The organism is Halorubellus litoreus, from assembly GCF_055378595.1.
Map to the genome: position 1 here is coordinate 510,794 of NZ_AP043834.1, position 57,671 is coordinate 568,464.

The following is a 57,671-nucleotide window of genomic DNA, read 5'->3' on the forward strand; positions in this document are numbered from 1 at the left end:
ATGCGGTCGTGAGGCATCGTACTACGAGACAGATACGGGCCCGAGCCCGAAAACGAGTCGGGTCGCCACGCTAGCGTGGTGAACTCGGGGAACGCGAAGCGGGCCGCGACCGATTCAGATCTCGGTGACGCGACTGTAGTCGTCGCTGAGCGCCTGCGCGTCCTCGGGGAGGAGCGCGACGACGAGGTACTCCGGGAACGCCGAGAAGTACTCGACGAGCGACGCGATCCGATTCGAGTCGATGGCCTCGAGCGAGTCCAGGAGCATGAACGGCACCGTCTCGTGGACGTCGTGCACGAGGTAGCCGGCGAGCGCGAAGATGAGTCCCGTCACCTCGCGCTCGCTCTCACTGAGGTGCTCGATGGTGTCCTCGTACGCCGTCCCGTTCTCCGTCGTTCGGACGACGTGCAACTCGAAGACCGTCCGCTCCACCTTCTCTCGTCCCTCCCGGACCGTTCGCTCCAATCGCTCGATCCAGATGCGTTCGAGGTTCTCGTACCCGAGGACGTCCAGTATCGCGTCCATGTGCTCGTTGAACGCGTCCACGGCGTCCGCTTCGAGCCGGTCGATCCGCGTCCGAACCTCGGTCAACTCGTCGAGCAGTTCCTCCCGTCGGTCCCTGAGCTCGTCCGCACGCTCCAACTCCGCCTCTATCGTCTCGATCTCGTCGTTCACCGACTCCAGGTCCGCTTCCAGTTGCTGCAGTTCGAACTCGAGTTCGTTCGCCTCCCGATGGAGCTCCAGGACGTCCCCGAAGTCCGCGGACTCCAACTCGTCGACGTCGTCCTGTAGCGACTCGATCTCGGCCTGTAACTCGTCGCGCTCGTTCTGCAGCGACTCGATAGCGGACTGGTGACGGTCGATCTCGGCGTCGATGTCGTCGACCTTCGAGCGCGTCTGCTCGCGGTTCTCCTGTTTGCGCTTCGCCTCTCGCCGAGCGGACTGGACCTCCTCCAGGTCGGCCTCGACCGCCGAGATGTCGCTCATCTTCGCCTCCCGCGTCGCTCGAAGGGTTTCGAGCGTCGACTCTATCTGCTCGCGGTCGACGGTCGTCCCGCACGTCCAACACGCCACGCTACCGGACTCCGACGCGAGCAACTGGTCCGTGACCGCGTCGTCGCCCGCGTCGGTGTCGCCGCCCGCGAGCGCTCCGAGGAGTTCGTCGTTCGCCTCCGAGAGCATGTCCTCGTTGAACTGGATGACGCTCTGTAACTCGGATACCTCCCCGTTCAATCGACGTTTCTGCTCGCGTAACGACGCGACCTCGTCCTCCAGCGCCGCGTGCTCGTCCATCGGCGCGTCCGGCAACTCCTCGAGGACTTCCTCCAACTCGCGACGCTGCCGTTTGAGCGACGACACGCTCTCGGTCTTCGTGTCGATGTCGCGCCGGATGGACTCCAGCTCGCCGCGCGTCTCGCTGAGCGCCTCGAGCTTCTCCTGTAACCGCTGCTGGTCCTCGCGACTCTCCTCGAGGTCCCGATTCGACGCGTCGATCTCGGCTTCCTTCGCTTCGAGCGCGTCCTCCACGTCCCCGATCTCCTCGCGGAGGTCCTCGCGGCGCGCCTCGAGCTCCGGGAGTTCGCGCTTCCGCGAGTCGAGGTCTGCGAGCTCGTCGTTGATGTCGGCCTTCTCGGCTTCGAGCCGTTCGATCTCGCGCGTGAGTTCGTCGACGTCGACGGGCCGCATGATGATGTCGAGGAGGTCGTCGCCGCGCGCGACCGCCTGCCGCGCCTCGCTGCTCTCCAGCAGGAATGCGAACAGGTCCGCGACCGTCGGGTCGTCGAGGTACGGGTCGCCGCTGTAGGTGACGGTGCCGTCCGCTCGTTCGAGCGTCCGCGTCGCCGTCACGCCGTCGAACTCGAGCTCGACCGACCCGGCGTCCGCGTCGCCTTTCAGTGTCGCTCGATGACTCCCCATCGCCGCCATGATCGATTGGAGGAACGACGTCCGGTTCGTGGCGTTCTTCCCGCTGAGCACGGTGACGCCAGGCGGGAGGTCGACGGTGGTCTCGTCGATGCCACCGACGTTCGAGGCGGAAACGCGGGCAGTCGCACCCGACGCTACGTTCGCTTTCATGTACCCATGGTGTTCACGAGGCTATAAAAAACGTTGCACCCGAGGTCGGCACCATCGCGGCGGTGGACTCGATACGCCGGGCCGTCAGCCGTGGGTCGGCGAATCGACGTCGAGCCGTGGACGAACGGTTTTATGCGGTCGCTCGCGTACGGTTCCGTATGGACGAGACGGACGACGAGGACGAGGGGACGCCGTCGACGAAGGTGGGGCGGCTCCTGGAGTCGTACGACTTCGACCCGGGGTACGGGGCGGAACTGGAGGCGCGGTGGACGGGCGAGAGCGGCGAGCGAACGAGCCTCCGGGACCTCGCGGACGCGTTCAACACCACGTTACTCGAGTTGGCGTTACGGTCGGCGGGGGCGTCCGTCATCGACGGCGAGGTCGACAACCTCTATCGGTTGCTCACCGACGAGGAGGCGAGTGCGGGCGGTCGGGTCGAGGCCAGGGGGCGACTGGAGCGGGAGGGCGTGGACGTCGACCAGCTCGAGGCGGACTTCGTCACGTATCAGGCCATCCGCTCGTATCTCAAGGACGTCCGCGGCGCGGAACACGAGTCGACGTCGCCGGAGAAGCGAGTGGAGAACACGACCGAGACGGTCGAACGACTGCTGTCGCGCGTCCAGTCGGTGGTCGAGTCGGACCTCGCCGGACTCCGGCGCGCCGACCGGATCACGCTCGGGGACTTCCACCTGTTCGTCGAGGTGAACGTCCTCTGTCGGGACTGTCAGGCGCAGTACGGCGTCGTCGAGCTGCTTCGGCGAGGCGGCTGCGACTGCGAGTCATCGTCGGACCCGCGACAGGACGAATAACACTGTTAGCGGTGTTATCTTCACTCGGCGTCAGTTCGTCCGCGAGCCCTCCGAGGACGTCGTGCCCGAGTCCTCGACACGTCCCGTTCCAGCTCCGTCGCCAGATGGCGAGTCCGCGTCCGCCGACTGCGGGCCGGACCCCCCCGACTCGACGTCGTCGACCGGACCGCCATCGACCGGATTCGGCAGGTGGAGGTCCGCGACGACGAGTTCGTGCACCTCCATGTCCTCGAAGACCGCGCCCCAGCCACCGATGGAGTACGAGCCGTGCTCGGTCTGGAGTTCCACGGTCGCGAACCCGGCGAGCTGCTCGAGTGAGGGCGTCTCCGTGTCGAACTCCGACCCCGTGTAGGAGATGTTCGTCACCGGGCCACTGACCGTCCGCATCCGCTCCTCGTTGTTGTCCCAGCCGTGTGCGACGACGTGGATGCCGACCCCGTCCCAGTACAGCTCGATGAAGTCCTGGATGAACTCCTCGATACTGATGTACGGCAGCGGCCCGTCGCGCGTCGTGTGAACCTGCGGTTGGACCGCCCAGAGGCACGTCTGGAAGTACCAGTGGAAGATGAAGGAGAGGATGTCGTCGTTGACGATGACGCCGTAGGGGTCGCGACTCCGGTCGTTCGGCGCGAAGTACGTGTGCCGCCTGTCGACGACGGCGAGGAACGGTCCCGGTATCTCGCATTCGCGGACCTCGAGCGCCGCGCCGTCGAGGTCGAGCTCGTCCAGGACGTTCGTCGACGCGGAGTGATTGTACACCGATAACCGAACGATGATGCCGTCGTCGTGGGCGTCCCGGAGCGCGGGGAGCAGCGACTCGACCTGGTCGATGGTCGCGGCCAGTTCGATGGCGTGGTCGGCTTCGGCGATGGAGGACCGGACGCGGTCGTGTATCGTCGACTGGTGCTTGACGACGCTCATCTGGTGGTCGGTCTGATGCGGTTCCTTCCACCGGTCCTCTATCTCGTCGGCCGTATCCTTCAACACCTCGCTGTAGCTCCGAAGGTTGTTGAGGACGTCGACCGGGTCGCGTGGTCGCGCGTGCAGTTGCTCGCGGTCGATGGTCTCGACGTACCCCTCGTCCTCGAGGTCGTCGAGCACCTTGTAGATCTGGGACATCGGAACGGACGATCGCTTGGCGACGTCGACCGCGGGAGCGATCCCGAGGTCCAGGAGTGTGAGATAGGCGTCGGCCTGGTACGACGTCAGGCCGGCGCGTTCGAGCGCGTCCTGCATTTCCTCCGATTCCATGGTCTCGCTTGTGTGGTGGGAACCATAGTCATTCCGTTCCCTCAATACCACGACCGGGCCTGCACACGCCGAACGTATCCTCGAACTGGTCGTACTAGAAGACCGATAGGCAGCGGTCGAACCGACCGACACGAGTGGGATAGATTGCGCGCGATTCTCTTTGTTGGCTCGAACAAAATCGTCTCCTGACTGTTAGCGCGCGGACGTCGGCGGTCGCAGCAGGGACGTTGCTGGCGCTGGGGTCTCGTCGAAATGGCGCGCGAAGAAGCGAATCGTAGGGCGAGCGGGGGTGGCTGCTACGGGCCGCGGTCGTACGTCGCGACCACCGTGATGCCGTCCTTGGAGACGCGGAGGCGTGCGTTCGCGGGCACGTCCTCGAACGTCCGCGTCGTCCCGTCCGGCCATTCGACGGTGATGGTCACGGTCGTCGCCGAGCCGAGCCCGACGTGCTCGACGCGGGGTTCCTGCGAGAGGTAGTCGACGTTCGCGGTCTGGTGGACGACCGTCTCCTCGCCGTTCGCCGAGACGGTGACGACCGCGCCGAGCGCCGTCGCACCGTCGTCGTCGACGACCTCGAACGCGACGCTGTTCCCGCCCGCGACGGTGTTCTCGTAGACCGTGACGGGGCCGCCGTACGTCGCGGCGACGACGTCCCGGTCGCCGTCGTTGTCGTAGTCGATACTCACCATCCCGCGGCCGTTCCGTTCGGCGACGCCGCGCTCGCTCGCGTCCCTGGACCGGAAAGACGACCCCTCTCGCTCCCAGAGCATCGCGTACGTGTAGCGTGGGTCCTCGGGGTCGATGCGGAGGACGTGCTGGGTGGCCTGCCAGAGGTCGCGGTCGCCGTCGTTGTCGAAGTCGGTGAGGCTCGCCGCCCACCCCCAGCCACCGCGTCGGACGCCGTACGCGTCGGCGCGATCTCCGAACCGGCCGTCGCCCTGGTTGACGAGGAGCGTGTTCCCCTTCGTCCGTTCGGAGTGGATGACGAACTCGAACAGGCGCTCGTAGCGCTCGTAGCGCTCCGCGGACATGTTCTCCTGCGATATCGGGAGGTAGATGTTCGACACGAACACGTCCGGGCGGCCGTCGCCGTTCACGTCCGCGACCTCCGACGCCATCCCGTTCCGCGCCGTCGCGCCGCCGAGCAGTCGCCGTTCGAACGTCCCGTCCCCCTGGTTCACGTAGACGGTGTCGTTGTTGTAGTCGTTGGCGACGTGGATGTCGGGGCGGCCGTCGCCGGTCAGGTCCACGAAGCTCGCCGCGAGACTCCACGTGTCGCCCGTGATGCCGGCTGTCTCGACGCGCTCGAACCGATGGCGGTCGTCGTCGGACTCGCTCGGGGCGACGTTCTCGAACAGCACGTTCGGGTTCCCGTTGTCGTCCGCGACGTGCCCGGTGTCGTCGAAGTACCCCGCGGGTTTCCCGTTCGCCCAGTCGCCGGACTGGTAGACGAACAGGTCGAGGTCGCCGTCGCCGTCGAAGTCGGCGACGGTCGCGCCCTGTGGATACGTGAGGTTCCCGATGCCGAGGTCCGTTCGCTCGAAGGAGCCCTCGTCGTTGTGGAGCGCGACCGGTGGCGCGTCCTCGGCGAGCAGGAGCAGGTCCGTCCAGCCGTCGCCGTCGTAGTCGAAGAACACCGCACTCCGGAAGGGTCGCTCGAGAGCCGGTAGTCGCTCCGAGCGCGCGAACGACCCGTTCTCGTTCACGTAGAGCATCGGTCGTTCACCGCCGAGTGCGAGGACGTCCGTCCAGCCGTCGTCGTTCACGTCCGCGGCGAACACGCCCGCGTTCCCGTTCCCGATACCGCTCGCCTCGTCGGTGTACTCGATACCGGCGTCCTCGGTCGCGTCGCGGAACTGTATCTCGGGGCTCGGCGGTTCCGAGTCGAATCCGAGCGCGCCGCTCGCCACGACGATGCCGCCGACGACGGCAGCGACGACGAGGACGACGGCGACCATCCGGGCGCGTCCAGCGACGAACCCTCGCGGTCTCATCGGTGCACCGGGAGTGCGATGTCGTCCCGTGGCGGAATCAGGTACGTGCCCCGCGAGCGCGTTTCGAGGTAGTCGACGATGCCGTGGCGTTCGGCGGGAACGTCGACGTCGTACTCGTCGACGTTCATCGCCTTTCGAGTCTCGACGAAGTCAGCGACGGTCCCCTGGATCGACGAGAAGTTGAACTCGGTTCCGTCGACCGCGTCCGTCGCGACGCCCTCGGAGCGCCTGAGGATGGGGGTCTCGAAGTCGTCGTCCCGGACGCGAGCGAGTTTCTGGGAGTGCCCGAGCGTCCCATGCTCGTCGGCGTGCTCGTCGATGGCATCGACGTCGTCCTCGGTGATGCCGCTGTCGCCGCCGAGCTTCGACCCGGTCTCGCCGACGTCCTCGGGGTCGTGTGCGGGACAGAACATCTCCGCGGTCCGGTCGCCGTGAGACTGGTCGTACCAGCGATCGAGGTCGATGCGGAGCCGCGAGACGGCCTGGGTGGTGCCGCCAGCGAACGGGCCGTCCTGGAGCGTGACGCGGTCCTCCGGCGGGAGGCTGTCCCGGAATCCCGACTTGAACCCCATCGAGAGCGGCGCTTCGTCCGGGACGTCGTCGTTGTCGAGCTTCTCGGCGGGGAGTCCCTTCCCGACGACGCCGGTCCGCCGGTCGACGCGCTCGAAGACGCCCTCGAGCGTCGCGTCGACGCGCACGCCGTTGACCGTCTCCGTCTCCCCGAACAGCGCGGCCTCGGCGGCGAGCAGTATCGACCCGAAGTCGCTCGTCAACACGAGCAGCGCGTCGTGTTCGTTGGCCTTCCCGCGGTCCTCGCCGACGGCTTCGAGGACGTCCTCCGGTGGGTCGAGCTGGTCGGGCACCGCCCCGAACCGCTCGAAGTACCGCGGTGCGTACCCGAGCGTGTACAGCAACCCGTCGTTGATCGCTGCCCCCGTTCGCGTCCCGGTCCCCCAGCGGAACGCGCGGTCGAGCGTCTCGAACGCCGCCGCGACCTGCTCGCGCTCTCCCGCCGTGGGCTCGGCGTCGCTCTCGTAGGAGAGTCCCAGCAGCAACTGGTGCTGTGGGAGGACGGTGTTGCCGTGGGCGTCGCGAACGAGGTAGTCGCCCCAGCGATGCTGGCCGTCCGGCACGACCGACGGGTCGCCCTGCGGGAACTCTGCGCTCTCGGACTTCCTCCCAGCACTCGTCGACGTCGTCGACTCGTCGCCTCGTTCGCGGTCCATGCAGGCCGCGAGCGCGCTCGTCCCCCCGATAGCCACGGCCGCCTTGACGAAGTCGCGTCGCTCGATACCGCGAGCGCTATCGAATCGCATCGTTCCTAATCGACCATGACACTATAAAAAAGTACCCCGCTATGGGTTCCTGCGCGACGTCCGGCGTCCGTCAACTCCCGTCCTCGACCTCGCTCGCCGTGGCCGTCGCGGTGTTCCCGGCCGCGTCCGCGACGACGCACTCGAGCTCGTACGTGTGGCCGTCGTTCTCGGCCTTGAAGGCCTTCAGCGAGACGGTATCGGAAGCGGACCCGCCGCTGACGCCGATGGACGCCGAGTCTTCGACGACCCCGTCGGCGGTGTCGGTCAACGTGAGGTCGACCGTCGAGAGGTCGCCGTTCGCGTCAGAGACCGAGTAGCTGGCGTCGAACTCGGCGTGCGGACTGTTCGAGGAGCGCTCGGTCAAGCTGAGGCCGTCGACAGTGGGTGCGTTCCCGCCCGTCGAACTCTCCGTCTCGCTCACGGCGGTCGACCCGGCGCTCGACGCGCCGGCCGCGTCGGTGACGACAGCATCGACGGTGTAGCTGTTCGCACTGCCCTCGTCGCCGACGGCGACGAGACGCGTGGTGCCGCTCGCGTCGCTCCCGCTGACGCTGATGGACGCGGTGTCCTCCGTCGACCCGTCGGTGTCGTCCGTCAGGGTGAGGTCGACCGTCGAGAGGTCGCCGTCCGCGTCGCCGACGCTCCACGAGACGTCGAACTCGGCGTCCGAATCGCTCGTCTCGACCTCGGTCGCCGACAGGCTATCGAGCGTCGGCGCGCTCGAATCGCCCGAATTCGACGAGTCCGTCGCCATCGAGTTCGCGGGGACGTCGAGCGAGACGCCATCGGAGAAGTTCACCGTGACCTGGCTCCCGGTCGGGTTGTACGCGACGTGGGTCCTCGCACTCCCGTCGTCGTACACCGACGCGAGCGCGTGGTCCGCGGTGACCGACGGCGTCGCGGTCCCCATCGCGTCGTGGTTGTAGATCCAGTGGTAGGTGTGCGCGCGGCTCTCCCCGAACTCGACGGGATAGCTGTCCTTGTTCGCCGTCCACATCGACTTCGCGTCGTCGACGTCCGAGAGTGCGCGGTACTCCCACATGACGTCCGGCCAGTACTGGAAGTCGTCACCGTCCGGGTCGTTCGCAACGAGTTCCTGGTAGTTCGCCGCGGCGGCGTCGGTGTCCCACCCGAGGTACGAGCGGCCAGCGGTCACCGGGAGGACGTTGATGCCGTGCTTCGCTTCGACGTCGCCCGTCCACCACGTGTCGTACTTCACGCCGTTGCTCCACACCATCGCGGCGTAGTCGTACGGCCAGTCCGCGGGCAGGTTCGTGCCGTCCTCGTCGTACCAGTACTCCTTGATGGCGTGCACCTCCGTCGTGTACAGGTAGACTGCGGCGTCCCGCATCGCGGTGTTCCCAGTGTATTCGGCCCAGAGGAGCATCGACGTGTACGCGTTGATCGCCTCCGAGGAGGACTCCTGGTTGTTCCCCTGCTCGTAGTCGCCGCTCCCCGACGCCCACGAGTGGCCCTCGTACGGACTGAAGTTCCGGAGGAACGGGAACGAGTCGTGCGGGTTCGACGCGGGGTCGAGCGCGTTCGACCGGTCGGGGCGCTTCCAGTTCGCGTAGTCCGCGACGAGTAACTCGACCATGCCGCCCCAGTTCGCGTCCTCGGCCCACGTCGGGTCGTGGCGCGCGACCTCGGCGGCGCCACGGACGTAGTAGCCGTAGTGGAAGTGGTGGTCGTTGATGTCCGCGCCCGAGCCGAACGAGTCGTTGTACCCGACGAGCGTCCCCCACGTGTCGTCGTAGTAGAAGACGTCCTCGGAGCGCGTGGACCCCGCGCGGTCCGCGTCGAGCCACGTCTCCAGGTCGCCGCGGAGCCCGACCGTCGACGAGTCGCCGTCGAGGAAGTACGACGCGGCGGTCGCGTCGCCGACCTGTTCGGCGATGGGGATGAGTTCCGAGAGCCGCCCGTAGTTCTTCCCGGTCCAGTACGTGCCGTCACCGGGCTTGTCGGGCCCGGTCTCGACGAGCGTGCTGTTCGACTCCTCCTCGTCGACGTAGCTCGCGAGCTCCGCGTCGTCGTACGTGCCCTCGTCGGGGAGGAAGGGGAGCACGCCCGGGAACGTGTACGTGGTCGTGAACGACGAGACGCCGCTCGTCGTCTTCATCGTCCCGCGAGCGCTCGCGTACGTGTAGCCCGTGAACGACGCGCTGGAGTACTTGTGCTGGTGCGGGAACAGCCCGGTGAACGTCCCCGACGCCGAACTCTCGGGTTTCGCGTCGAACGCGAAGTCGAACGTCGTCGTCACGTCGCCGCTCGCTTCGTCGTACGTCCAGTCCACGGTCGTGTCCGTGACGTGGTTGTACGCGTACGCTTCGAGGTCGGCGAGCGCAGTGCTCGTCGCCTCCGGGAGCACGGCGACCGTGAGGTAGCCCGCGCTCCCCAGTGTGCTCGTGAGCTCCGTCGTCCCCTTCCCGGACCAGGTCGCGTCCGAGGGTGCGTACAGCCCGTACGCGTGCCCGTTGACCTCGACGCCGAGGACGTTTCCCTCGTCGGCGAACACCGTCGGTGCGCTCGGGAACGTGAGTTTCGCGTCACCGCCCGCGTACTCGCAGAAGACGTACGGCGACCCCTGCGCGACTGTCGTCCGCAGCGTCGTCGACGTCCCGTCACCGAACTTGCCGACGGTGTGCCAGTCGCCGAAGCCGTCGCAGCGCGCGTCGCCGAACGACGACGTCGCGCTGTGCCCGATGGTCAGGTCCGTCGTCTGGTCGAGGGTCGCGACGCTGTCCGTGTCGTAACCGTCGCTGTACGTCCACTCGGTGCCGTGCCAGACGTCGAGGCCCGAGCCGGTGAACTCCATCGAGACCGGGTGCGCGAATATCGGCATCGAGTGCTGTTTCCAGACGAGCGAACTCCACCACTCGTTCGTCGGGACTGGTGGGCTGACCGCGCCGGTCGTGTACGTCGTATCGGGCGGCGAGCCCTCGCCGGACGGGAGCGTCGTCGTGTAACTCCCGTTCCCGACGCTGACGGACGTCGCCGCGCTCGCGAGCGATGCGGTACCCGCGACACCGCTGGAGAGCCCGCCGAGGAGACCGACCGTCTTCGCGAAGTCGCGCCTGCCGATTCCTGTCCGTGAACGATCCGTTCCGTCGTCGGATGGCTGATTGTCCTCTGTCATCGTGGGTGCCTCTGCTCCCGCTATGGGAGGCCGCAGCCACGAGGTTACGCGTCTGCGCTCGACACGCGTTCGCGCCACGCTGGCGCTATGTGGCTGTCTGCCATGGTCTTCACAACCATGGTAGTTAAAATAACCGGTCGCCGTGACCAATGGCATCGTACCCCGGGGGTCTACGCCCACCGCCCGACCCAAACCCGGCCCAGGCACCACAATCCTCTTGTAGGAAGAACTGACTCTTCCTTAGCATGGTTCTCGAGTCAGGGCCGCTCGCCGACGTCGACCCGGAGACGGCGACCGTAGCCGACCTCTCCGTCGCGGCCGTCGAACGAGCGCTCGAATCGGACGACCCGCTCGTCCGCCAGCACGCCACCGACGGCTGCGTCACCGCTGCCGCCGACGAACCGGACGCGATGGGTCCGTTCGTGGACGTCCTCGTCGACGCACTCGACGACGAGAGCGTCGTCGTCGCGCAGAAGGCGGCGGCCGCACTCGTCCCCGTCGCGCCGGTCGACCCGGCGGCGTTCGAGGACGCCATCGACGAACTCCTCGCGCTCTACCAGCACGACGTCTCCATCGCGCAGGCGTATGGCGCGAAACTCCTCGGGACGCTCGCCGTCGAGCGACCAGCACTCCTCGTCGACCACGTCGACGCCGTCGTCGACGCGCTCGACGCACCCACCCAGGAAGTCGACGCCGCCGCCGCCGCGGACGCCGCACCCGTCGACGACGAGGTCCGCGCGGCGATGTCACAGCACGACGACGCCGAACTGAAACGCGAGCAGGCAAGCCGCGAGACCGTCGCGAACGTGGTCGTCGCGGTCGCAGAGGCCCATCCCGGGGCCGTCGCGCCACACCTCGAAGCGATCTGTGACGCAACCGAGGACGCACCGACCATCGTCGCCGCCGCGTACGTCGACGCCATCGCGACCGTCGCCGAAGCCGACCCGGACGCCGCACAGGACACGACACCGGTCCTCCTCGACTGCCTCGACCACGACCACCCGATGCTTCGCGGCCGCGCCATCCGCGCACTCGGATTCCTCGGCGACGACGACACGGCCGAACAGCTCCGCGAGGTCGCCGCCGAAGACGAAGACGAGGACGTCCGCTCGCTCGCCGCCGAGACCGCCGACTTCCTCGAAACGAACTGACGTCCACCGACGGACCTCGCCGAGTGCGGCGACGCGTCGGCGCCCAACCGGCGATGGTTTTAACTCGACGCCGAATGCTTCTTCGAGTCGAATGGAGCGAGGACTCGTACTCGTCGAGCAGACCGTGGACCACCTGGACCTCCTCGCCGAGGCCGTCGAACACGCCCTCGGCGCCGACGCGGACCTCGTCCTGCTCGCCACCATCACGCACGACCAGTTCGAAGACGACACCCAGATGCTCGAGACCATCGGGCACCTCGAGAACACCAGCTACGACACGAGCTCGGTACTCGACCGCGCCGTCGCCGACGTCCGCTCGTTCGTCGCGGACGAGATCCCCGACGACGTCGACGTCACCATCGTCGCCCGCGCAACCGACGACCCCGGACAGGCGCTCCTCGACGTCGGCGACGAACACGGCTGCGACCACGCGTTCGTCCTCGGCTCGCATCGCTCACCGACAGGGAAAGCCCTGTTCGGCGACGTCGCCCAGCAGGTCGCGTTGAACTTCGACGGCTACGTCACGCTCGCGACGCAGTGACCGACACCGAAGGACTCCCTCTCCGGACGACCTCTCAGGGCTCGCGGCGCGCACACACGACCGACGTGCCGCCGACGACCACGAACGCACCGACGAGGAGGACGATGTCCACGACCGCGATCGCGTACGGGCCAGTTCCGGGTTCGAGGAACGGGAGCGAGAACACGAGCAGCACCGTCATCACGACCAGGAGCGCGACCAGGCCACGCATCACGTCCTGGTAGGCACAGAGCGTCTCGAAGAGCGGGCCGGTATCGACCATACTGTGACGTGGTAGCGGGGTGGTAAGAACGTTGCCGTCGGGTTCGGTGTGGTGGTGGGCATGACAGAGGCACGATGGCGCCATCGGCCCTCAGACCGATAGCGCGCGGCCTCGACGCCAACTCCCACCCCGCTCGGTTCGCAACGCGACCGTCTCGCGTTCGATACGATACCGCGACCGGCCGTCGGTCCGCGCGCAGCGCGCAGCGATACGCTGCTCAGTCCTCTAACGGAGCGCTCTCCCAGTACGCGTGCTCGGGTTGCTCGCGGAAGCACGCGACCTCCTGGCCGTTCCCGTCCACGGGCTCGCGTGCCGGCGTCCCCTGCTTGCAGGCCTCGCGCGCCTCCGGACAGCGCGTGTGGAACCGACACCCCGAAGGCGGGTTCACTGGGTCCGGGATGTCTATCTTCCGCATCGGCGGGTCGACCGCCTCCGTCGCGTCCAGCGACAGCTCCGGGGTCGCCCACCGGAGCACGTTCGTGTACGGATGCCGCGGGTCCTCGATGAGCTCCTCGGCCGTCCCGAGTTCGACGAGCTCCCCGAGGTACATCACGCCGATGCGGCCGTCCCCGTGCTCCGTGAAGTACCGCGCGTTCGAGAGGTCGTGACTGATGAACACGTACGTCGTATCGAAGACGTCCTGGAGGTCCAGCATGAGGTCCATCATCTCGACGCGCAGCGACACGTCGAGCGCGCTGATGGCCTCGTCCGCCAGGATGACGTCCGGGTTCATCAGGAGCGCGCGACACAACGCCACGCGCTGCTTCTCGCCGCCACTCAACTGGTGCGGGTAGCGGTCGCCGAAGTCCGCCGCGGGCGACATCCCGACGCGCTCCAGCAGCGAGAAGATGCGCTCGCGGCGCTCGGCACTATCCATGTCCGGGTGGACGTGCCGGAGCGGCTCCGAGAGGATCTCGACGAGTCGCTGGTTCGGGTTCAGCGAACTCCCCGGGTCCTGGTGGATGATCTGGAGGGACTGCCGGATCTCCTCGAAGGAGACGTCACCGCGGCCGGCCTTCGCCTCCCAGATGTCCTGCCCGCGGAACTCCACGGACCCGCTCGTCGGCTGCTGGAGCCCGATGGCGGTCTTCCCGAGCGTCGTCTTCCCGCAGCCGGACTCGCCGACGAGCGCGAGCACGTCGTTCTCCTCGATGTCGAGCGACACGCCGTCGACCGCGTGCACGACGTCGGGGTCCTGGTAGAAGTCCCAGAGGCTCTGCTCCTTCTCGAAGTGCACCTCGACGTCCGACAGCCTGAGAAGCGGGTCACTCATCGTCGCTCCCCTCCATCGTCACCGTCCGCGTCCACGCCGTCTGGGGCACCACCAGCGGCATCAACTCCAGCGGGCGTCCCGCCGTCCGTGTCGACGCTGTCCGGCGTCCCGCCGTCGGGTGCGTAGTTCAACGGGATCTCCTCGGCGCTCTCCTCCCAGTAGTGACACGCCACGGTGTGGTCGTCGACGACCTCCGAGTGTTCGGGCGCGTCCACGCGACAGGACTCGTCCGCGAGCGGACACCGCGGCCGGAACGAACAGCCCTCCGGCACGTTGATCGGGGCCGGACTCGACCCCTCGATGGCCTCCATCTCCTCCAGTGGCGCGTCGAGGTTCGGCGTCGCGTTCAGGAGCGCTCGCGTGTACGGATGCGACGCGTGCCCGAGGATCTCCTCGGTCGGCCCGACCTCCACGAGCTCGAACGCGTACATCACCGCGAGCCGGTCTGCGAGCGACGCGACCAGCGGCAGGTCGTGCGTGATGAACACCATCGTCAGGTCGTACTTCTCCTGGAGCTTCTCCAGGAGCACGAGTATCGAGCGCTGCATCAGGAGGTCCAGCGCCGCCGTCGGCTCGTCCATCACGAGCACGTCCGGTTCGAGCACGAGCGAGAGCGCGATGAGCGCGCGCTGCTGCATCCCGCCGCTGAGCTCGTGCGGGTACGAATCCAGCACGCGCTCGGGGTCGAGGTAGAGGTCCTCCAGTAACTCCCCGGCGCGCGCCATCCCCGCCTTCCGGTCCGCGTCGTGCGCGTCCAGGGTCTCCTCGAAGTGCCCGCGGACCTTCATCGTCGGATTGAACGAACTCATCGCGCCCTGGAACACCATCGAGATCTCCTCCCAGCGCAACTCCTTCAACGACGCCGCGTCCAGGTCGAGGACGTCCACGCGGTCCCCGCCCTCCGGGTAGTACGACACCTCGCCGGACAGGAGGCCCGGATCGGGTATCGCGTCCAGGAGTGCGGACGCGAGCATCGACTTCCCGCTCCCGCTCTCCCCGACGATACCGATTATCTCGTTCCGTTCGATGTCGATACTGACGTCGTCGAGCACGTAGGACTCGCCGTCGTCGTACGTGACGCTGGCGTTCCGGAGCTCGAGTATCGTGTCGCTCGCGTCGACGGCTGACGTCGCCGTCGAAGAGTGGCTCGCGGTCATGTTAGAGTATCTCCGTGGAGGCGTTCGAGTCCTCCTCTTCGCTGCCGGCAGTCGACTCCGATTCCCCGGCGAGGCGCGTCCGGACGCGCGGATTGAACACGCGATCCATCCCCTGCCCGAGCAGGATGAGCCCGAGCGAGAGGAAGAGGATGGCGAGCATCGGCGCTATCAGCCAGTGCGCGGCCTCGATGGTGTACAGCGCACCCGCGGTCGAGTACGCGAGGTACATCGTGATACCCCAGTTCTCGGCGCCGATGGGGAGGACGCCGAGGAAGTACAGCCCGACCGATGCGAAGATGACGTACCGTGCGGCCGTCACGAAGTTCACGGTGACGTACGGCATCAGGTTCGGGATGATGTCCTTCCGGATGATGCGGTGCGTGGGCGTCCCCATCGTGCGCGACGCCTCGACGTAGTTCTGCTCGCGGATGGTGAGTACCTGCGAGCGAATGGAGCGTCCGAGGCCCGCCCAGTAGTTCAGCGTGATGAGGACGCCGAGCACGAGCGGGTTCTCGGGCGTGAACGCGATGGCGAGGATCATGATGAGCGGGAGGCCCGGGATCGCCATCACGAAGTCCGCGATCGCCATCAGCACGCGGTCGGTCGTCCCGCCCTTGAATCCGGCAACGGTCCCGAGGACGACCGCGACGCCGGTCGCCCAGATGGCGCCGCTCGTTATCATCAGCATCATCTCGGGCGTGGCGTGCACGAGGAGCGCGAGCAGGTCCGTCCCGGTCGCGGTCGTCCCCAGCACGTAGTTCATGTTCTCCAGCGGCAGGAGGTACCGGGGCGCCTGATTCGTCTCCGGCGACGGGTAGAGGCCGAGCGCCGCTATCAGCGCGATGACCACGTAGAACCCGACGATGAGCAGACCGAAGCGCGTCCGCCAGTCGCTCCACGCGACCAGCGCGGGCTTGTACACGCGCTCCTGGTAGAGGTCGCGGTAGCGGTCCATCCGGGAGAGGTCGGTCGCGGCCGCGTTCGAACTCGACCAGTCGACGCCACCGACCTGCGAGTCGGCTTCAGTAGGCTTCATTGCTACCTCCCGAAGAGATGCGCGGGTCGACCTTGCTGTACGTCAAGTCCGCGACGTACGCCCCGACCACGAGCGCGACCGTGATGACGAGGAACGTCCCCATCATCAGCGGATAGTCCCGTGCTTTCAGTGCCTTGAACATGTAGAATCCGAGTCCCGGATACGAGAAGATGCGTTCCAGGATGATGGTCCCACCGAGGTTGAACCCGAGCAGCAGCAGGAAGCCGGTGTACATCGGGAGGATGGCGTTCCGCCCGACGTACCGCGTGGCGATGCGACGGTCGGCGAGCCCGCGGAGGCGCGCGACGCGGACGTAGTCCTCGCCGAGCACCTGGATGCTGTTCCCGCGCATCGCGAGCGCCTGCACGCCCATCCCCGTGACCGTGAACGACGCCACGGGGAGGATGGCGTGTTCGAGTGCGCTCATCACGAACGGGACGCTCAACTCCTTCTCGACGGCCAGTCCGGTCGTCCCGCCGGTCGGGAGGATCTGGTACTGGTACCCGAGGAAGTACACGAGCAGGAGCGCGAGCACGTAGAAGGGGACGGACGCGGAGACGATGGAGACGCCGGTCAGCGCCTGGTCGAACCGGCTGCCTTCCCAGTACGCCATCATCGCGCCGAACAGGACCGCGAACGCGAACATGAGGACCGTCGAGACGACGACGACGAACACCGTCCACGGAACCGCTTCCGCGAGGACGTTCGCGACCGGTTCGTCGAGCGATATCGACCGGCCGAGGTCGCCGCCGGCGACCGACAGCATGTAACTCTGGTACTGTTCGAGCAGCGTCGCGTCCGGCCTGATGTTCTGGTAGTTCTCGATGTACGCGTTGATCTGGTCGGGGTCCATCCCCTGTCTGGCGAGCTTCACTCGCAGCGTCGTCAGTGGGCCGCCAGGGAGCAGACGTATCATGCCGAACGTGAACGTCGCCACCAGATAGACGGTGAAGAGCACGCGCGCCGTCCGCTTGGCGAGATAGTGGGACATACGATATCGAATCTCTCTTTGTGATTATTAACGTTTGGTGCTGGTCTGGGTCTACTTCGCCTGGAGGTTCCCCTGCCGCGGCAGCCAGTGGCACGGCCACTTGACCTTGTACTTCGAGTCGCCGTCGTCGGGGACGTCCCATTCGTCCTCGGTGACGAAGGACTGCTCGCGCTTCTCGAGGAGCGAGAGCATCGGGAGGTCCTGGTTGTTGTGCCAGGCGGCCTGCCGGACGAGGTCCTGCGCGGCGGACTCGTCGGTCGCGGTCGGGATCTTCTCGACCTTCGAAGCGGGGTTCATGCTCGTCGTGCCCGAGCCTTTGCGCGCGGGCACCTCGATCTCGCCTTCCGGATAGTTGTGCCCGCGCTGCCACGTCGTGAGCTTGACCTGGTGACGTAGCGGGTAGAACGGGAACGCCGAGCGCGGCCCGCCGGGCAGCCAGAACGCGGTCGCGAGCCGGAAGTCGCCGTCCGTGATCTGCCCCCACATCTGGCCGGTCGGGACGGTGGTGACCGACGCGTCGAACCCGAAGGAACTGAGCTGGTCGGCGATCGTCTGACTCGCCGTCACCCAGTCACCCCAGCCCGCGAACTGCTTGATGGGGATGGAGATGACGTCGCCGTTCTCGTCCTTCCACTTCCCGTTCTCCTTCGTGTAGCCGACGGATTCGAGGAGCGACGCGGCCTTCTTCGACTGCGTCTCGGCCTGTCCGTACGTCTCGTAGGTGTCCATCTCGTCGCCGAGCCAGCGCTCCTGGTCGTCGACCGCGATACCGCAGGGGACCTTCGGCGTGGACTTCGTCCGCGGGCCCGCGTTGTCGCGGACCTGATCGCGGTTGATGACGTGCATGAGCGCCTGCCGGACCTCTCGCTTCCCCATGACGGGGTCGTCGTGGTTCGGGACGAGCCCGTACCCCCACTTCGCGGGGACGCGCGCCTCGTTGACGGCGTCGGGCATGTTCGCGACGACCTTCGGCGGCGTGAAGAGACTCATCGCGACGTCCAGCTTCCCGCCGAGCAACCCGGCGTGCATCTGCGGGTTGTCCGGCATGTGGACGTACTGGTACTCTTCGAAGTTCACGTTGTCCGCGTCGGGATGGTCCGCGAACCGCTTCAGCGTCACCTGCTGTTTGTCGGCGTCGCCCGTGAACTTGAACGGGCCGGTCCCCTGGACGTTCTCGTCGTAACTGAAGCTCTGTACGGCGCTCGCTTCCTTGTCGAGGTACTTCTTGTAGACGCTGTGCTTGGTGTCGACGCGCATCGGCGCGAGCGTGTGCTTGACGATGGTCGGGTTCGTCTCCTCGGAGAAACTGAGTTCGACCGTCTTGTCGCCGGTCGCCTCGACGCTGTCGGTGAAGTCCCAGAGGCTATCCCCGGTCTTCTTCCCGATCTTGAACTGCGTGGCGAGGTCCTGGCTGGTGACGTCGTCGCCGTTGTGCCACGTCAGGTCCTCTCGGATGGTGAGCGTCGCCGACGTGGACTCGACCTGCCAGTCGTCGAGCGCGTAGAGGATGAACTCGCCTTTCCCGAAGTGGTACTGTGCGAACTTGTCGAACACCATCTCCCCCGACCAGGCGGCGTACTTCTGGGTGTTGTGGGGGTTGTAGTGCATGTTCTTCGGCACGCCTTCGTTCGTCGCGCCGACGAGGGTCTTGTCCTGGACGGTGACGCTACCGGACGAATCGTCGGTGCCGTCGGAGCCGTCACCGCTCCCGTCGCTGTCCTCGCTGTCGGTATCGTTGTTCGAGGTGGTGCTACATCCGGCGAGGGCGACCGCGCCTGACGCCCCCGTCAGTTTCATGAACCGGCGACGGCTGCAGACGTCCCGGTAACTGGTGGCTGAGTCGCTTGCCATTATCCACCAAAACCACCAACCCAACAATACATAAAAGTTTGGGAGAGTGCGAAGGATTGATGCGGTCTGTCGGTAGAACCGCAGGACAGCATCCACCCACGGTCGCAACGCTATCCGTCAGCGAGGACTGTCACCGGTGAACCGCCGCCAGCACACCGACCGAACTGGCGAAAAACATAAGTAACCGATTCATCTTGTACTGGACAATGCAGCAAGACAGCACAGAGTACGAGTTCCAACAGCCCCACCTCCCCGTCGACACTCGCGTCGAGGACCTCCTCGACAGGATGACCACGGCAGAGAAAGCCGGCCAGCTGGTCGGCACGTGGGCCGGACAACTGAGCGAGTTCAACGACGTATCCGACGTGAAAGCCGCCATCACCGACCACCACATCGGCGCCGCCGCGACGTTCGGCTGGGGCGGCTCCCTCGACACCACCGTCGACGACGTCGTCGAGACCGTCAACGAACTCCAGACGTACGCCGTCGAGGAGACCCGCCTCGGCATCCCGCTGCTGTTCAACGTCGACGCGGTCCACGGGCACGCCTACGTCGCCAACGCGACCGTCTTCCCGAACGGACTCGGCGTCGGCGCCACCTGGGACACCGACGCCGCCGAACGCGCGGCGAACGTCACCGCGAGCGAGATCCGGGCCACCGGCGCCCACCAGAACTACTCGCCGACGTGCGACGTCGGCCGCGACCCGCGCTGGGGGCGCGTGTTCGAGACGTTCGGCGAGAGCCCGTACCTCTGCGGCGAACTCGCAGCCGCGAAAGCCCGTGGCTACCAGGGCGACGGTATCGAAGGCGACGAGAACGTCATCGCGACCGCGAAGCACTTCCCCGCCTACAGCGAACCGGAACGCGGCGAGGACGCCTCGCCCGTGGACGTCTCCGAGTACAAGCTCCGGAACACGTTCGTCCCGCCGTTCGAACGCCTCCTCGAAGCGGACGTCGAGTCCGTCATGCCGTGCTACAACTCCATCAACGGCGAACCCGCGCACTCCTCGGAGCGCTACCTCATCGACCTGCTCCGGGACGAACTCGGGTTCGACGGCACCGTCGTCTCCGACTGGAACGGCATCCGCCAGCTCTGCGACGAACACCGGACCGCCGTCGACCGCCGCGACGCCGTCCACCAGTCACGCGTCGCCGGCCTCGACCTCGCGTCCGTCGGGCACGTCGGGCACGTCGAGGCGCTCGTGGCACTCGTCGAGGACGGCGACCTCCCCGAGAGCGTCCTGGACGCCAGCGTCCGTCGCGTCCTCGAACAGAAATTCAAACTGGGCCTCTTCGAGGACCCGTACGTGGACGCCGACGACGCGGCCGACACCGTCGGCGCGAGCGACCACCAGGACGTCGCCCTGGAGTGTGCGCGCGAGTCGATGACGCTCCTCCAGAACGACGACATCCTCCCGCTATCCGGGGACGAGGACGTGTTCGTCGCGGGCCCGAACGCCGACGACCTCGTGCATCAGGTCGGCGGCTGGAGCGTCGACGAGGAAGCGCACGTCGCGGGCGATAGCATCCGCGACGCGCTCGCCGACCACACCACGGGCACGGTCACCTACGAACGGGGCGCGTCGATGTCGACGACCGAGGACGTCGAAGCGGCCGCCGCGAAGGCCGCCGAGGCGGACGTTGCGGTCGTCGCGGTCGGCGAGAACTGGTACCTCCACGAGTTCGGTCCGGAGGTCCAGTCCGGCACGAAGACCGGCGAGTTCCCGACGCGCTCGGAGCTCCGTCTCCCGGAAGCGCAGCGCGAACTCGTCGAGGCTATCCACGAGACGGGGACGCCGACCGTCGGCGTGCTCGTCACCGGCCGGCCGCTCATCGTCGACTGGATGGCCGAGCACCTGCCGGCGATCCTCATGGCGTACTACCCCGGCTCCCGGGGCGGGACCGCGGTCGCGGAGACGCTGTTCGGCGCGAACGAACCCGCCGGCCGTCTCCCGATATCGGTCCCGCGGTCGCCCGGCGACCTCCCCCAGCACTTCGACCACCTCGCGCATCCGGCCCCCATCGGCGCCGACGAACATCCCGACTCGTACGACCCGCTGTTCGAGTTCGGGCACGGCCTCAGCTACACCGACTTCGAGTACGCGGACCTCTCCGTCTCCACGGACGTCCTCGACGCCGACGACGAGTTCGAGGTGTCGGTCACGCTCGCGAACGTCGGGGACCGAAGTGGGACCGAGGTCGTCCAGGCGTACAGTAGCGCTCTCACCGCGTCGCACGTCCCTCGCGTCCGCCGCCTTCAGGCGTTCGAGCGCGTGACGCTCGACCCCGGCGAGGAACGCACCGTGACGCTCTCGCTCGCCGCAGCCGACTTCAGCGTCTACCACCCTGGCGACGGCCACACGCTCGAAGACGGCGAGTACCGATTGCGCGTCGCCGACGAGACCGAGACCGTCACCGTCGACGACGCCGCGCTCTGACTTCCGCGGAAGCAACGCCTTCTCTCTCCGATCGCCGATGCAACAGCGCCGCGTCCGATAGCGCCGGTGGTCGTCTATCCACTACACGTCCACGCCACGGACGGGTGCCAGTCTTGTGACCCCTCGCCCGAGCGTCGCGATCGCTTCCCAAGAGCAGCTGTGACACCCGCGACATCGCCGCCGCTACCGTCTCGCCCGATACCGGGCTGGCACGAACCTCCGGCCCTCCGTGGGACCGTCGGAACCCGGTGACGGGACGGCACGACGCGATACCATACGAAAGGTGACCAATATGGGAAGTGTCATGACTGCCGGGTAAACACACGAGGGAACGGTGAATAATGAACGACCGATGTATTTTGATGCAGCAATAAAACATCCTTCCTGCAGGACTGGCCGCTGTCGAACCTTCCCCGCCGGTTCTCGATGGCCGCCTCGTTCACCGTTTAGAATAACGACCATAGGGCTGTTATTAGAACTCGGTCGATCGATTCTCCACCGACCCGCACGAACCCGACCGCGACAAACAGTATAACACACCTATCTTTGTTATATTCGGCTCCCTGTTCGTTGCCCGACTACCATCGGGTCGAACCGGTTTCACCCGCCCGCTGACCGTCGAAGGGACGAGCAATCCCTACGAACGGCCGACTGTATCGGCTCGTGATGCATTACACACACTCACAATAGCCCTCAGGTCGCCCGCTGCACGCCGAGACCGAATTATCCGTCGTAAACGCCGACTGACGATTGCCGGTGCCCGAACGCGACCGGCTCGCCCACTCACCGATCGACCGCTCTCGCGCCGTTGTGCTTGATGCGAATGATGTCCGCGGTCTCGGTGACGAGTTGCGGGAGCGTCGACTCGAAGTACTCGCCCTCGATGCGACTGGCCGGCCCAGAGAGCGAGACGGTTCCGATGACGCCATCCAGTCCCCGGACCGGAGCGGCGACACCGCGGATACCCACGGCCGCTTCCTCTCGGTCCCGCGCGAACCCCTGCTCGCGGACGGTCTCCAGTTCCGCCTCCAGTGCGTCGCGGTCCGCGATCGTATTCGGCGTCATCGAATGAAGACCGTGCGTTTCGAGGACGTCGTCCAGTTCGTCCTCGTCCATGTGCGCCAGGACGACCTTCCCGCTGGCGGTCGCGTTGAGACGCCAGCGACTCCCCGTGGTGTACGCGCCACTTTCGACGGCGTCCTCGCCGCCGGTCTTGTAGAGATAGTACCCGAGCCCTTGCTCGACGACCATCAACCAGACGTACTCGCCCGTCTCCGCCGCCAGATCGTCCGCCGGGTCGGTCCCGTGGACGTACAGCGGATAGTTCTCCTTGATGCTGTTCCCCACCTCGTAGTATCGGAGCCCGGGGCGATAGCGGTCGTTTTCCTTCACAGCGAATCCGCGACGTTCGAGCGTCCGGAGGTGGGCGAGCACGTTGCTCGGCGATCGATCGAGCACCTCCGCGAGTTCGGTGATGGTCATCGGCCCCTCCGTGGTCAGGGTCTCGACGATGTCCAGCGACGTATCGACCGACTTGATCCCGGTCTGCTCGTCGTCCGCCGGGTGATTTGGCATGGTCGAACAATGCGGCGCGTCCATCATTAGCATATCGACCCGACGACGTCCCGGAGACGCCGAGGGCACCTCGTTCCTCGAAAGCGGACCCGTCACGTGACGCGATGGTATTCTTTCATAGAGAATTGGTGGTCGTTCCACGTGGAGACGCCACGGACAGCCGGTCGGGGTCCGTCTCTGCGGACTGTACTGCGTCATCGGCTACCTCGGTTCGAACCGTCGCCTCCTTCGCTCCGAATTGCTCGGTCTGCCCAGCCCACGCCGGGCGAGGACTCGAGGCCGTCCAGGGGGCCTTCTCCACGCTCCCTCGAGTTACCCGGTCGGACGATGGGAGCAGGAGATTCTCCAGCGGAGAACTGACAGGTTCGGTTCACCACGTTCCTCTGTACGCTTTGCTTGAACTATCTGAAACGGGGCGACAGAGGGCCGCTGGCGGACGAACGACTGTGGGCCGTCCGGCAGCCGCCGGTTCACATAACAGCTCTTACAAAACACTTAATTACCGTGTCGGTTAGTACCAACCACGGATGAACGTAGTGTCTGACTTAGAGGCGCGAGTAGGGAACCCGCTCTCGGTCACCCTGATCGGGCCGGGCGTCTACGGATCGCACCTCGCTTACCAGATCGAGGAGACACCCGGCGTCGAGCTCTCGATACTCGCCGACATCGAACGACGAAAAGCCGAGGACGCGTTCCGGAAGGCCGGCGTCCCCGACGACGACGTCTCGATCGAAGAGAGCGCGGACGGCATCGCGAGCGCTCTCGCGGCGGATCGCCGCGTCGCAACGAGCGATGGTGCACTGGCGGCTGGTGCGCCGGTGGACGTCGTCATCGAGACGACCGGTGACGCTGAAGCGGCGGCCGTCCACGCGTGGGAAGCGATCGACGCCGGCAACGACGTCGTCATGGTCAGCGTCGAGGTGGACGTGACGATCGGCCCGCTGCTGGCTCGCTTCGCCGAGTACCGCGGCGTCACCTACTCGATGGCGTACGGCGACGAGCCGGCACAGGTCGTCGAGATGGTCGACTGGGCGCGCACCCAGGGCCTGGACATCGTGGCCGCGGGACAGGGCACGGAACTGACGTTCAAGCCTCACGCGACGCACGAGGACTCCCTCCAGCGGTACGACCTCCCCGAGTCGTTCATCGAGAACAGCGAACCGGACGCACGGATGTACAACACGTTCCTCGACGGAACGAAGGTGGCGGTCGAGCTCTGTGCGGCCGCGAACGCCCTCGGACTACCGATCGACGATGACGGCGTCCACATGCCAGAGACGGACAAGGACGGGATGCTCGAGACGCTCAGACCAGTCGAGGACGGCGGGGTTCTCGAGCGGTCGGGCGTCATCGACTCCGTCACGCCGACCGACCAGAACCCGAGCGCGTTCGTCGTGACCGAGGCGACGAACGAGTCGACGCAGGCGTACCTGAGCCAGCGGTACAACATCAAGACGACGTCGAACGGCCGGTACCAGCTCTTCCATCGCCCCTATCATCTGCCCCAGGAGACGATGGTCAGCGTCGCTCTCGCCGGACTCCACGACGAGCCGACGGGCGTCGTGACCGAACAGAAAACCGAGGTCGTCGCCGCGGCGAAACGCGACCTCGAACCCGGTGAGACGATCGTCGGCGGTGGTGGTGACACGATATACGGCCGCCTCCAGAACGCCGACGTCGCGTCCGATGCGGACCTCGTTCCGTTCGAACTGCTCTGTGGCGCGACCGTCGAACAGCCCGTGAGCACCGACCAGCCCATCTCCGCCGCGGACGTCAGCCTCGACACCGACTCACCGCTCTACCACCTCCGCCAACTCCAGGAATCGCTTCTCTGACCGACAGCAAGCGGCTCTGATCGACAGCAAGCGGTCGTCTCGGTAATAAACGGTGGGCTATGTTCGCATCCGCTTTTGTGTGAAAGACACTCACATGTTCGCTGGATGTGGTTCCGGGAACGGTCGTCTCGTGGGTCGGACGACCCAACAGTCGGCCGAGCGTCGGCGGCACCATTGGCGCGGCCCCGAAGTATTATACTCGCCCTCGCAGAAATAGCGGTATCGTGGAGGTATCCGAGAGCGGTCACTACATCGACGGTTCGTGGCGAACAGGCACGCCAGAAGTGGACGTACTGAACCCAGCGACCGGGGAGACGATAGCGAGCGTCCCGAGCGCCGACGAGGCGCTCGTCGCGGAAGCGCTCTCGGCCGCGCAGGACGCCCAGGACGAATGGGGCGCCATGCCCGGCATCGAGCGCGCGGAGGTCATCCGAGACATCGGTGCGGTTATCGAGAACCACGTCGAGGATATCGGGGACGTCCTGATGGCCGAGCAAGGGAAGCCGCGGTCCGCGGCCCACGGTGAGGTCGAGGGAACGCTGACGCTCGCCGACTACGCGGCCGGCTGGGGGCGTCGGATCGAGGGCGACATCGTTCCGAGCGACAGCCGCGACGAACAGATACAGTTACAGCGCCATCCGATGGGCGTCGTCGCTGCCATCATCCCGTGGAACTACCCGGTCGCGGTACTGATGCGGAAGATCCTCCCGGCGCTCATCGCCGGGAACGCGGTCGTCGTGAAGCCGAGTTCGACGACGCCACTGTCGACGATCCGCCTGTTCGAGGCTCTCGACGAGGAACTCGACCTCCCCGACGGCCTCCTGAACCTCGTCATCGGCGACAGCGCCGTCGGTGACGCGCTCGTGACGGCACCCGAGACGGACATGGTGACGATGACGGGGTCGACGCGCGTCGGGAAGGAGATCATGGAGGCCGCCGCGCAGAACCTCACGCCGGTCTCGCTCGAACTCGGCGGGAAGGCACCCGCGATCGTCGCGGCGGACGCCGACGTCGACGCAGCCGTCGAGGACATCCTCACCGCCCGCATCACGAACGCCGGGCAGGTGTGTACGTGCGCCGAACGCGTCTTCGTCCACGAGGACGTCGCCGATGAGTTCACGGAGAAGTACGTCGCCGCGACGGAAGCGCTCGAACTCGGCCCCCCCGAGGACGACCCCGACATGGGCCCGCAGGTATCCGAAGGCGAACGCGAGTGGACGCATTCGTCGGTCGAAGCAGCCGTCGACGCCGGTGCGACGCTGCTCGCCGGGGGCGAGGCACCCACGGACGAGAGCCTCGAGGCCGGCTACTACTACGCGCCGACCGTCCTCGGCGACGTCGACCCGTCGATGGACGTCGTCGAACAGGAGGTGTTCGGGCCGGTGACGCCGATCGTGACCGTCGAATCCGTCGACCAGGCCGTCGAGTACGCGAACCGGTCGCGGTACGGGCTCTCCTCGTACGTCTTCACAGAGGACTACCAGACCGCGATGCAGACCGTGGACGACCTGGACTACGGCGAGACCTACGTGAACCGGACGCTCGGCGAAGCGTGGCAGGGCCACCACATCGGCTGGAACGACTCCGGCATGGGCGGCGACGACGGCAAGTACGGCGTCCTCAAGTACACACAGATCAAGAGCGTCTACCACGACTACAGCTAGAGCGCCCGGCGCTGGATTCGAGCGACGAGGCACTGACGCCGGGTTTTCTCACCGGCAAAGACATAAGTGCAGCCGCGTCGAGAGTCTGATTCGTTGGAGCAACCGACAGATAGCATGGAGATAACTGGCATCAACTCATACCACATCGACTACGAGATGGACGCGCCGTTCGAGCCCTCCTGGTACCCGGAGCTCGAGCAGCACGTCCACAAGGTACAGCTCTACGAGGTCGAGACCGACGCGGGCATCAGCGGCATCACGTCCGTCACGGGCGACGCGTCCCGCGTCGATTCGCTCGACCTCGCCAGGGAGTACCTCGTCGGAGAGGATCCGCGCCACATCGAACAGCGACTCGACGATCTGGCGTCGCTGAACTCCTACGGCCCGCGACCGTGGCACTTCGAGATCGCGTTCTGGGACATCAAGGGCAAGGAGGTCGGGAAACCGATCTACGAGTTGCTCGGCGGGGACGGCGACCCGATCCCGGCGTACGCGTCAAGCGGCGAACTGCGCTCCGTCGACGAGCGCCTCGACTGGGTCGCCGACCGCGTCGACGAGGGGTTCGAGGCGATCAAGCTCCGCTTCCACTCCGACGACATGGCCGAGGACGTTGCCGTCGCCCGCGCCGTCCGGGAGGCGTACCCCGACCTCGAGATCATGGTCGACCTCAATATGGGGTGGAGTTTTGCGCATCCCGGCGGCGGGACGTGGACGTTCGACGACGCGCTCTCGGTCGCGCGGGACCTCGAGGAGATCGGGAACATCGGCTGGCTCGAGGAACCGTTCAATCAACGGAACTACGAGAGGCTCGCTCGCCTCCGCGAGAAGACGGACATTCCGATCGCGGGCGGCGAGTTCAACAACGGCGTCCACCAGTTCCGCGAGTTCGTCGAGCACGACGCGCTCGACGTCCTCCAGCCGGACGTCATGCTCAGCGCGGGCATCTCGAAGACGAAACTGATCGCGGGACTCGCGGACATGCACGGGCTCCAGTTCGCGCCGCACACGTGGAACGACGGCATCGGGTTCGCCGCGAACGTCCAGTTGCTCGCGTGCACGAACCCCAGCTGGTGCGAGTACCCCATCGAGCCGCCGGGTTGGTCGCTCGACACGCGAGACTTCCTGCTCGAGGAGCAACTCACCGCAGAAGACGGCGCGATCGTCCCACCCAGTGGCCCCGGCCTCGGTATCGACCTCGACTGGGACCTGGTGGAAGAACTGTCCGAATCGACCGCCTGAGTCAGAACTCGGTGACGACTTCCATCCCGAGCGTTCCGTAGTCGTCCATCGACGCGAGCCGATCCGAGACGTCGTCTAGAGCGACCTCGTTCGTGACGAGGTCCGCGGGCGTGAGTTTGTCACCAGCTATCATGTTGAAGAGCTCGGGGTAGCGACTCGGCGGCATGCCCTTGACGCCGACGAACTCGAGTTCCGAACCGACCATCTCGTCCACCGGGAGCGAGATCTCGCCGGCCTCGTCGTCCGTCGTCATCCCGACCTGGACGTGTTGGCCCTGCTGGGCGAGGGAGTCGATGGAGTTCCGGCACGTCTCCGCGATCCCGAGTGCGTCGACGGAGACGTTTGCCCCGCCGTTCGTGACGTCCTGCACGGCCTTCGGGACGTCGGTGTCCCCGGCCGTGACGGTCGCCGTTGCGCCGACCTGTTCGGCGAGGTCGAGGGCGTCCTCGTTCAGGTCGACGGCGACGACGTTCGCGCCGAGCGCCGCACCGACGTTGACCGCCGACAGCCCGATTCCTCCGCATCCGTGGACGGCGAGCCAGTCGCCCGCGTGCACGTCGGCCTTGTGCGCGAGCCCGTGGAACGCGGTCGCGAACCGACAGCCGAGCCCCGCCATCTCGACGGCCGTCATGCCGTCTGGGAGGTGGACGGCGTTGAAGTCGGCGTTCGGAATCGCGAACTCGGAGGCGAACGCACCGGGGAGGTCGCCGGTGAACCCGAGGCTCAGGCCGTCCGAGCAGAGGTGGGAGTCGCCCGACCAGCAGGACGAACAGTGCCCGCACGCGATGTTGAACGGAATGCCGACGTCGTCGCCGACCGCGAAGTTCTCCACGTCGTCGCCGACGGCGGTCACCGTGCCCGCGGGCTCGTGCCCGAGGATGTGGTCGTCGGTGGGGACGGACGGCCAGTGGCCTTTCCAGGCGTGCCAGTCGCTCCGACAGATGCCGCAGGCGTCTGTTTCGACGACGATACCGTTCGCACCCGGCGTCACGGATTCGACCTCCGTGACGGACAGCGGTGCGTCGTACTCGTTGAGGACTGCCGCAGTTCGCATGTCACTGACGACCGCAGGCCGGGTCATTAATCTTTCCCGGGACACCTCCGACCGTCCCGCTCCTTCGACGCGGCGGCAGCGACGAGTTCACGCCGTTCGGATATGTGGCGCCGTCAAGGCAGTACCGTGTGGCTGGTCGCTCGAACGAGGGCGCGGTCGGGGGGTACTCCATCTCAATCGGTGCGAAAATTGCCTTATTTCCTTATAGGTCTCCGGCACCCACCAAGGTTTTATTATGAAGGATTTCATGGGTAGGACTCGTATGCCATCGAGAGACAGTCACACAACCGTTGGGACGGACAGGCGGTCGATCCTCAAACTCGGCGGAACCCTCGGAACCCTCGGAATCACCGGACTCGCCGGTTGCATGGGCGGCGGAGAAGAAGGTGACGGCGGTGACGGCGGGAGCGACGGCGGTGACACCATCCAATCCGACGACTCGGGCGACGGAACGGAGGAGACGCCGGACTCGCTGCCCCGCGGCGGCACGTTCGTCGTCGGCGCACAGCAGGGCGTCCAGACGATGTCGCCGTTCCGCGGGTTCCTCGCCGACTACCTCCTCGGCGAGGCGATGTACGACCGGCTGACGCGCGTGAACCAGTCCTTCGAGGTCGAGCCCAACCTCGCGAAGGACTGGGAGGCCAACGACGATTACACCGTCTGGACGTTCAACCTCCGCGAGGACGCGGCGTTCAACAACATGGACGGCCAGACGATGACCGCCGCGGACGTGAAGGCCTCCTACGACTTCCTCAAGTCGGACTCGTTCTCGGGGTCCGCGTCGAGCCTGAGCGGCGTGGAGTCGCTCTCGGCCGTCGACGAGACGACGGTGGAGGTCGAGCTCACCGAACCGGACCTGAACTTCACGAAGCGCATCGCGGAGACCGGCGGGGCGTTCTTCATCGTCCCGAAGGACGTTCTCGACGACGACCCGGCGAAACTGGAGGACACGGACTACGGGACCGGCCCGCTCCAGCTCGAGAGTTGGAATCAGAAGAACGATATCACGTTCAGTGCGAACGACGATTACCACATCGAGGGCGTGGATGGCGAACCGCTCCCGTACTTCGACGAACTCAAGTGGAACATCCTCTCGGACAACATCCAGCGCGCGAACTCGCTGTCCGACGGGAGTATCGACGCCGTCAGTCGCACCTCGCCCAACGTCGCCGGGCGCGTCTCTGACAACGCGACGCTCGTCAAGCAGACGTCCGGGCTCCAGTACCCGATCGTCCTGAACACGACGGTCGAACCGCTTGACAATCCGAAAGTCCGGAAGGCGATCAAGTACGCGCTCGACCGCGAACAGATCCTCAAAGCGGTCTCACCCGAGGGCGTCCTCGGCCATCACTCCGGCGTCACGCCAGTGCACACGTACTACAACGACGACCTGGCGGTCGGCGACACCTTCGGGACGACGGCGAACGTCGAGAAAGCAAAGGAACTGCTGTCCGAAGCCGGCTACGGCGACGGTCTCGAGATGAAGACGTTCCACTACGACGACGGCGTTCCGTCGAAGGAAGTCATCGCGCAGTTGTTCCAGCAGCAGATGAAGCAGGTCGGTATCGAGTTCGAGATCAACCGGCTCACCGAGGAGACGTGGCTGTCCGATTACTGGAACACGGACGGCGTCTGGTACATCACGAACTACTCCACGCGCGTGCTCGGGAGCACCGTGCCACAGCTCGCGCTCCGCTCGGAGGGCCCCTGGAACGAGGCGAACTGGAGCAACGACGCGTTCGACGAGGCGTTCGCGAAGGCGACGTCGGCGACGAGCGAGGAGGAGAAGGCCGAGGCGATGAAGGAGATGCAGCGCATCAACCACGAGGAAGGTGCGTGGGTCGGTACCTTCCATCCGAAGATCTACGGCGGCTACAAGGACTACGTACAGAACTACGACCTGTACCCCACGTACATCAAGGACTTCCTCAGCGAGTGCGCTGTCGATAAATAACGAGAGAAAGGAGACATAGCAATGAATTATCTCTATCTGGTGAAGCGCACCGCGATCGCGCTTCTCTCGATATTCATCGTGGTGTCGGTCGTCTTCGGGGTGACGACCCTCCTCCCCGGGAGCGCCGCGAACATCGTGCTCGGGACGGAGGCGACCGACGCAGCGATCGAGCAAGTGAACGAAGATCTCGGACTCGATCGCCCCCTGCCCGTACAGTACGTCGACTTCGTCGGCGGGGCCGTGACCGGGAACTTCGGGAATAGCCTCATCTCCGGACAGCCGGTGATGGAGATGGTCTGGCCGCGGTTGCTGCGGACGCTCCAGCTAGCCGCTGTCGCGATGCTCATCTCCGTCGTGGCCGCTATCCCGCTCGGTATCGTCGCGGCGGCCAAGCGCGACACCGTCGTCGACCACGTCGTGACCAGCGGTTCCTACGTCGGGCTCAGTATCCCGTCCTTCGTCAGTGCAACCCTGCTGTTGTTGTTCCTGACGACGCCACCGCTTGACCTCTTCCCCAAGGGCGGGTTCGTCCCGATCAGCGACGGCGTCGTCCCGTGGCTCCATCATCTCCTCTTGCCCGCGATCGCGATGAACACCATCATCCTCGCGTACGTCCTCCGGCAGACGCGGTCCTCGATGGTCGAAACGCTCGAATCGGACTACATCCGAACGGCGCGACTCAAGGGCGTCGCCGAACGCAACGTCCTGTTCAAGCACGGACTCCGCAACGGCCTCCTCCCGACGGTCACCGTGCTCGCGCTGAACTTCGGGTGGATGATGGGAAGCGTCGTCATCATCGAACAGATATTCGCGTTCCCAGGCATCGGCGAGCTCATCGTGCAAGCGATAGACAACCGTGATCTCCCGGTCATCCAAGCCGGCATCCTGGTGCCGACGATCGCGTTCATCATGGCCAACTTCGCAGCGGACATCGTCTACACGCTGCTCGACCCACGAATCAGTCTGGGGGACGAATAGATGGCTACTGACACCTCAACGTCGACCGACTCGAGCGGATTCGACCTGCCCCCGATCGTGGGGAACCTCCTGAGTAACCGCCGTATAAGTCTCGGACTCGCGATCTTGCTCCCGATCGCGCTCGTCGCGATCCTCGGTGAGACCGTCGCGCCGTACGACCCGACGGCGACGCACGTCGCCGACCGGTACGCGGGACCCGGCGGGCAGTTCCTCCTGGGCACCGACCACCTCGGTCGGGATCTCCTGTCGCGAGTCATCCTGGGCGGCCGAACGAGCCTCCTGCTCGGGTTCGGGGCGACGGCGCTCGCACTCCTCGTGGGCGTCCCGATCGGGTTGACCGCCGGGTACGCGAAGGGCCGCGTCGACGAGATCCTGATGCGGATCATGGACATCATCATGAGCGTGCCGACGCTCCTGCTCGGCCTCCTCATCCTCGTCGTCCTTCCCTCGAACATCCTCAACGTCGTCATGGCGATCGGCGTCGTGTACGCGCCACGGATCGCTCGCGTGACGCGCTCCGCGACGCTCTCCGTCAGCGAGGAGGAGTACGTCTTGGCGGCGAAGGCGCGCGGTGAATCGAGTCCGTACATCCTCTTCCGTGAGATCCTCCCGAACGTCACCGGCCCGATCGTCGTCGAGGGGTCGGTGCGCGTCGGATACGCCATCATGATCGGGACGTCGCTGTCCTTCCTCGGTCTCGGTGCCGGGCCGCCGAACCCGGACTGGGGGTTCATGATCGCGACGGCGAGAGACCACATCTACCAGACGCCGTGGTTCCTCATCTGGCCGAGCGTCGCGCTGTTGCTCACGGTGATGGCGACGAACCTCATCGGCGACGGCTTGCGGGACGTCTTGGACCCGCGCGAAGTGGGTGATCATTCATGAGTATGGAGACGCAGTCCCGACGCAGCGAGCAGGAAACGCTCCTCAGTGTCGACTCCCTCGACGTGAAGTTCGAGGTCGCTGATGGCAACATTCACGCGTTACGCGACGTCTCGCTCGCCGTGGAGAAGGGCGAGACCGTCGGACTCGCGGGCGAGAGCGGGAGCGGGAAGAGCACGCTCGCGCTCGCTATCGTCCAGTATCTGGACGCGAACGGCTGGGTCGACGACGGCTCGATCACGTTCGAGGGCGAGGATCTGCTGTCGGCGTCGAAGCGAGACCTCCGGTCGATACGCGGGAACCGCATCGCGCACGTCGCGCAGAACCCGTCGAGCTCGCTGAACCCGAGCATGACCATCGGCGCGCAGATCCGGGAGACCATCGAACTCCATCAGGACATCGATAGCGACGCGGAGGGCACGCGACGCGTGCACGACGTCCTGGAGCAAGTGAACCTCCCGAACCCCGCGGGGATCGCCGACCGGTATCCCCACGAGCTCTCGGGCGGTCAACAGCAGCGCGCGCTGCTGGCGATCGGGCTGTCGTGTAATCCGGACCTCCTCATCCTCGACGAGCCGACGACCGGGCTGGACGTGACGACGCAGGCGAAGTTCCTCGACCTCGTCGAGGATCTCAAAGCCGAGTACGACGCCGGAATCCTGCTCATAACGCACAACCTCGGCGTCATCTCGGAGATCGCCGACCGAGTGAACATCCTCTACGCTGGTGAGATGCTGGAGAAGGGACCGGTCGAGGACGTGTTCACCACGCCCGCGAACCCCTACACGCAGGCGCTGCTGGCGACGACGCCGGAGATCGGCGCGGACAAGGAGGTCAAGCCGATTCCGGGTCGGATTCCGGAACTCGACGCGATACCTGAGGGCTGTATTTTCGCGGACCGATGCGAGTTCGCGACCGAGGAATGTCGAACCGGCGGCATCGAGATGGCATCGGTGGACGACGAGCGCGACCACGAATCGCGGTGTTTGCACTGGCAGGACGTCGTCGACAACCCGATCGACGTGCCGGCGAAGCAAGCCTCGGATCGAACGCCCGGCGAACCCATCCTCAGCATCAACAACCTGCGCAAGTACTACGACGAGGGCGGGTTCATCAAGAACCTCATCGGCGACCACGACCCGGTCAAGGCCGTGAACGACGTCTCGTTCGACATCCACGAGGGCGAGGCCGTCGGACTGGTCGGCGAGAGTGGCTGTGGGAAGAGCACGCTCGGTCGCACGCTCCTGAAGCTCCATACGGTGACGAGCGGGAGTATCGAGTACGACGGGACGGACATCGACTCGCTCTCGAAGCAGGAACTCAACGAGTTCCGTTCGTCGTGCCAGATAATCTTCCAGGATCCGGAGTCGAGTCTGAACCCGAACCGGACCGTCCGCCAGATCCTGGAGCGACCGCTCAAGTTGTTCACCGACAGGTCCGCCGACGAGCGACGTGCTCGCGCGGAGGAACTGCTGAATCAGGTGAACCTCGGGAGCGACGTCGTCGACAAGAAGCCACACGAACTCTCCGGCGGGCAACAGCAACGGGTTGCAATAGCGCGCGCGTTCGCGGCGGACCCGTCGCTGATCGTGTTGGACGAGCCGGTGTCGTCGCTCGACGTGAGCGTGCAGGCGAGCATCCTGAACCTGCTCGAGGAGCTCTGCGAGGAGTACGGGACGTCGTACCTGCTCATCAGTCACGACCTGAGCGTCATCGAGGCGATCTGTGACCGCGTGGCGGTGATGTACCTCGGGGAGATAATCGAGACCGGGTCGACCGAGCAGATCTTCGAGCCGCCGTATCACCCCTACACGCGTGCGCTGCTCTCGAGCATCCCGACGCTCGACCCGCACGAGGAGAAGAGCCGCATCCGGTTGGACGGCGACGTGCCGGACGCGCGCAATCCCCCGAGCGGGTGCTCGTTCAACACGCGCTGCCCGCAGAAGATCGGGGAGGTGTGCGAGACGGACGATCCGGAACTCGAAGGCGACGGTGACGGTCACTGCATCGGGTGTCACCTCTCGGAGGAAGAGATGAGCGAGTCGCTCGACGCGACGTTCGACCAGGGCTGAACCCCCGGGTCACGCGTCGTCGAGAACACGGGCGAATGGCCCAGACCGCCTGCAGCACAAGCCCACTGTTCGGCCAGAAATATCTCCGAAAATCTCAGATACCAACATTCTTCGTAGTATATTCACAGTATTCACAACACTTATGCGATTACGAACGGTGTTTGTGAACAACAGTGCTTCCTACAACGTTGAGCGAGGAGGACGAGGTACAGAACTACGTGGACGGGGCATGGCAGACGCCATCGAGCGCGGACGGGCAAGCGGTCGTCAACCCGGCGACACGTGAAGAACTGGCGTATCTGCCCTTCAGTGACGAGGACGACCTCGACGCTGCCGTCGAGACGAGCAACGAGGCCTTCGAGGACTGGCGGCACACCGCCGTCGAGGAGCGCGTTCAGCCGTTGTTCCGCCTGAAGGAACTGCTCGACGAGCACATCGAGGAACTCACCGAGCTCCTCGTGATGGAGCACGGGAAGACGCGAGCGGAGGCTCGCGGCGAGATCCGCCGGGGCATCCAGAACGTCGAGACCGCCTGTGGCATCCCCACGATGATGCAGGCGGGGAACCTCCCGAACGCCGCACCGAACATCGACGAGACGGCAGTGCGCGAACCGATCGGGACGTTCGTCGGCATCACGCCGTTCAACTTCCCCGTCATGATCTCGCTGTGGTTCCTCCCGCACGCCGTCGCCACTGGGAACAGCTTCATCCTCAAACCCAGCGAGCAGGATCCCCTCGTCACGCAGCGCATCTTCGAGCTCGTCGACGAGGCCGGGTTCCCGGACGGCGTCGTCCAGCTCGTCAACGGCGGCCCCGACACCGTGAACGCGATGCTCGAGCACGACGGCATCGAGGGCGTCTCGTTCGTCGGGAGCACGCCGATCGCGCGGCACATCTACGAGACCGCCGCAGAGCACGGCAAGCGCGTGCAGGCCCAGGGCGGTGCGAAGAACCACATCATCGTCACGGAGAGCGCGGACGTCGAGTACGCCGCAGAGAAGACCGTCGCGTCGGCGTGCGCGTGCGCCGGCGAGCGCTGTCTATCGAACGACGTGATGGTCGTCGAGGAGAGCGTCTACGACGAGTTCGCCGCGGAACTGGCCGCGCAGACCCGCGAGCAGACGGTCGGGTACGGGCTCGACGACGGCGTCGACATCGGCGCCATCATCAGCGACGACCACCTCGAGACCGTGCGCGGGTACGTCGAGTCTGGCATCGAGGAGGGCGCGGAGCTCCTCGTCGACGGCCGCGACGTCACCGTCGACGACTACGACGGCACCTTCATCGGCCCGACGCTGTTCGGCGAGGTGACGCCCGACATGACGATCGCTCGCGAGGAGCACTTCGGGCCCATCATGGGGCTCGTCCGCGTCGCGGACTTCGACGAGGCGGTCGACGTCGTGAACCGGAGCGACTTCGGGAACGCCGCGAGCCTCTTCACCGACAGCGGCCACAAGGCGAATCGCTTCAAGCACGAGGTCGAGGCCGGGAACCTCGGCGTCAACCTCGGCACCGCCGCGCCGATGGCGTACTTCTCGTTCGGCGGCCGGAAGGACTCGTTCTTCGGTGACCTGCACGCGCAGGGCCAGGACATGATCAACTTCTACACCGACAAGATGAGTTACCTCGAACGCTGGCCGGACCAGTCCTGAGCGTCAGGACGCGTCGAGTTCCTCGATCAGGTCCCAGTCCAGGTCGACGCCCAGTCCGGGGCCATCGGGTGGACTGACCGCGCCGTCTTCGGCGACGACCGGTTTCTCCAGCAGGAAGTCCCTGGACTCGGGCGTCCAGCCCGGCGGGTCGAGGGGGTACTCGCACCAGCGCGCGCCCGTCGCGGCGAGCAGGTGGAGGTTCGCGACGAACCCGAGGCCGTCGTTCCACGTGTGCGGCGCGAACTCGAGCCCGTGCGTGTCCGCCATCGCAGCGACCTTCTTCCCGCCGCTGATGCCCGTCGCCAGCACCGCGTCGGGTTGCAGGACGTCGAGCGACCCCTGCTTGATGAACTCTCGGAAGTGATGGACGCCGTTGTTGAACTCGCCGCCCGCGATCGGGACGTCGGTCTTCTCGCGCAACCGCGCCAGGCCCTCGTAGTTCCGGCGGTCGAGGGGCTCCTCGAGCCACCCGACGTTCCCGATCTCTTCCAGTTCGCGGGCGACCGAGAGCGCGTCGTCGAACGACCACGGTTCGACGTCGACCATCGGGACGCTCCAGCCCATGTTCGCGTCCATCATCAGCGTCAGGTCGGGGTACGCCTCGCGGATCCGTCGCGCCACCTCGAGATCCGGCGCGGGGTCGTCGCCGTGACAGCGGAGCTTCACCGCCTCGAACCCCTCGCTGACGCGGTCCTCGACGTACGCCAGGCGCTCGTCGACGCCCTGGCGCTCACCGGTCGACGCGTACGCCGGAATCGGGTCACCGCTTCCACCGAGTAGCTCGTAGATCGGTTTGCCGGCGTCCTTGCCGACGATGTCCCAGAGCGCGACCTCGAAGTGCCACGGCCGCGGCCCCCACAGGTTCAGCGGGTCGAGCTTCTCGACGAGCGACTCGATCTCGCGGGGGTCCTCGCCCACGAGGAACATCTCGGCGAGTTCGAGGTAGTCCATCCGGCCGGCGAAGCCGGACGCGGTCGCGACCCCCGAGATGCCGGCGTCGGTCTCGAGTTCGAACAGGAGAACCTCGTGCTCCGTCTGTTCGAACCCCGGTTTCCACGCAGGCTGGAAACTATCGGCCATGTCGTACTGCAGGTGATACTGGTTGACGTCCGTTATCTCCATGCTCGTCAAGACGTGCCAGCCCTGGTACGTTAAGGATTCACCAACACATGTCCGGGCCGCGGCCGTGCCACGCCCCATGGTTTGAACCGGGGGACATGTTCAGCAGAACCCCGATTGCCCGTCCGCCCCTCGAGTTCCTCATGGAAACGGAGACGGAAAGCCGAACGTACGACCTTCTAATCGACGGAGAGCTCGTTCCTGCAGCGGCAGGCGAGCGATTTCAGACGCTGAACCCCGCGACGGAGGAGGCGGTTGGAGCGGTCGCCCGGGCGCGCGAAGCGGACGTCGACCGAGCCGTGACCGCCGCGAACGACGCCTTCGACGACTGGTCGTCGACCCCGCCCCAGGAGCGGGGCCGGTTGCTCGACGACCTCGCTGAGGCGATCCGCGCCCAACAGGAGAGCCTGGCGTTGCTGGAGACGCGCGACAACGGCAAACCGCTCTCGCACGCTCGCGCCGACGTGGAGACCTGTGCGCGCTACTTCGAGTACTACGCGGGCGTCGCCGACAAGGTCCACGGCGATTCGATCCCCCTCACCGACGACTACGTCGACTACACGGTCCGGGAACCCCTCGGGGTGACCGCGCAGATCATCCCGTGGAACCTCCCGACGAACATCTTCGGCCGAAGCGTCGCGCCCGCACTGGCGACGGGGAACACGGCCGTCGTCAAACCCGCCGAGCAGACGCCGCTGACCGCCGTCGAGATCGGCCGGCTCGCCACCGAGGTCGGCATCCCCGACGGCGTCCTCAACGTCGTGCCGGGGTTCGGCGCGGAAGCAGGCGCGCCCCTTTCGGCGCACCCAGACGTCGACGGCGTGAGCTTCACCGGGTCGGTCCCCACCGGTATCGAGGTCGGGAAGTCGGCCCTCGAGAACGTCACCAACGTCCACCTCGAACTCGGCGGGAAGAGCCCCAACGTCGTCTGGCCGGACGCGGATATCGATAGCGCGGTCGACAGCACGATGACGGGGATCTTCGCGAACGCCGGCCAGGTCTGCTCCGCCGGGTCGAGACTCCTCGTTCACGAGGACGTCAAGGACGAGTTCCTCGACGTCCTCACCGACCGCATCGAGGAGATGACGCTCGACAACGGCGAGACCGACCCCGACATGGGGCCGCTCGTCTCCGAGGAGCACTTCGAGAAGGTCACGAACTACCTCGAGATCGGGCGAGCGGAAGCGGGCGAGCCACTCGTCGGCGGCGACGCCCTCGACCGCGACGGGTACTTCGTCGAACCGACGGTGTTCACGGGCGTCGACAACGACATGCGTATCGCCCAGGAGGAGATCTTCGGACCTGTTCTCTCTGTCATCGAGTTCAGTACCGAAGCCGAGGCGATCGAGCTCGCGAACGACGTCGACTATGGGCTCGTCGCCGGCATACACACCCAGAACATGGGTCGCGCGCACCGCTTCGCTCGCGACGTCCGCGCGGGGCAGGTCTACATCAACGAATGGTTCGCGGGCGGCGAGGAGACGCCGTTCGGCGGCTTCAAGGAGAGCGGGTTCGGTCGCGAAAAGGGGCTCGCTGCGGTCGACGCGTACACGCAGGTCAAGAACGTCTGCGCGGACATCTCGCCGAAGTAATCCCTCTCGCTTCGGTCCCGAGGTCGCTCGCCGTCTCGCCGTGACCATCGAACCGCGTCCCGGTGCGGGTATAAAAACGCGGAACCATGTTCGCCTCAAGTAGTATGGGACCACGTGGCATTCGTCTGTAGTGATGAGCGTCGACGTTGCCAAACGGTACTTCGAACTGATGGACAGTGCGGACGCGGGAACAGACGACGTCATGGAACTGTACGGTGAGGATCCAGTCGTTCACTCCTCGCGGGCGGGCGTCGTCCGCGGTCTGGCGGACATCCGCCAGTTCTACGACGACAACGCCGAGTTCTTCACCGGCGGCGAACACCACATGACGAACTTCCATCAGGACGGGAGTACTGTCATCTGTGAGGGGTATCTCGACGGCGAGACCACCGTCGGGCGCGAAGCGAACGGCGTCCCGCTGTGCGACGTGATGGAGTTCAACGACGACGACGAGATCGTCGCCTTCCGCGCCTACCTCGACTACCGCGGCTACGTGGACGAACTCCCGGCGGACGTCCCCAACGTCCGCGCAGAGGCAGAATGAGCACCGACTCAAGCGGACCGAGCGCCGACGGCGAGACCGGGCACCTCGTCTACCTCGACGGGCCGAGAGACGTCGAATTCCGCGAGTACCCGGTCCCGGAACCCGACCCGAACGCCGTCGTGACGGAGGTCGTCCGCTCGAACGTCTGCGGGTCCGAACTCCACGTCTGGAAGGGCGACCACCCGCTCAAGGACTGCGTACTCGGCCACGAGGCCGTCTGTCGCATCAGCGACCTCGGCGAGAACGTCGAGACCGACAGCGCCGGGACCCCCGTGGCGGAAGGCGACCTGGTCGCCCCGGTCTACTTCCAGACGTGCCAGTCCTGTGAGTATTGTCGACGAGGCGAGTTCTACGCGTGCGACAACGACTACGAACACACCGGGAAGTCGCCGGAGATCTGGCCGCACTTCCACGCGCCCTGGGGAACGCACTACTACATCTACCCGGACAACCACTTCTACAAGCTCCCCGAGGAACTCGAGGCCAACCCCAACGTCGCCGCCGCCGCGAACTGCGCGCTCTCGCAGGTGCTGTTCGGTATCGAGGAGGTCGGCGTGGACTACAACGATACCGTCGTCGTCCAGGGCGCGGGCGGGCTGGGCCTCAACGCGACGGTCGTCGCGAACGAGTTCGGTGCGGAGACCATCGTCATCGACGGTGTCGACGAGCGCCTCGACCAGGCCGAGGCCTTCGGAGCGGACCACGTCATCGACTTCCGCGAACTCGACTCCGTCGAGGCACGCAGCGCCCGCGTCGACGAGATCACGGACGGCGTCGGCGCCGACGTCGCCATCGAGGTCGCGGGCGTCCCCGAAGCGTTCGTCGAAGGCATCGAACTGCTCCGGAAGGGCGGGCGCTACCTGGAGATGGGGAACGTCCGCCCCGGCCACGAAGTCGACTTCGACCCTGGGAAGCTCACGCGGAAGTCCATCGACATCACGACCGCCGTCGAGTACGACCCGTGGGTGCTCTACGACGCGCTCGAACTCCTCGCGAACACCATCGACGACTACCCCTACGAGCAGCTCATCGACGCCGAGTTCTCGCTCGAGGACATCGACGACGCGCTCGAAGCCTCCGAACGGCGCGAACTGACGCGGGCAACACTCATCCCGTCGCGGTGACGATGTGGACTGACGCCCGATGAACGACCTCGACCGGAACTCCGATTCGAGAGATCGATGTTAACCGCGAAGCTAAGCGTCCGATACGAGGACGACTGGACCAGTAGCCTCGCCGCGTACGACGTCTCCGGCGAGTTCCTCGCGTCGACGTTCCGCGACCGCCGGTACTTCGGACTGCTGGCGCTGGAGGTCGCCGAGGACGACTACGACGACGTCGTCGAGACCATCCGAGAACACGAATCGACGACGTCCATCGACGTCCTCGAGCGGTACTCCATCGGCGGGGTCGACCGGCTCTCGGCGACCCTCTTCATCCGCAGTCAGCACTTCGAGTACACGCCCCTCCAGCTGTTGCTGCACGAGGGATTCATCCCACTCGGTGGGTTCGGCGAGTTGCGTAATGGGAAAGAAAGCTTCGACCTTCTATTGACAACGCGGGAGGATTTGTCCGAGGCTGTCAGTCTGCTGGAGCGCTTCGGCCCGGTCAAGATCGAGTACGTCTCGTCGGACTTCCAGCGCCAGATTACGCCGAGCGTCACGGAGTGGAGCGAGGTGTTCGAGACCATCACCCCGCGTCGTCGCATGGTGCTCAACAAGGCCTTGGAAGCGGGCTACTTCGATATCCCACGCGGGAGCACGCTTCAGGAGATCGCAGACGACCTCGGAATCGCCAAGACCACGGCGTCACAGCATCTCAGGAAAGCGGAACAGCACATCATGGAGTTCTTCATCCAGTACGTGAACATCGCGGTCGCGAACGACGAGTGAGGACGGGCGCGCTGTCGCCCTCGACTCGCACTGACCGCCGTGTTGGTTCCGAAGCACAATCGAAAGCCGCCCAACCATAAGAATACATATATACGAATGTATCTGATACTATCTCGGTCGCGTCGTTGCTCCCGTGCGATGTGGCCGGATGGGACTCGGAGTCCGTCTTCTCGCTCAGCGGGTCGAGGTGCTCCGTGCTGCGGCGGCGAGTGCGAGCGTTATCCACGCAAGTAGGGCGACGACGACAACCGGTACCGAAACCGCGGTCGCGCCGAGCGCCCCTGCTGCGCCACTTGCGCTGGGGACGCCGGCCATCCCGAGGACGCGCAGGCAGTCCGCTGGGTTCGCGGCGACGAGCGCCGCGAGTGCGCTCGCGGGCAGGTCGAGGACGACGACCGCGGTGAGCGAGACCACGTCGTGGACGAGGACGAACCACGCCCACGCGAGGAGCACGCCACCGAGTGCGCTCGCCTTCTCGCCCGCCACGGTCGACACCAGCACCGCTATCGCGAGGAACGCGACGCCCGCGAGGACGGCCGCGGCGACCGTCGGCAGGAACGCGTTCACGGCGTCGAGGCCGCCGACGCGGTAGAGCGCGGCGCCACCGAACGCGTACCCGATGCAGACCGCGCCGGTGAACGTGAGCGCGCGACCGGCGAAGGCGCCGACGACGACGGTCCAGCGCGGGACCGGGAGCGCGTACAGTACGTCGAGCTCGCCGCGGGTCGCAGGGCCGACGACGGTCGCGTACCCGAACGCGAGCGCGGCGAGCGGGACGACGTACGTCGACAACGCGGCGACGGACGCGACGACCGCCGGAACCGTGCTCGCGCCGGCACCGCTCGCGCCGTACTGCACGACGCCGACGGTGAACGCCGCGAACAGCGCCGCGAGCCCGACCGGCCACCGCGACCGCGCCGCGACGCGATATTCGCGGCGCGCGAACCCCACGACCGCTTCGCGGCGCGACGCGGCCCGTCCCGTCGACGCTGTGCGTTCGCTCGCCTCTCGCCCCGTCAGCGGTCGTTCCGTCTCGGAGGCGGCACCGTCGTCGCGGACGCGCCGCGACGCGAGCGCTCGGCCGACGCCGGTGTCCGGCACCTCGCCGACACCCCCATCGGGTCGCGGGCCGCGGGCGTCGGACTCGCCGCCGCCCCGCGTCGGCTCGTCATCTGGAGCGGTCACGCACGATCACCTCCGTTCGTCGTCGCGACTGCGGGGTCGTCGACCATCGCAGCGTCGTCGACCGCGGCCGCGAACGCGTCCTCGAGCCCTGGCTCCTCGACCTCGAACCCGTCGAGCGCGGCGGCGTCACGGGCCGCCGCAACGACGTCGAACGCGACCGCCCGGTGGCACTCGACGACGAGCGTACAGCCGCGGGACTCGACCGCGCCGTCCGACGGCGCGTCGGCTATCGCGTCCCTGACGGCGTCGTGGGCGGCGCGACGCGCGTCGCCGTCCACCGGCCGCAAGCGCACCTCGACGGCGTCGGCAGCGTCAGTCGCGAGGTCCGCGACCGACCCGCGCGCCTGCACCCGGCCGTCGTCGAGGACGACGACGCGCTCGCAGAGCCGGTCGACCTCGTCGAGGACGTGACTGGAGACGACGATGGTGGTGCTCGTGCGTTCGCGGATGCGGTCGACGACCCGATGCAGCGCCTCGACGCCGCGCGGGTCCAGCGCGGCGGTCGGTTCGTCCAGCAGGAGGACGGCCGGACGGCGGACGAGCGCGGTCCCGACCGCGAGCCGCTGGGTCATCCCGTTCGAGTATCCCTCGACGCGGCGGTCCGCGGCGTCGGCGAGGCCGACCGTCGCGAGCACGCGCTCGACGCGCTCCGCCCGGTCGTCGCCCGGGACGCCGCGGAGGCGCGCGTGCAGCTCGAGGACCTCACGGCCGGTGAGCCGCGGGTCGAACGCCGCGTCCTCGGGGACGAACCCGACGCGCTCGCGGAGCGCGGGCCCTTCGGTCGGTTCGCGCCCGGCGACCCGGACCGTCCCGTCGTCGGGCGTCGCGTGCCCGACGAGCAGGCGGAACAGCGTCGTCTTCCCAGCACCGTTCGTCCCGACGAGTCCGACCGTCGCTCCCTCGTCGACGGACATCGACGCGCCGTCGAGCGCCACCACGTCGCCGTACGCCTTCGTGACGTTCCTAATCTCGATCATAGTATCGCCTCCAGTCGTGAACCGGCGTCGCGAGCGGTCGTTCGTCGACCACGCCCGGCGAGCGGACGAGCGGCACCTGGCTCTCCGCGAGCTCGAGCACGCCGACCGCGGGCGAGCGCGCGAACACCGCGACGAGCGGGTGCTCGCGCGCCAGGCTGTCGACGAGTCCCTCGGGTCGATGCCGGACCTCGCTCACGCCGTCGTCGTCGACGTCACGCACGGTCGCGTCCGCCCAGTAGTTCCCCGCGGACTCGTTCCAGACGACGTGTTCGCCGACGTCCGCCAGCACCGGGTCGCGGTTGTCGACGAACGAGTTGTGATGCACGCGCTCGTCCGTGCTGCCCGCCGAGAGGTGCACGCCGACGTCGTTCGCGAGCACGAGGTTGTACGCGAGCTCGTTGTGCAGCGAGTTGTACACGAACAGGCCCCTGTCGTTCCCCACGAGGTGATTCCCGGTGATGGTGGAGTCGTCGATGGACTTCACCATCAGGCCGTGCCCCGACCGCCCGGTGTTGTTCACGGCGGTGTTGTTCGCGATGACGAGGTCCTCGCTGACCATGAGCGCGTACCCGACGTCGTTCCCGAACGCGGCGTTCTCCCTGAGGACGCAGTCGTCGCTGTACATGTAGTGGACGCCGTACCGGAGGTCCCAGAGCGCGTTCCCGGTCGCGACCACGTCGCTCGCCCACGAGTAGTAGATGCCGTCGCGAGCGTCCGTGATGCGGTTGTCGCGGACGCGAGCGTCCTCGGCGCGCCAGAGCTGGATCCCGTTCCCGCGTTCGGCGCGGTCGGCGACCTGGTCGCGGCCGACGATGGTCGTGTTCGCGACCACGGCGCCGCTCGTGCCGTCGACCCAGACGCCGAACGTGGTTTCGGTGACGCGACTGTCGCGGACGACGACGTCGTCGCCCGCTATCCAGACGCCGGCGTCGTTCCCGGCGGCGTCGCGCCCCGAGTTCCGGACCCAGAGCCGCGAGACCGTGACGTCGTCGGCCTCGATGGTGAGCACGTCACCGCTCCCGTGGCCGTCGACGACCCCCCAACCGCCGTCGGCGCTCCGTATCGTCACGTTCGGCGTCGTGACGGTGACGTTCCCCTCGACGACGCCGTCCACGACGACGGTCGCCCCCGGCGTCGCGGCGTCGAGCGCGGCCGCGAGCGTCTCGAAGCGCTCGCCGTCGACGCGGACCTCGCCGTCGCGCGTCGGCGGGTCGAAGTCCACGTCGCGCTCCTCGACGGGCGCGTCGTACGCGAGCGGCGGATGGCTCGCCGCTCGGTCCTCGACGCCACCGGTCGCCATCTGGGGGGCCCCGCTCGCGCCCGTCACGGCCGGCGCGACCGCGCCGACGACGACGAGCGCCGCGACCGCGACGACCGCGGCGACCGCGAACCCGCGTTCGACCAGGACGTCGACGGGGGGAACGCGAGCGGCGATGCTCCACGAGGGCATCTCAGTCACCTCCGACGCCACCGCGACCGCCGCGGTCCCGTCCCGGTGCGCCATCGGCGTCGCGCGGACGACGCCCCGTCGGGCGCTCGACGCGTTCGGGATCTTCGCCGTCGCCGAAGCCGTCGACGGCGACCGGTTCGTCGCCGCTGCCCGGAGCGCGACCGTCGGCCGAGCTGTCGCTCCCGGGTGCCTCGGGCGGGTAGTCGACGACCGGCAGGAGCTTCAGCGTGCCCAGGACGGGGCGTGCGGTGCCGGCGGCGACGACGAGGTCGCGGGGCGTCGCCGTCGAATCGCGATAGCGGTACGCGAGCACGAGCACGGCGATGGCGACCATCGAGAGGTACGCGCCGAGCCCGAACCGCGAGTAGCTCGTGATGTTCGCCACGGAGTACTGGCCGAACAGCGGCGGCGTGAACCCGTCGACGCCCATCACGGGCGCGTTCGGGTCCAGCGAATGCCCGACCTGGTAGAGCCGGTACTGGATGTCCGCGACCATCGCGCCGAACACGCCGACCGTCCCGACGACCTGCGCGAGCAGGCCCGCGCGGAGCTTGCGCTCGGTCGGCGCCACCGCGACGAAGACGCCGGCGAGCGCGCACCCGACGAACGCGACGGGCCCGAGCGACCACTCCGGGACGCGGACCGCGTTCTCGTGCACCTCGAAGTTCGGCTCGACGAGCACCGGGTCCGGGTAGTAGAACCCGATGTACTTGTTCAATCGCGCCATCTCCACGTAGTCGCCCGCGACGTGGGGGTACGCGAACAGTTCCACTCGCAGCACGGTGTTGGGGTACTGGACGGCGTGCACCTCGATGGTCCACATCGGGAACGCGAGCGCGCCGACGAACAGCACCGCTGCGAGCACGCACAGCAGTCGTCTGAGTTCGAGGAACTCGTCGATGCTCGGGAGTTGCATGGGGAATCACCTCGTGGGGAGTTCGGTTCGCGCCGGACCGCTCCGGAGTGCGGCGGTCACGGCGGCGTGTGCCCGACCCGATCAGTGGTCGGGCGAGCGCGCTGGCGGCGAACGCGAGCGGTCAGTCGCGCGGTTCGACGAGCATCCGCGAGCGCATCTCCAGGTGGAGCGCGCTACAGAAGTACGTGCAGTAGATCCAGTACACGCCGGGTTCGTCGACCGTGAACGTCGCCTCGCGGGTGTCCTGGGGCGCGACCGCGACGTGCACGTCGTGCTCGGGGACCGCGACGCCGTGGACGATGTCCGCGACGCCCTCGATGTTCGTCACGGTCATCGTCACCTCGTCGCCCTCCTTCACGGTGAAGTCCGCGAGCCCGTACTCCGAGCGTTTCGCGGACAGCTTCACGTTCACCGACTCCTCGCCGGTGCGCTCCACGCCGCTCGCAGACTCGGTGACGAACTCGCCGTCGACGTCGGCCTTGTCGTACACGCGCTTCGGGCTGATCTTGTCCTTGTGCGCGAACACGCAGTCGTGGGGCTCGGGATACGCGGGATGGTCGGCGACGACCTCCATCTCCTTCTCGCCCTCGCCGATGTGGATGAGCTGGTCGTTGTCCGGATGGATGGGGCCGACGTTCAGGAAGCGGTCCTTCGAGAGCTTGTTCAGGCTGACGAGCCACTCGCCGTCCGGGTCCGTCGTCATCGCCTCCACCGCCTGGATGTGCCCCGGGTTGTAGTGGACGTCCTGCTTCTCGAGGATCGGTTCGGTCGACCCCGTCTCGGCCTCGACGGCCTTCTCGATGTCCCACTTCGCGACCTGCGAGTCGATGAACAGGCTCGTGTACGCGTGCCCGTTCCCGTCGAACGTCGTATGCAGCGGCCCGAGACCGACCTTCGGCCGACCCGCGACCGCATCCGCTGGGTCGTCCACCTCGCCCAACTTCTCGATGTCGAGCATCGTCACCGTCGGCGAGAGCTTCCCAGCGACGAACGCGTACTTCCCGTTCGGCCCGACCTCCACGCAGTGCGGGCTCTTCGGCGTCGGCACGTACCGAACGATCGGATTCGAGCCGCTATTGTGTGGCGACTCCTTCGTCCCGTCGACGATGGGGACGCCGTTGACTTCCTCGTCGTACTTGCCCTGCTCGACGAGTTTCTCGATAGCGGGGACGTCGAACGCCTTCACGTAGTCGCGGTCGTCGTGGGTCATCCCCGAGATGGTCACGGCCTCCTCGCTGTTGTACGCTGACGCGATAGCCCACCGACCGTCCTTGTCGGTGTCGAGGATGTCGAGGTTCCCGTCCACGCGCACCTGGAACTGCGTCTCCATGGACTCTGGGTCGATCGCGGAGAACAGCGACTCGTAGCTGTCTGGGCTGTCGAGGTCGCGACCGTCGTTGGGCAGGGGCGTCCGGAACTCGCCGTTCCCGAAGATGTACTCGGTGTCCGGACTCTGCACGGTGAACCCGTGAACGGCCTGCACGTTCGGGACGTCGAGGATGGCGTCCGTCTCGAAGTACTTCAGGTCGATGCGCGCGATGCGACCGTTCGCCTTGTCGTTCACGAACAGGTACTCGCCGTCGTAGTCGCCGCCGGTCTCCGACAGCGCCGGATGGTGGTTGTCGCCCCACGAGTACCCGCCGCCTTCCTCCAGCACCTGCTTTGACTGGTCGTCGAACCCGTAGCCCTTCGCCGGCTCGGGGTTGAACACCGGGATGCGGGTGAGGACGCGCATCGACGGGATGCCGATCACGCGTATCTCGCCGGAATGACCGCCCGACCAGAAGCCGTAGTACTCGTCGTGCTCGCCCGGCGGCACCTTGTGGTCGGCGGTCGACTTCCCGCCACCGCCGCTACTGGTCCCGGCGCCGCTACCGCCGGTGTCGGTGAGGCCGCCGACGCAGCCACCGAGCGCGGTCATCGCGCCCGTCGCCGCGCCCGCCTTCATGAAGTCCCGCCGGTCGAGTTGCAGCCCGGCGAGTTCGAGCGTCGGACTGTCGTCCGCGCCAGTCGGTTCCTCGACCTCCGCGAGCACGCTCTCGAGCTCGCGCTCGTGCTCGGCGACCACCTCGGTCGGGTCCGGCACGTCCAGGTCACCGGTCGATGCACCGTCACCGTCGTCGTCGAAGGATTGCGTCATCTCGAGTCACCTCACTTAGACGACCTTCACGTACCCGACCATCCCGTTCATCTCGTGGGGCACGCAGTAGTACTTGTACGTCCCTTTCGTCTCGAACGTGTACTCGTAGGACTCGCCCTTCGGAACGTTCCCCTCGTTGTCGTTATTGTAGCCGTCGACCGCGGCCTGCTGGGAGTCGAACCCGCCCGACGCGAAGTACGACGCGTCCTCGGGGATCTCGTCCTCGTACGCGGTGACGGTGTGCCCGATGTTCCCCGTGTTCTTCCACGTCACCGTCGTCCCCTGCTCCACCTCGATGCGCTTGGGCGCGTACTTCAGGCTCGCCGTCATGTCGACCGTACTCGTCTGCGTCCACTTCGACCCGGAGCCGTCGTCGTTCGACGACGTCGACCCGCCGTCTCCGCTATCCCCACCGTCGCCGCCATCACCGTCCCCGCCGGACGTCGACGTACTGGAACCGCTCGAACACCCGGCCACCGCGACGGCGGTACTCACCGCAGCCATACGAACGAAGTCGCGTCGACTCGGTCGGTCCATCATTCTGGGTTCCTCCACGAGACGACCTTACCGAGTGATACCCATAAGGGGAAGAGCGCGTTCCAACGCGGTGGACACGCGTGCGAACACGTTCGACGCCCACCCTCGTCCGACGCGACCCGACCTCGGAAAGCGAGTGGACGGACGCGCTCGCGAACCCGACTCGTTCGCACCACCCCGGCAGTTGCCGAGCCGATACTGGCCGCGACGCGACGACTGGCCCGCCGATACCTGCCCTTGCCATCGTTAGCTGTTCGTACCGAGACGGCGTCCTCCGGTAACTGGCGTATGTTGATGCGGGATGCTCGCCACAGTTGGACCGTCAAGCGAGCGAACCTCGGTGGGACGCTCGCTCGACGGATACTACAATGGTACGAGCATTCAAATCGAGCGACGAAGGCAAGAAAGTAATGACCGCCGACGGCGACATGGTCGGCACAGTCGACAAGATAGCCGGCGACGAGGCCCACGTGCGGGTCGACACCGGCCTCTCGGGGTCCATCCGGAGTAAACTCGGCTGGGAGGACGAGAACGAGACGGTGTACCCGCTCATGCACGACAACGTCGACAAGATACAGGGCGACGAGATACACCTCAAGTCCAGCTTCTGACGGCGACTCCGGTCGTCACGGTCGGACGACCACCGTCCGCGCAACCGCCCTCGGCCCTTCTCCCGTCCAGTCCAGTTCCACCCCCTCGTCAGTCGACGGTCCGCTCCACGTCCGTCAACTGGTCGGTGACGGCGTCGAGGTGGGCCAGTCCGACGACGGCGACGACCGTCCCCGACGTCCGAAGCGCGTCGACGTTCGCGGCCATCGTGGCCTCGCGCGCCTCGTCGAACAGCACGTCGCCGGCGGGACGCTCCAGGGCCCCGAGCAGCGACCGGCTCCGGGAGACGTGCGAGCGTTCGTGGGCCGCCTGGTCGACCGGGTCGTCCGCGGCGTCGACCGCGTACTCGCTCCCGTCGCCGTCGGGCCGACCACCCTCCGACCCGTACCGGACCGAGAGCGCGCGCCAGACGACGCGGCCGACGCCCTCGAGCGCCTCACGAACCGCGGACGCAGTGACCTCCCCGGAGGTGACTCGCGCCAGGAACGCGCGCCAGAACCGCCACGTGAACGTGTCGACGCCGACGACGTCCGCATCCGCCGCCGCCGCGTCGATGGCGGCGCTCATCTCGTCGACGCTGTCCACGGCCCGGCCGCCGTCGGCCACTGCGTGGCCGTCCTCGACGTCGCTCGCTCCGGCGGCGGGCGACTCGCTGCGAGCGGTCCGGCCCACGAAGTACGGGACCGCGAGATTCGGGAGTTCGAGCGCCAGTACGTCCGGAGCGGCTTCCGCGACGACGGACGCGACGCGGTGCGCGCTCGCCGGATGGTCGTGGACCACCCCGACCAGCACCACCGCACCGCGGCCGTCGGCCGCGGGCACCACCCGCCAGTAGTCGTCGTCGAGACGCGGGTCACCCGACGCCGCAAGTGCCTCGACGACTCGAGAGAGCCGTTCACCCATACCCTGAATTCAACCGTTGTAGCGCCCTCACGACGTTAAGCCTTTCCTAGGCGCCAATAACAGGTTTCTACGGTTACCGAACTGACCGCTCCCCCGGCGAACTTGCCGCTTCCCCCGCCGAACTGGCGGTACTCGTCCGGCCCGGGGTTTTCGGCGGCTCTCCGCCGCCTCACCACGAGTAGTGGTCTCCATCTGTGTGCTCCCGTCCGAACCCCGCCAGCACGCGGTCCCGACGCGACACCACTCGGTCCCGACGCGACACCACTCGGTCCCGACGCGACACCACTCGGTCGCTCCCCTCCGCGTGCCGTGGTACCGAGGCGACGACACACTGACGTGGAGGCGACGTGAACTCGGAGACGACGCGACCATCGCGGCCGCTCGCCGACGCGGCCCGTCGACGCCGTCGGCGGTGCCACGCCCCGGGCCGGCACGAGCAGGGTCGCGACGAGGTGATAGGACATGGAGTTCGACGAGCTCGACGTCGGGTACAGCGCCGAAGCCATCCGGGACTACGTCACCGACGCCGTCGCCGCGAAGGGAACCCGCCGCCAGCCGCGGTTCTACGCGATCGCCGGCAGTCACCTGTTCGGGTTCGCGGACGCCGACAGCGACGTCGACGTCCGCGGCGTGCACGTCGTCCCAGCCGAAGAGTACGCGTACCTCAGCGAGCCCCGTCCGGACGTGACGGTGAACGTGCACGGGACGACCGACGGCTTCGAGGCGTACGCCGACTGCGACCTGAAGAGCAACGAACTCAAGCACTTCGGCTCGCTGCTCGTCGACGCGAACTTCAACGTCGTCGAACTCGTCCTCGAAGCCCCCGTCGTGATGAACGGGATGCCCCTGGAGGTGGACGCGCTCCGCGCGCTCGTCCGCGAGCACCTCCCGATGAACGTCCCGCACGCGTACCTCGGGATGGCGAAGTCGAACTACTACAAGTACCTCGACCCCGGCAAGACCGAGGGCTACGACCCGAGCGCGAAGCGGTTCCTCCACGTCTACCGCGGCCTGCTCGGCGCGCAGTACGTCCTCGAGCACGAGGACGTCGAGGCCGACGTGCACGCGCTCGCCGACGCCGTCGACGCCGGTGACCCCGCGCTCGTCGACGACCTCGTCGCGCACAAACGCGACCCCGACGTCGACCACGTCCCCGATGGTCTCGAGGAGCGCGCTCGCGACGCCGTCGTCTCGCAGTTCAACGCGCTCGACCCGCTCCCCTCCGTCGACAAGCACGGATACCGGGACGCCATCGACGACTGGATGCGGAAGGTCCGGAACTGATCCCCTGCGGCGCGTCGACCGCCTTCACTGCCTCGCGCCGAACGCCTTCACGCGGTCCCGGTCCTCGCCGAAGCCATCGACCGACGCCCGGGCGGCATCGTCGATGGCCGGTTCAACCTCCTCACGACGGTTCGAACGCGTGCCGTCGTCCAGCGCAACCACCTCGAAGAATGAAAGCAGGGGACGCCGCGTCCCCGCGGTCACCGCGTCCGTCGGTATCGAACGCTCCGATCAGGCGACCGGATCACAGGATGTCCGCACAGCAGTTGATGATGTCACACGAGCACTCGAGGATACAGCAACCACAGATCTTCCCGATCGGTGCCGTGCAAACGCCCGCGCCGAGGCCGCAGCCACAACACAGGTCGACGCCGCAACCACAGCCCGAATCACAGCCGGCACCCTGCACGACGGCGGACTGGGAGTCCTCCGGCGGGAGTGCGTACCGCGCGAAGTTCGGGACACCGGAGATCCCGAGGTAGCTCGACATCGGCGTCAGGTCGGCTTCGTGCACGTTCCGCGCGAACGAGCGCTGCGTCTCGCGCAGGGAGTCACCGACGTCCTGGTAGACGTTGACCATCTCTCTGACGTTGTTCTTCCGATAGAACGTCTGGAGGCGCTCGACGCCCGTCACGTACGCTTCGATGTACTCGGAGACGGTCGCGTTCTCGAGGTCGGGGACCACGAAGTCGACCGTGGGGTAGGCGAGGTCGTGCTGGACCTTCGACGCCATCGTGGTTGCGATGTCCGCCTCGTCGCCCTCGAGGACGGCGGGGCCACGGCCGACGTTGATAGCGAGCTCGAAGCGCCGGCCGTCGACGACGGCGCTGTAGATGTCCATCTTCCCGGCGTCGTCGGCGACGTCCGTCTGGAGGCTCGCCGCACGCTGGATCCCGGGCTTGGCCTCGTTGATGTCGTACGTGGTCGAGACCTTGTCGATGCGGAGTTCCCCGCTGTCGCCGACGCGACGCTTTTCGAAGTTGGTCTCGTTGCTCGACCGCTTGAGGGATGCGGTCGACTTGCCGTCGCCCTTCGCCTTGGTTGCCTCGTCGAACGACGGCGGGCCGTGGATGAGGTCGGGTCGGTTCCGGATGGTCGTATCGAACCCGCCACGTCCGTTCTCCGTGACGGTTGCGACACGGACCTCCAGGTCGCGCGGCGGTCCCTGGCTGAGACGCTCCTTCTCTCTGGCGACTGCCGTCCCCGGCATCAGTGTCGCGGCGGCGGTCGCTGCTATCCCGGTGAAGGCGCGGCGAGAGAGCACGCCACTGCCAGACTCGGTGGTGTCGGCCGTCGCGGAGTGATCCTCGTCGCACGAGCAGTCATCGGACTGGTCTGCGAGGTACTTCAGGTCGAAGTACTTGCTCATGAGGCCGCCGAAGTCCCGAACTCCGGTTGCCTGCACGATCTTCGGGACCGCGCGTAGTCCCTTCGAGCAGGTGCCTCCGCTGACGAAGTAGAAGTCGTGGTCCGGGTCACCGGTGTAGTACTTCTCGAGAACGCCCTGCGCTTCGGGGCTCTCCAGGGGGAGGATGGAGATGTCCTCACCGGTCTTGTTGTTGATCTGCGATGCCAACTGCCGACAGATGTCGCACTTTCCGTCGTAGACGACGATGCCTTCGTTCGAACCTCGCACCGGATTCAGGTGTGTCTCGGCTTCTGACATGTCGGACCCACCAGATGCATAACGCTTCCACTATTTGTAATTTATTGATTATACCATGTTAAAAATGATTCGGGGACGGGACCGATTGAGAAAGATAAGATTCTAGAAATTAAAGCACGACTAGATTCTGAATATGCAACCAACGGGCTTCTAGAGCTATCTAGTATGTCTTTAGCGGAACGATTAAAAAATAACTAATCTGGCTTGTTCCTCTGCTTGCGGACACCAACTGCAAAAAATTTGGATACGGTATCAACGCAGAAGGAGTACCTAAATTCAAAAAATTATATTGGGCTGTCTATTCAGATATGCGAGCACTTCTTCCGTAGTTGGTACAGATAGTAACTCGACACGACCAGCGTGAGCCCGGGGATTGTTAAGCCATACAGCGCTCTCCGGACGAACGTCGAGCGGTCAGGTACCCACTCGGCGTCGGACCGCCCAGTATCCAGGGAGAGGATGTCCCGGTGCAGCGCGTACGGGAGCGATACGGTTGCCAGGAATATCAAGAGGACAGCAACGACACCCAGAACGAATATCGCATCGGTACCAGCCAGGGGAACGTCGACGTCAGCGAACCTATTCAGAATATATAACGACCCGGTTGCAATACCTATAAGGTAAGCAATTGGAACGAACCATATCACTTTCCTCCAGTGTGTTTCTTCCGGACTGGTATCTGACATAGGGGCAGCTAGATTTACATCATCCGTCCACAAATAATTTTGTCCGAGATCTGACTACCGGCCAGTGTACTGCGACGGTAACCCGACCAGCACGCCACGGTCGACCATCGCCAGTAGGCTACCCACCGGCGCATCACTCGCGAGAGAACCACTCTTCAGCGGGACCGCGAGGGTCAAAGCGGCGAGAACCTCTTCCGGAAACGGACCGTCAATTGGTGGGTCGTGGCGCTACCGGAGCTCTACGTCGCGTCTCCCGAGCGCGCCCAATTCGCTGACGTCCCGTCCAGCGAGAACTGCGTTGAGTTTCGCTGCCGCGGGCGATTCGCGGACGTCGGTGCGGTCGTAGTCCGCGTCGTCGAAGGCGTCGGTCGCCCAGCGCTTCCCGCGGAGGTTGAACTTCTGATGGTACGGTTCCGCGAGCGCGAACGAGTCGAGCGGCTCGACGCGCGTCTCCACCGACGGGACCTCGAGAGCGTCGAGCGCGTCCTCGATGGCCTCGCGCTCGCGCTCCCTCTCGAAGAACAGCACGTGGTGGTACTGGCGCTTCGCGGGCTGGCGCGTCGGGTCGTGCAGCCCGATCGCTTCGTCGACGAGCGCCGCGAACGTCGTCTCGCCGGGATCGTAGTCGACCTGAACGACCTCGCTGTGGTCACCGATTCGCTCGTAGGTCGGGTTCGGGTCGGTGCCGCCGGCGTACCCGACGCGCGTCCGGACGACGCCCGGGAGCGTACCGAACGCGGCGTCCGGGCCCCAGAAGCACCCGAGCGCCGCCGTGAACGTCCGCGTCTCACTCGGTGCGGGTGCTCGCTCGTCGTACGCCTGCACGTCCGCCGCAGTCCATCTGCTCACGCGCTCGGGTACGCGCCACGGACGCTTGAGGACTCGGTTCGGTCGACGCAAACGCGTTCCGGACGCGGTCCGTGCGAACGCGTCGCAGTCTCACGACACGCTCTTTACGGCGACGGCGAAAGGACGGGGCGAGAACGATGCCCATCGAGATCGACGGCGAGCACACGACCGCTCGCGTCATGGTCGACGACGAGTCGCTGCTCGAGGCGAACTGCCGCGAGCAGATACAGGAGCTCGTGGACCATCCCGCGTTCACCGAGCCGGTGCGCGTGATGCCTGACACGCACTGGGGCGCCGGCGCGCCCGTCGGGTTCACGATGCCGCTCGGCGAACGCATCGTCCCGAACGTCGTCGGCGTCGACGTCGGCTGCGGGATGGCCGCCGCGAACCTCGGCGACGACCTGCCGCTCGCGGACGCGGAACGCGAGCGTCGGGTCCGCGACGCCGTCCCGATGGGGCGCGAGGTACACGAGTACGACGACTCCGTGCATCTCGTCGACGAGTTTCCCTTCGACCGCGCGAACCGCGTGTTCGAGTCGTTCGACGACGCGTACGTCGAGCGGTTCGGGGAGCGCGTCGACCCGCTCGAGTTCGACTTCGACGGCTACGACGGCGACTACTTCGAGGGGCTCTGCCAGCGCGTGCTCTCCCGGAAACCCCAGGGGATGGGGTACGTCATCCGTGGCGTCGGGACGCTCGGCGGCGGGAATCACTTCGTGGAGTTCGCGCGCGAACGCGACGCCGGCGACCACTGGGTCGTCGTTCACTCCGGGTCGCGGTACCTCGGGCTCGCGGTCGCGGAGTACTGGCAGGAACGGGCGACCGAGCGCCGCGAGCACGCCGGCCTCCGCGACGGCATCGACGACGACCTCGTCCCGTACCTCAAGTTCGACCCCAGCGAGGTCTCCGACACCGACCTCTACGAGTGGCTGACCGGTGGGAAGGGCGAGTCCGCCATCCGGAAGGCGAAGGTCCGCGAGGAGTTCGACGGCAAGGCCATCGAGGAGACGTTCGACCGGCTCGCCGCACTCCGACCCGGGGAGACGGCGCCCGACGCGCCAGGCGACGACGCGGCCGGTGACGACGCGTCCGACGACGACGCGGTCGTTGCGGGCGACCGGAACGAGGCGCTCGATTACCTCGAGGGCCGCGAGGCCCACGGCTACTTCGTGGACATGCTGTTCGCCCAGCAGTACGCGCGGTGGAACCGCGAGGTCATGGTCGACGCCATCTGTGACGCGCTCGCGGTCGACCCCGTCGAGCGCTTCCAGTCCATCCACAACTACGTCGACTTCCGCGACCTCACCATCCGGAAGGGTGCGACGCCGGCCCGAGACGGTCAGCGCCTCCTCGTCCCGTTCAACATGGCCGACGGGTCGGTCATCGCTCGCGGGAAGGGCAACGACGAGTACCACCGGACCGCCCCCCACGGCGCCGGACGCGTCATGAGTCGCACGCGGGCGTTCGACGAGGTGTCGATGGACGAGTTCGCCGCCGCGATGGACGGCATCTACTCGGAGAGCGTCGTCGAGAGCGTCGCCGACGAGGCACCGATGGCGTACAAGTCCGCGGACGTCATCGCGGACGCGCTCGAACCCACGGCCGAGGTCGAGGCGCGCCTCGACGTGGTTCACAACCTCAAAGCGAAGGAGTGACCCGTCGATACCCTCCCACGGTCGTTCTCGGTGTCGATGCGTATCATTGAAACTGGTCCACGACCAACGGGCGACGTATGCTAACGCTGCACGTCGCGTTCCTCCTGCTCGTCGTCGGCACCGACGTCTTCTTCGGGTGGCTCTCGGTCGTGAACGTCCAGTACGGCGCGAGCGAGGTCCGCGATCGGCGTGAGTGGGTGGACGAGCGTCTCGCGGTCGCCGACGTCGACGAACTCCTCGATTATCAGCGCGCGAAGACCGGGTTCTCGCTCCTCCAGAGTGCCATCGGGCTCGTCGTGCTCCTGGGCGTCCTCTACACGGGTGCGTTCGCGGACGTCGTCGAAGCCGTCGACGCGCTTGACCCGAACGTCCCCATCGTGGACGCCACGCTCGTCGAAGGCGTCGTCCTCGTCGTCGTCGGCGCGCTCGCACTCCAGGCGTTCAGCGCACCGTTCGACGCGTTCGACACGTTCGTCGTCGAGGAGCTGTTCGGGTTCAACAACCAGACGCCGCGACTCTGGGTGCGAGACAAGTTCGTCGGCGCCGCCATCACCGTCGTCCTCGTCACCGCGCTCGCGTTCCCCATCCTCTGGGCCATCCAGGCGTTCCCGACGTACTGGTGGGCGGTCGGCGTCGCGCTCTACCTCGCGTTCGCCGTCGTCATGCAAGTCCTCCTGCCGCGGGTCGTGATGCCGCTGTTCTACGACTTCGACCCCATCGACGAGGGCGAGTTGCGTGACGCCATCGACGACGTGTTCGACCGCGCGGGCTTCGAGTGCGAGCAGATCTACGAGATGGACGCCAGCCGGCGCTCCTCGCACTCGAACGCGTTCTTCTCCGGGTTCGGGAAGACAAAGCGCGTCGTCCTCTTCGACACGCTCGTCGACCAGATGTCCATCCCGGAGGTCCAGAGCGTGCTCGCGCACGAGCTCGCGCACTGGAAGCGCTCGCACATCTGGAAGCAACTCCTCGCCAGCACCGTCCCCATCGCGCTCACGCTCGCCGCGCTCTGGTGGCTCACCACGCAACCGTGGCTGTACGCGATGTTCGGCGTCACCGGGAGCGTCGAGAGCACGCCCGCAGCCGGCCTCCTCCTCGGCCTCCTCTGGGTCGGCCCGCTCAACCAGCTGCTCTCGCCGCTCACGAACAAGCTCTCGCTCGCGCACGAACGCGAAGCCGACACGTTCGCCGTCGACGTCATGAACGACGGCCAACCCATGGTAGGCGCGCTCGCCGCGCTCGCCAGCGAGAACCTCTCGAACCCCTTCCCGCACCCGCTCTACGAGGCCTTCCACTACGACCACCCCCCGATCCCCGAACGCATGCAGTACATCGAGGCCTACGCCGCAGAACACCTCACGAGCGACACGACACCCGGGTCCGACCGAACCGCGACGGTGGACTGAGCGGACCCGACGACCCACGCCCCTCGTCTCTGGTTCGCCAGGGAGAGACGGTCGATTCGATGTCCGAGACGTTC

Annotated in this window: 46 protein-coding genes (1 of these 46 cut by a window edge); 20 read left to right on the forward strand and 26 right to left on the reverse strand. The window is 66.5% G+C overall.

The annotated features are described in order from the left end of the window. Both ACZ48X_RS02310 and ACZ48X_RS02315 read right to left on the reverse strand, forming a co-directional pair. Positions 1–17, reverse strand: the 5' end (the start) of a protein-coding gene (locus ACZ48X_RS02310; RefSeq protein WP_336351188.1) for a DUF7861 family protein. The gene continues 241 nt to the left of window position 1, outside the view; the window shows 17 of its 258 coding nt (coding positions 1–17); its start codon is at positions 15–17; its stop codon lies off the left edge, out of view. A 97-nt stretch (positions 18–114) separates the two neighbouring features. Continuing rightward, complete coding sequence (locus ACZ48X_RS02315) at positions 115–2,076, reverse strand: archaea-specific SMC-related protein (protein ID WP_336351187.1); 1,962 nt, start codon at positions 2,074–2,076, stop codon at positions 115–117. 158 nt (positions 2,077–2,234) lie between these two features. On the opposite strand from ACZ48X_RS02315, the gene rdfA reads away from it, so the two are divergent. Continuing rightward, positions 2,235–2,885, forward strand: a complete 651-nt coding sequence (gene rdfA / locus ACZ48X_RS02320) for a rod-determining factor RdfA (RefSeq protein WP_336351186.1) — start codon at positions 2,235–2,237, stop codon at positions 2,883–2,885. Positions 2,886–2,915: 30 nt separating this feature from the next. Here the strand turns inward: rdfA and ACZ48X_RS02325 are convergent, their stop codons facing one another. The 4 genes from ACZ48X_RS02325 to ACZ48X_RS02340 form a co-directional block, all read right to left on the reverse strand. Further along, positions 2,916–4,136 (reverse strand): TrmB family transcriptional regulator, encoded by a 1,221-nt coding sequence (locus ACZ48X_RS02325; RefSeq protein WP_336351185.1) that lies wholly within the window; start codon positions 4,134–4,136, stop codon positions 2,916–2,918. Between the two features lie 296 nt (positions 4,137–4,432). Continuing rightward, positions 4,433–6,130 (reverse strand): CRTAC1 family protein, encoded by a 1,698-nt coding sequence (locus tag ACZ48X_RS02330; RefSeq protein WP_336351184.1) that lies wholly within the window; start codon positions 6,128–6,130, stop codon positions 4,433–4,435. After that, positions 6,127–7,446 (reverse strand): DUF7405 family protein, encoded by a 1,320-nt coding sequence (locus tag ACZ48X_RS02335; RefSeq protein WP_336351183.1) that lies wholly within the window; start codon positions 7,444–7,446, stop codon positions 6,127–6,129. The genes ACZ48X_RS02330 and ACZ48X_RS02335 overlap by 4 nt, the downstream gene beginning before the upstream one ends. A gap of 70 nt (positions 7,447–7,516) precedes the next feature. Further along, positions 7,517–10,582 carry a glycosyl hydrolase gene (locus ACZ48X_RS02340; RefSeq protein ID WP_336351182.1) on the reverse strand — a complete coding sequence of 1,022 codons (3,066 nt, stop codon included), beginning with the start codon at positions 10,580–10,582 and terminating at the stop codon, positions 7,517–7,519. Positions 10,583–10,827: 245 nt separating this feature from the next. Here ACZ48X_RS02340 and ACZ48X_RS02345 point away from each other — a divergent pair, with 245 nt between their 5' ends. After that, entirely contained in the window at positions 10,828–11,733 is a 906-nt protein-coding gene (locus ACZ48X_RS02345) for a HEAT repeat domain-containing protein (RefSeq protein WP_336351181.1), read from the forward strand. A 91-nt stretch (positions 11,734–11,824) separates the two neighbouring features. Then, positions 11,825–12,274: a universal stress protein gene (locus ACZ48X_RS02350; RefSeq protein ID WP_336351180.1), complete on the forward strand. Its 450-nt coding sequence runs from the start codon at positions 11,825–11,827 to the stop codon at positions 12,272–12,274. A gap of 34 nt (positions 12,275–12,308) precedes the next feature. Here ACZ48X_RS02350 and ACZ48X_RS02355 read toward each other — a convergent pair whose 3' ends face one another. The 6 genes from ACZ48X_RS02355 to ACZ48X_RS02380 form a co-directional block, all read right to left on the reverse strand. Continuing rightward, positions 12,309–12,536, reverse strand: a complete 228-nt coding sequence (locus ACZ48X_RS02355; RefSeq protein WP_336351179.1) for a hypothetical protein — start codon at positions 12,534–12,536, stop codon at positions 12,309–12,311. Between the two features lie 217 nt (positions 12,537–12,753). Beyond that, positions 12,754–13,809 carry an ABC transporter ATP-binding protein gene (locus ACZ48X_RS02360; RefSeq protein ID WP_336351178.1) on the reverse strand — a complete coding sequence of 352 codons (1,056 nt, stop codon included), beginning with the start codon at positions 13,807–13,809 and terminating at the stop codon, positions 12,754–12,756. Next, positions 13,806–14,966 carry an ABC transporter ATP-binding protein gene (locus tag ACZ48X_RS02365; protein WP_336351177.1) on the reverse strand — a complete coding sequence of 387 codons (1,161 nt, stop codon included), beginning with the start codon at positions 14,964–14,966 and terminating at the stop codon, positions 13,806–13,808. The genes ACZ48X_RS02360 and ACZ48X_RS02365 overlap by 4 nt, the downstream gene beginning before the upstream one ends. Before the next feature lies 1 nt (position 14,967). Then, positions 14,968–16,002, reverse strand: a complete 1,035-nt coding sequence (locus ACZ48X_RS02370; protein WP_336351176.1) for an ABC transporter permease — start codon at positions 16,000–16,002, stop codon at positions 14,968–14,970. Next, on the reverse strand, positions 15,989–16,993 hold the full coding sequence (locus tag ACZ48X_RS02375; RefSeq protein ID WP_336351175.1) for an ABC transporter permease: 1,005 nt from the start codon (positions 16,991–16,993) through the stop codon (positions 15,989–15,991). The genes ACZ48X_RS02370 and ACZ48X_RS02375 overlap by 14 nt, the downstream gene beginning before the upstream one ends. Before the next feature lie 51 nt (positions 16,994–17,044). Continuing rightward, entirely contained in the window at positions 17,045–18,844 is a 1,800-nt protein-coding gene (locus tag ACZ48X_RS02380; protein WP_336351174.1) for an ABC transporter substrate-binding protein, read from the reverse strand. A gap of 206 nt (positions 18,845–19,050) precedes the next feature. Between ACZ48X_RS02380 and ACZ48X_RS02385 the strand changes: the two genes are divergently transcribed. Beyond that, positions 19,051–21,282 carry a glycoside hydrolase family 3 N-terminal domain-containing protein gene (locus ACZ48X_RS02385; RefSeq protein WP_336351173.1) on the forward strand — a complete coding sequence of 744 codons (2,232 nt, stop codon included), beginning with the start codon at positions 19,051–19,053 and terminating at the stop codon, positions 21,280–21,282. A 783-nt stretch (positions 21,283–22,065) separates the two neighbouring features. Here ACZ48X_RS02385 and ACZ48X_RS02390 read toward each other — a convergent pair. Further along, positions 22,066–22,857: an IclR family transcriptional regulator gene (locus ACZ48X_RS02390; RefSeq protein WP_336351172.1), complete on the reverse strand. Its 792-nt coding sequence runs from the start codon at positions 22,855–22,857 to the stop codon at positions 22,066–22,068. 527 nt (positions 22,858–23,384) lie between these two features. On the opposite strand from ACZ48X_RS02390, the gene ACZ48X_RS02395 reads away from it, so the two are divergent. The 3 genes from ACZ48X_RS02395 (at position 23,385) to ACZ48X_RS02405 (ending at position 27,595) form a co-directional block, all read left to right on the forward strand. Next, positions 23,385–24,692: an SAF domain-containing protein gene (locus tag ACZ48X_RS02395; RefSeq protein WP_336351171.1), complete on the forward strand. Its 1,308-nt coding sequence runs from the start codon at positions 23,385–23,387 to the stop codon at positions 24,690–24,692. A gap of 224 nt (positions 24,693–24,916) precedes the next feature. Continuing rightward, on the forward strand, positions 24,917–26,356 hold the full coding sequence (gene aldA / locus ACZ48X_RS02400) for an aldehyde dehydrogenase (RefSeq protein WP_336351170.1): 1,440 nt from the start codon (positions 24,917–24,919) through the stop codon (positions 26,354–26,356). A gap of 93 nt (positions 26,357–26,449) precedes the next feature. Beyond that, positions 26,450–27,595, forward strand: coding sequence for a mandelate racemase/muconate lactonizing enzyme family protein (locus ACZ48X_RS02405; RefSeq protein ID WP_336351169.1), 1,146 nt, complete (start codon positions 26,450–26,452; stop codon positions 27,593–27,595). A 1-nt stretch (position 27,596) separates the two neighbouring features. Here ACZ48X_RS02405 and ACZ48X_RS02410 read toward each other — a convergent pair whose 3' ends face one another. Then, the gene (locus tag ACZ48X_RS02410) at positions 27,597–28,649 is read right to left on the reverse strand and encodes an alcohol dehydrogenase catalytic domain-containing protein (RefSeq protein ID WP_336351168.1); all 1,053 of its coding nucleotides are present in this window, start codon (positions 28,647–28,649) and stop codon (positions 27,597–27,599) included. 262 nt (positions 28,650–28,911) lie between these two features. Here ACZ48X_RS02410 and ACZ48X_RS02415 point away from each other — a divergent pair, with 262 nt between their 5' ends. The 5 genes from ACZ48X_RS02415 (at position 28,912) to ACZ48X_RS02435 (ending at position 36,187) form a co-directional block, all read left to right on the forward strand. Beyond that, complete coding sequence (locus tag ACZ48X_RS02415; RefSeq protein WP_336351167.1) at positions 28,912–30,603, forward strand: ABC transporter substrate-binding protein; 1,692 nt, start codon at positions 28,912–28,914, stop codon at positions 30,601–30,603. A gap of 21 nt (positions 30,604–30,624) precedes the next feature. Further along, positions 30,625–31,581: an ABC transporter permease gene (locus tag ACZ48X_RS02420; protein WP_336351166.1), complete on the forward strand. Its 957-nt coding sequence runs from the start codon at positions 30,625–30,627 to the stop codon at positions 31,579–31,581. Continuing rightward, entirely contained in the window at positions 31,582–32,466 is an 885-nt protein-coding gene (locus tag ACZ48X_RS02425) for an ABC transporter permease (protein WP_336351165.1), read from the forward strand. After that, positions 32,463–34,535 (forward strand): ABC transporter ATP-binding protein, encoded by a 2,073-nt coding sequence (locus tag ACZ48X_RS02430; protein WP_336351164.1) that lies wholly within the window; start codon positions 32,463–32,465, stop codon positions 34,533–34,535. The genes ACZ48X_RS02425 and ACZ48X_RS02430 overlap by 4 nt, the downstream gene beginning before the upstream one ends. 188 nt (positions 34,536–34,723) lie before the next feature. Then, entirely contained in the window at positions 34,724–36,187 is a 1,464-nt protein-coding gene (locus ACZ48X_RS02435) for a CoA-acylating methylmalonate-semialdehyde dehydrogenase (RefSeq protein WP_336351163.1), read from the forward strand. Positions 36,188–36,190: 3 nt separating this feature from the next. On the opposite strand, the gene ACZ48X_RS02440 is transcribed toward ACZ48X_RS02435, so the two are convergent. After that, complete coding sequence (locus ACZ48X_RS02440; RefSeq protein ID WP_336351162.1) at positions 36,191–37,309, reverse strand: mandelate racemase/muconate lactonizing enzyme family protein; 1,119 nt, start codon at positions 37,307–37,309, stop codon at positions 36,191–36,193. A gap of 140 nt (positions 37,310–37,449) precedes the next feature. Between ACZ48X_RS02440 and ACZ48X_RS02445 the strand changes: the two genes are divergently transcribed. From ACZ48X_RS02445 to ACZ48X_RS02460, 4 genes are all read left to right on the forward strand, one after another. Next, positions 37,450–38,898 carry an aldehyde dehydrogenase family protein gene (locus ACZ48X_RS02445; protein ID WP_336351161.1) on the forward strand — a complete coding sequence of 483 codons (1,449 nt, stop codon included), beginning with the start codon at positions 37,450–37,452 and terminating at the stop codon, positions 38,896–38,898. A 133-nt stretch (positions 38,899–39,031) separates the two neighbouring features. Next, entirely contained in the window at positions 39,032–39,442 is a 411-nt protein-coding gene (locus ACZ48X_RS02450) for a nuclear transport factor 2 family protein (RefSeq protein ID WP_336351160.1), read from the forward strand. Next, a complete protein-coding gene (locus ACZ48X_RS02455) occupies positions 39,439–40,566 on the forward strand; it encodes a zinc-binding dehydrogenase (RefSeq protein WP_336351159.1) in 1,128 nt (375 codons plus the stop codon). The genes ACZ48X_RS02450 and ACZ48X_RS02455 overlap by 4 nt, the downstream gene beginning before the upstream one ends. A 57-nt stretch (positions 40,567–40,623) precedes the next feature. Continuing rightward, entirely contained in the window at positions 40,624–41,334 is a 711-nt protein-coding gene (locus ACZ48X_RS02460) for a helix-turn-helix domain-containing protein (protein ID WP_336351158.1), read from the forward strand. A 174-nt stretch (positions 41,335–41,508) separates the two neighbouring features. Here the strand turns inward: ACZ48X_RS02460 and ACZ48X_RS02465 are convergent, their stop codons facing one another. From ACZ48X_RS02465 to ACZ48X_RS02490, 6 genes are all read right to left on the reverse strand, one after another. Further along, positions 41,509–42,519, reverse strand: coding sequence for an ABC transporter permease (locus ACZ48X_RS02465; protein ID WP_336351157.1), 1,011 nt, complete (start codon positions 42,517–42,519; stop codon positions 41,509–41,511). Next, positions 42,516–43,496 carry an ABC transporter ATP-binding protein gene (locus tag ACZ48X_RS02470; RefSeq protein WP_336351156.1) on the reverse strand — a complete coding sequence of 327 codons (981 nt, stop codon included), beginning with the start codon at positions 43,494–43,496 and terminating at the stop codon, positions 42,516–42,518. The genes ACZ48X_RS02465 and ACZ48X_RS02470 overlap by 4 nt, the downstream gene beginning before the upstream one ends. Further along, positions 43,483–44,946, reverse strand: coding sequence for a nitrous oxide reductase family maturation protein NosD (gene nosD / locus ACZ48X_RS02475; RefSeq protein WP_379762705.1), 1,464 nt, complete (start codon positions 44,944–44,946; stop codon positions 43,483–43,485). Before nosD ends, ACZ48X_RS02470 begins: the two co-directional genes overlap by 14 nt. A 1-nt stretch (position 44,947) precedes the next feature. Beyond that, positions 44,948–45,862, reverse strand: coding sequence for a hypothetical protein (locus ACZ48X_RS02480; RefSeq protein ID WP_336351154.1), 915 nt, complete (start codon positions 45,860–45,862; stop codon positions 44,948–44,950). A gap of 121 nt (positions 45,863–45,983) precedes the next feature. After that, positions 45,984–48,002, reverse strand: a complete 2,019-nt coding sequence (gene nosZ, locus ACZ48X_RS02485) for a TAT-dependent nitrous-oxide reductase (protein ID WP_336351153.1) — start codon at positions 48,000–48,002, stop codon at positions 45,984–45,986. 15 nt (positions 48,003–48,017) lie between these two features. Next, positions 48,018–48,506, reverse strand: coding sequence for a plastocyanin/azurin family copper-binding protein (locus ACZ48X_RS02490; protein ID WP_464379796.1), 489 nt, complete (start codon positions 48,504–48,506; stop codon positions 48,018–48,020). Between the two features lie 443 nt (positions 48,507–48,949). Here ACZ48X_RS02490 and ACZ48X_RS02495 point away from each other — a divergent pair, with 443 nt between their 5' ends. Then, positions 48,950–49,150 (forward strand): hypothetical protein, encoded by a 201-nt coding sequence (locus ACZ48X_RS02495; protein ID WP_336351152.1) that lies wholly within the window; start codon positions 48,950–48,952, stop codon positions 49,148–49,150. Between the two features lie 88 nt (positions 49,151–49,238). Here ACZ48X_RS02495 and ACZ48X_RS02500 read toward each other — a convergent pair whose 3' ends face one another. Beyond that, the gene (locus ACZ48X_RS02500; protein WP_336351151.1) at positions 49,239–50,051 is read right to left on the reverse strand and encodes a hypothetical protein; all 813 of its coding nucleotides are present in this window, start codon (positions 50,049–50,051) and stop codon (positions 49,239–49,241) included. Positions 50,052–50,513: 462 nt separating this feature from the next. On the opposite strand from ACZ48X_RS02500, the gene ACZ48X_RS02505 reads away from it, so the two are divergent. Further along, the gene (locus tag ACZ48X_RS02505; RefSeq protein WP_336351150.1) at positions 50,514–51,335 is read left to right on the forward strand and encodes a nucleotidyltransferase domain-containing protein; all 822 of its coding nucleotides are present in this window, start codon (positions 50,514–50,516) and stop codon (positions 51,333–51,335) included. Positions 51,336–51,359: 24 nt separating this feature from the next. Here ACZ48X_RS02505 and ACZ48X_RS02510 read toward each other — a convergent pair whose 3' ends face one another. From ACZ48X_RS02510 to ACZ48X_RS02525, 4 genes are all read right to left on the reverse strand, one after another. Then, positions 51,360–51,539, reverse strand: a complete 180-nt coding sequence (locus ACZ48X_RS02510; RefSeq protein ID WP_336351149.1) for a hypothetical protein — start codon at positions 51,537–51,539, stop codon at positions 51,360–51,362. 40 nt (positions 51,540–51,579) lie between these two features. Next, entirely contained in the window at positions 51,580–53,001 is a 1,422-nt protein-coding gene (locus ACZ48X_RS02515; protein ID WP_336351148.1) for a hypothetical protein, read from the reverse strand. Between the two features lie 302 nt (positions 53,002–53,303). Next, positions 53,304–53,687: a hypothetical protein gene (locus ACZ48X_RS02520; protein WP_336351147.1), complete on the reverse strand. Its 384-nt coding sequence runs from the start codon at positions 53,685–53,687 to the stop codon at positions 53,304–53,306. 228 nt (positions 53,688–53,915) lie between these two features. Then, entirely contained in the window at positions 53,916–54,536 is a 621-nt protein-coding gene (locus tag ACZ48X_RS02525; RefSeq protein WP_336351146.1) for a peptide-methionine (S)-S-oxide reductase, read from the reverse strand. Between the two features lie 137 nt (positions 54,537–54,673). Between ACZ48X_RS02525 and ACZ48X_RS02530 the strand changes: the two genes are divergently transcribed. Both ACZ48X_RS02530 and ACZ48X_RS02535 read left to right on the forward strand, forming a co-directional pair. After that, entirely contained in the window at positions 54,674–56,191 is a 1,518-nt protein-coding gene (locus tag ACZ48X_RS02530) for an RtcB family protein (RefSeq protein WP_336351145.1), read from the forward strand. A 77-nt stretch (positions 56,192–56,268) separates the two neighbouring features. Further along, positions 56,269–57,597 carry a M48 family metallopeptidase gene (locus ACZ48X_RS02535; protein ID WP_336351144.1) on the forward strand — a complete coding sequence of 443 codons (1,329 nt, stop codon included), beginning with the start codon at positions 56,269–56,271 and terminating at the stop codon, positions 57,595–57,597. Positions 57,598–57,671: the final 74 nt, after the last annotated feature.

What these genes read in the sequence shown, in the direction of transcription:
- ACZ48X_RS02380 (WP_336351174.1), bottom strand. Translation starts at nt 18,844, where the DNA reads ATGGCAAGCGACTCAGCCACCAGTTACCGGGACGTCTGCAGCCGTCGC.
- ACZ48X_RS02365 (WP_336351177.1), bottom strand. Translation starts at nt 14,966, where the DNA reads ATGACCGCGAGCCACTCTTCGACGGCGACGTCAGCCGTCGACGCGAGC.
- ACZ48X_RS02315 (WP_336351187.1), bottom strand. Translation starts at nt 2,076, where the DNA reads ATGAAAGCGAACGTAGCGTCGGGTGCGACTGCCCGCGTTTCCGCCTCG.
- ACZ48X_RS02480 (WP_336351154.1), bottom strand. Translation starts at nt 45,862, where the DNA reads ATGCAACTCCCGAGCATCGACGAGTTCCTCGAACTCAGACGACTGCTG.
- ACZ48X_RS02505 (WP_336351150.1), top strand. Translation starts at nt 50,514, where the DNA reads ATGGAGTTCGACGAGCTCGACGTCGGGTACAGCGCCGAAGCCATCCGG.
- ACZ48X_RS02450 (WP_336351160.1), top strand. Translation starts at nt 39,032, where the DNA reads ATGAGCGTCGACGTTGCCAAACGGTACTTCGAACTGATGGACAGTGCG.
- ACZ48X_RS02385 (WP_336351173.1), top strand. Translation starts at nt 19,051, where the DNA reads ATGCAGCAAGACAGCACAGAGTACGAGTTCCAACAGCCCCACCTCCCC.
- ACZ48X_RS02350 (WP_336351180.1), top strand. Translation starts at nt 11,825, where the DNA reads ATGGAGCGAGGACTCGTACTCGTCGAGCAGACCGTGGACCACCTGGAC.
- ACZ48X_RS02360 (WP_336351178.1), bottom strand. Translation starts at nt 13,809, where the DNA reads ATGAGTGACCCGCTTCTCAGGCTGTCGGACGTCGAGGTGCACTTCGAG.
- ACZ48X_RS02325 (WP_336351185.1), bottom strand. Translation starts at nt 4,136, where the DNA reads ATGGAATCGGAGGAAATGCAGGACGCGCTCGAACGCGCCGGCCTGACG.
- rdfA (WP_336351186.1), top strand. Translation starts at nt 2,235, where the DNA reads ATGGACGAGACGGACGACGAGGACGAGGGGACGCCGTCGACGAAGGTG.
- ACZ48X_RS02445 (WP_336351161.1), top strand. Translation starts at nt 37,450, where the DNA reads ATGGAAACGGAGACGGAAAGCCGAACGTACGACCTTCTAATCGACGGA.
- ACZ48X_RS02430 (WP_336351164.1), top strand. Translation starts at nt 32,463, where the DNA reads ATGAGTATGGAGACGCAGTCCCGACGCAGCGAGCAGGAAACGCTCCTC.
- ACZ48X_RS02440 (WP_336351162.1), bottom strand. Translation starts at nt 37,309, where the DNA reads ATGGAGATAACGGACGTCAACCAGTATCACCTGCAGTACGACATGGCC.
- ACZ48X_RS02530 (WP_336351145.1), top strand. Translation starts at nt 54,674, where the DNA reads ATGCCCATCGAGATCGACGGCGAGCACACGACCGCTCGCGTCATGGTC.
- ACZ48X_RS02520 (WP_336351147.1), bottom strand. Translation starts at nt 53,687, where the DNA reads ATGTCAGATACCAGTCCGGAAGAAACACACTGGAGGAAAGTGATATGG.
- ACZ48X_RS02410 (WP_336351168.1), bottom strand. Translation starts at nt 28,649, where the DNA reads ATGCGAACTGCGGCAGTCCTCAACGAGTACGACGCACCGCTGTCCGTC.
- ACZ48X_RS02375 (WP_336351175.1), bottom strand. Translation starts at nt 16,993, where the DNA reads ATGTCCCACTATCTCGCCAAGCGGACGGCGCGCGTGCTCTTCACCGTC.
- ACZ48X_RS02395 (WP_336351171.1), top strand. Translation starts at nt 23,385, where the DNA reads ATGAACGTAGTGTCTGACTTAGAGGCGCGAGTAGGGAACCCGCTCTCG.
- ACZ48X_RS02355 (WP_336351179.1), bottom strand. Translation starts at nt 12,536, where the DNA reads ATGGTCGATACCGGCCCGCTCTTCGAGACGCTCTGTGCCTACCAGGAC.
- nosZ (WP_336351153.1), bottom strand. Translation starts at nt 48,002, where the DNA reads ATGACGCAATCCTTCGACGACGACGGTGACGGTGCATCGACCGGTGAC.
- ACZ48X_RS02390 (WP_336351172.1), bottom strand. Translation starts at nt 22,857, where the DNA reads ATGCCAAATCACCCGGCGGACGACGAGCAGACCGGGATCAAGTCGGTC.
- ACZ48X_RS02340 (WP_336351182.1), bottom strand. Translation starts at nt 10,582, where the DNA reads ATGACAGAGGACAATCAGCCATCCGACGACGGAACGGATCGTTCACGG.
- nosD (WP_379762705.1), bottom strand. Translation starts at nt 44,946, where the DNA reads ATGCCCTCGTGGAGCATCGCCGCTCGCGTTCCCCCCGTCGACGTCCTG.
- ACZ48X_RS02330 (WP_336351184.1), bottom strand. Translation starts at nt 6,130, where the DNA reads ATGAGACCGCGAGGGTTCGTCGCTGGACGCGCCCGGATGGTCGCCGTC.
- ACZ48X_RS02425 (WP_336351165.1), top strand. Translation starts at nt 31,582, where the DNA reads ATGGCTACTGACACCTCAACGTCGACCGACTCGAGCGGATTCGACCTG.
- ACZ48X_RS02495 (WP_336351152.1), top strand. Translation starts at nt 48,950, where the DNA reads ATGACCGCCGACGGCGACATGGTCGGCACAGTCGACAAGATAGCCGGC.
- ACZ48X_RS02470 (WP_336351156.1), bottom strand. Translation starts at nt 43,496, where the DNA reads ATGATCGAGATTAGGAACGTCACGAAGGCGTACGGCGACGTGGTGGCG.
- ACZ48X_RS02455 (WP_336351159.1), top strand. Translation starts at nt 39,439, where the DNA reads ATGAGCACCGACTCAAGCGGACCGAGCGCCGACGGCGAGACCGGGCAC.
- ACZ48X_RS02460 (WP_336351158.1), top strand. Translation starts at nt 40,624, where the DNA reads ATGTTAACCGCGAAGCTAAGCGTCCGATACGAGGACGACTGGACCAGT.
- ACZ48X_RS02345 (WP_336351181.1), top strand. Translation starts at nt 10,828, where the DNA reads ATGGTTCTCGAGTCAGGGCCGCTCGCCGACGTCGACCCGGAGACGGCG.
- ACZ48X_RS02335 (WP_336351183.1), bottom strand. Translation starts at nt 7,446, where the DNA reads ATGCGATTCGATAGCGCTCGCGGTATCGAGCGACGCGACTTCGTCAAG.
- ACZ48X_RS02515 (WP_336351148.1), bottom strand. Translation starts at nt 53,001, where the DNA reads ATGTCAGAAGCCGAGACACACCTGAATCCGGTGCGAGGTTCGAACGAA.
- ACZ48X_RS02415 (WP_336351167.1), top strand. Translation starts at nt 28,912, where the DNA reads ATGCCATCGAGAGACAGTCACACAACCGTTGGGACGGACAGGCGGTCG.
- ACZ48X_RS02490 (WP_464379796.1), bottom strand. Translation starts at nt 48,506, where the DNA reads ATGGCTGCGGTGAGTACCGCCGTCGCGGTGGCCGGGTGTTCGAGCGGT.
- ACZ48X_RS02420 (WP_336351166.1), top strand. Translation starts at nt 30,625, where the DNA reads ATGAATTATCTCTATCTGGTGAAGCGCACCGCGATCGCGCTTCTCTCG.
- ACZ48X_RS02370 (WP_336351176.1), bottom strand. Translation starts at nt 16,002, where the DNA reads ATGAAGCCTACTGAAGCCGACTCGCAGGTCGGTGGCGTCGACTGGTCG.
- ACZ48X_RS02500 (WP_336351151.1), bottom strand. Translation starts at nt 50,051, where the DNA reads ATGGGTGAACGGCTCTCTCGAGTCGTCGAGGCACTTGCGGCGTCGGGT.
- ACZ48X_RS02535 (WP_336351144.1), top strand. Translation starts at nt 56,269, where the DNA reads ATGCTAACGCTGCACGTCGCGTTCCTCCTGCTCGTCGTCGGCACCGAC.